Below are 47,343 nucleotides of genomic sequence, written 5' to 3' on the forward strand. Positions count from 1 at the left end.
CAGTGGGTTATAATAATGCAGGTATGACTATTCTCTGCTTAAAACGAGCTAAAAATGATTCAATTATAAAATATAAGGACAGGTATGCCGATTTGTTAAAAGCCTTATTGGATAAAAATATTGAATCGGTCAGTGATCTAATTGCGAAAAATAAATCCATTGTCAACGTTGGTCATCAAATGGGCGCAGCGGCTTTACGCCTCGCTGTAGAAAATAAACAGCTGGATATGGTGAATATCCTTCTAAAGGGAAATAATATAGATCTTAGTGTTGCTGATGAAAAATACGCCATATTTAATTTCTGCCGTGAGTAAGGCTGATATAGAAAACGTGAAAATCAGTATTTACAATATTATAAATTCCACCGATAGAAAAAGCGAGCTTCCCCGCGTGGGCTATCAAAAAGGGATCTACCATGACAAAGTTTTAACAGAATACTTCCGAAGCCAACTATTAAAAGAACAGGTAATTTAATAGATTTGTCGCTATAGGTTGTGTGAATTTGTTCCAAAGAACTGTGCGGCGGGTGGATTTAGGCGATTTCTGGTTAATGCCTGCCGAACCGCACGGTTATCAGTGATCCGTTCACTATCAGGTATAAAACTCTCGACGTTGTGAGTGGAAATTAAAATGGTGTGAATTTTACCGCTTCCCTTGTTCAATTATTGAATAAAAAAATATCGGTTATTGGTTTACAATCATATGGTTAATATTAACATGCCCGGCATGCCAAGGATGTTTTAAGCGGCTCTTTGTATCATTCTGTTAATGCCGCTTGCCAGGAGGGGTATGTCGACTAGTATTAATAACAGCGGTGTGTGTTTTGCAATGCGCATTTGTCAATAATAGCGGCAATAAATCGATGCAACTAACTCACTGTAGTCATTAAAAATAAACGGCTTAACGAGCTGGATTTCTTTACTGGTGTACTACTTTGATTTGCTGCTCCATTTTATGCAGGATGAGCATTGATAGAATATTGCTTTAACAAACACAACGGAGGTTCAATATGGCTGATCAACATCGTGGCGGATCGGGTAATTTTGCGGAAGACCGTGAAAAAGCATCCAGCGCCGGTAGAAAAGGCGGTCAGGTAAGCGGCGGTAACTTTAAAAACGACCCGCAGCGTGCATCCGAAGCCGGTGGAAAGGGCGGGCGCAACAGCCATGGCGGCGGCAGAAAACCGTCAAAATAATACGCCATGTGATCTGTTTCGCGGCTACAGAATGATATTCTGTAAGAACGCTTGTCCGCAACAGAATAATTATGTAACAGAACCAACAAACGCAGCCGGGCCGCCAGACCCCGGCTGTTTTTTTATGGGTTTGCACCTGCGGCCCCGCCGCGAAACTTCAGCTTTTTTCCATGGGTTGCCTTGGTCTGCGGCCAGCTTTGTAAAATGATAGGCGAGCCGATTCAGCGTCGGTTAAGACGACGCTGATAAATCCGCGTGCGCCGCATCAGACAATTGGCGATACTGGCATACAGTATTATCATTACCGTCAATGCAAGGATCCCTCTGAATGAGCGATATCATTATCTATCACAACCCAAGCTGCGGCACGTCCCGCAACACGCTGGCGCTTCTGCGCGAACGCGGCCTGGAGCCGACGGTTGTCGAATACCTGAAAACACCCCCCAATCACCAGCAGTTGCAAAAATTGATTAACGACATGGGCTTGTCCGCGCGCGCGCTAATCCGCACCAATAATGAACCCTATGAGCAACTGGGGTTGGCTGATGACAAATGGCGCGACGAGCAGCTGATCGATTTTATGGTGCAATATCCTGTGTTAATCAATCGTCCCATTGTGGTAACGCCGGCGGGCACACGTTTGTGCCGTCCCAAGGAGAAGGTGATGGAGATCCTGCCGCCGGATCCCTCGGTGGCTTAACTCGCCCCGAATTCCGCCACCACAAAGTCGATAAAACTGCGTACTTTCGGCGTCAGCTGCCGGTGGGCGGCGAACAGGATATGCAGTGGCCTTGAAGGCGCTTCGTAGTCCGGCAATACCCTTAGCAGTTGGTCGGATGCCAGATAGGGCCGCAGTATCACTTCCGGACCAAGGAGGATGCCGCCGTCGTTAAGCGCTGAAATCAACAGCGCCGAACTGTCGTTGATCTGCAATCGACTTTGTACCCGGACCCGGTATTCCTCGCCGCCACGGGTAAAACGCCATTCGCTGAGCGGCGGACGCGACCAGAAGCTATAGCCCAGGCATTCATGGCGCGCAAGATCGCTTGTTTGCCGGGGGGAGCCGCTACGGGCCAGATATCCCGGCGACGCGCAGGCAATCATACGGTAGGGCGCCAGCTCGCGGGCGGCAAGGCTCGAATCCTCCAGCACGCCCAGGCGGATGACCGCTTCATACCCTTCGTCCACCACATCCACAAACCGATCGGTCAAGGTCAGGTCCACCTTTACCGCCGGATACGCCAGCAGATAGCGGTTTACCATCGGTGTCAGGGCATAGGCGCCAAAAGTGACCGGCGCATTGACGCGCAGCAGGCCACGCGGCGCCGCGCTGAGTTCCAGGGCGACGGATTCCGCCGTCCGCGCCTCGGCGAGCACGATTTTGCAGCGCTGGTAAAAGGCCGTGCCGATTTCGGTCAGGCTTTGCCGCCGGGTGGTGCGGTTCAGCAGACGCGCGCCCAAGCGGTCTTCCAGGAATACCACATGCTTACCCACCATCTGCGCTGAAATATTCAGTGACACGGCGGCAGCGGCAAATGAGCCTTTGTCCGCCACTTTGATGAATACCGCCATGCTGGTCAGTCGGTCCATGGCCTGACTCCTGTATGCAATTCACAACTAGGGGTTGTGAGTTAATCCTCATAATGCCTGTTTATCCCATAATCATAGGTAATGTAAAGTCACTTCTCGGTACTTTCGCTTAGCGGCAGGAGAAATTATTATGAAAATAGGCATTATCGGCGCGGGTTATATCGGTCGCGCCATCGCCAAATTGGCGGTCGGCCAGGGTCATGAGGTCATGGTCAGTAATTCACGCGGACCGCACACCCTGATGAGCCTGGTGGCGTCAATCGGTTGTTTGACCGGTAGCGTGGAACAGGCGGCCGCTTTCGGCGAGGTCGTCCTGGTCGCCATACCACTGAAAAATTACCTTGCCGTCCCGGCTGCGCCGCTGGCGGGTAAAGTGGTGCTGGACGCCAATAATTATTATCCCGAACGCGACGGGAATATGACCGAGCTGGATAATCATTCCATTACCACCAGCGAGCTGCTGGCCCGTCATCTTGACGGGGCGAGGATCGTCAAGGCGTTCAACTCCATTCGGGTTAACGATCTGGAGCGCGACGGCTTGCCCACGGGCACGCCGGGACGACGCGCGCTGCCCATCAGCGGCGATGATGCGCGGGCCAAGCGTCAGGCGACGGCGCTTATCGATCAGTTCGGCTTTGATGTGGTTGATGCCGGACCCCTGGCCGAAGGGTGGCGTTTCCAGCGGGGCAGGCCGATGTATTGTGAGCGTTTTGACGCCGTCGGGTTGCAAAAAGCGCTGTCTGACAACGATTAGGAACATGTTATAGCGGCCGATATGCGGTAATCTGCTTTCCCTTGATAACACTCAATTTGTTAAACCCGCGCGCCGGGAAGTGCAAATAGATACCGAGGGATGAAAGTGGAACCGAAACAGGAATTGCAGCGCGGCCTCAAGGCCCGGCACATTGAGTTGATAGCCTTGGGCGGCACCATCGGCGTCGGTTTGTTTATGGGTGCCGCCAGTACGCTGCAATGGGCCGGGCCATCTGTGCTGCTGGCCTATATTATCGCCGGGTTGTTTGTGTTTTTTATCATGCGCTCAATGGGCGAAATGCTTTATCTGGAACCCATAGCCGGCTCCTTTGCGGTATATGCGCATCGCTATATGAGTCCTTTTTTTGGTTATCTCACCGCCTGGAGCTATTGGTTTATGTGGATGGCGGTGGGCGTGTCTGAAATCACCGCCATCGGCGTTTACGTCCAGTACTGGTTTCCCGAACTGCCGCAATGGCTGCCGGCGCTGGCCGCCGTCGCGCTGGTGGCGCTCGCCAATCTGGCCGCGGTCAGGCTTTATGGCGAAATCGAGTTTTGGTTCGCCATGATTAAAATCACCACTATCGTGGTGATGATTGTGGTGGGACTTGGCATTATTTTTTTTGGCATCGGCAACCACGGCCATCCGGTGGGGTTGGGCAATCTTACCGCCCATGGCGGCTTTTTCGCCGGCGGCTGGAAAGGATTGCTGTTTGCGCTTTGTATCGTGGTGGCCTCCTACCAGGGGGTAGAACTGGTCGGTATTACCGCCGGGGAGGCCCGTAATCCACAGGTAACCCTGCGGCGCGCGGTAAGCAAGATCCTGTGGCGCATCCTGATTTTTTACGTTGGGGCGATATTTGTTATCGTGACGATTTTCCCCTGGAATCAAATCGATTCCGGCGGCAGCCCGTTTGTGCTCACCTTTGCCAAAATAGGCATTACCGCGGCGGCGGGCATTATTAATTTTGTAATTCTCACCGCCGCGCTGTCGGGCTGCAATAGCGGCATGTACAGCTGCGGGCGTATGCTCTATGCCCTGGCGCGAAACCGCCAACTGCCGGCGGTGGTGGGGCGGGTGTCAGGTAACGGCGTTCCGGCGGTGGGGGTGATGCTGTCCATCATGATATTACTCTTGGGATCGTGTCTGAACTATGTTATTCCCAATCCGCAGCGGGTATTCGTCTATGTCTACAGCGCCAGCGTACTGCCGGGCATGGTGCCCTGGTTTGTGGTGTTGGTAAGCCAACTGAGCTTTCGCCGCGCCCACCGCCAGGCCATGGCGTCACATCCGTTCCGTTCCCTATGGTTCCCCTGGTCCAACTACCTGACCATGGCCTTTTTAGTCTGTGTACTGGCGGGCATGGCCTTCAGTCCGGACACCCGGCTGTCGCTATTGGTCGGCTCCGCCTTTTTAGCCTTGGTTTCCCTTATTTACCTGCTGCTGGGGTTTAACCATTCCAAGGCCGGCGTCGCAAGCGTAGCCGATGGCGGCAATAAGGTGGTTGATTAAAATCTGAGCGGCGTCACATTATCAACATTTGCCGACGGGCAAAACTTGTTAAAAAAGCGCGCCGGCGGCATTATCAATCACTGTTGTCGGCGGCAACGCCGCCGTTCAGGTAAAACCTAAACTCCTTGTTTCTATCGCGGTATCGGCGGTGGCAAACAAGCGGTTTAGGTTTTTTTTCGCCCCGCCTCCAGACGGTGCCGGCGTATACCTGCGCCCGCGTCCCCATGCCGAAAAGGGCATTCCAGATACTGTTCCGTTTTTCCACGCCTGATAACGCTTTTACCGCACAAATAGCGGCGGAATCGGCTTGGGGCTGGTTTTTATAGCGCGGGCAGGGTTTTTACGCCGGGGTTTATGCCGGTATTTGGCCTAAATGCCAGTGTATAACAGGGTGATGTGTTAAAAAATTATTAAATATCACCAGTATGAGGCAATAAAGCAGTGTTAATGCCTGAATTTAGTGCATTAAAACGCGACGACGCGTTCTGCTTGGAATAAGTGGCAATAATATTTATATATCTAGTTGAATTTAATATATATTTTGAACAAGTCGTTTTTTGGCACGACCTGTGCTTGGTACAGTTATCGCGCTTAGCCATGGCCGCCCCTGTCAGTGGAGCGGCGGGTCCGCAGTACCGGTGAGGCGATCCTTTTGATCACTGTTTAATGAGGCATTGCTGATGGAAATTCAAAAACCTTATCTGCTGTTTTTGGCGGACGCGCACGATCGGCTGGCGGCCAAGGTAGCCACCGGCATCCGTCACTGGCATCCGGAATACTGCGTCGGCCAGCTGCGCATGGAGGGGTGCCAGGTGGACTGCGGCCTGCCCGACCTGGATATCGCCGCCGCACGGGCCATGGGCGCCAAAACGCTGGTGATAGGCGTGGCCAATCGCGGCGGGGTGATTGCCGATCATTGGATCGAGGTATTGCGCGCGGCGCTGGAAAGCGGCATGGACCTGGCCGCCGGGCTGCATAACCGCCTGTCGGACGTTCCGGTGCTGCGGGACACCGCGCAAAGGCTGGGCCGCGCGCTGTTCGACGTGCGCCACACCAGTGCCGCTTTGCCGGTGGGCAATGGGCGCAAGCGCGCGGGTAAACGATTGTTGCCGGTGGGTACCGATTGTTCCTGCGGTAAAATGTATACCGCGCTGGCCATTGAGAAAGCCATGCTGGCTCAGGGCGGGAAAGCCACGTTCCGCGCCACCGGCCAGACCGGCATCCTGGTCAGCGGCGCGGGGATCAGTATCGACGCGGTGGTGGCGGATTTTATCGCCGGCGCGGTGGAAACGCTGGCGCCGGACAATGATCCGGACCATTGGGATATTATCGAAGGGCAGGGATCGCTGTTTCATCCCTCCTTCGCCGGGGTGACCATCGGGCTCATCCACGGCGCGCAGCCGGATGCGCTGGTGCTATGCCATGAGCCGACGCGCGTCGCCATGCGCGGCGTGGATTATCCGTTGCCGGGGCTGGCGGAATGCATGGCGCTTAACCTCCAGGCGGCGCGGCTGACCAATCCGCGGGCACGCTTTGTCGGCATCTCCATCAACAGCGCCCTGATGCCGCAAGCGGATGCGCTGGCCTATATGGCGGAGCTGGAAGCGTTGTACGGTCTGCCGGTGGTGGATCCGTTCCGTCAGGGCGTCGAGCGCATTATCGGGCAACTTTAACCACGGCGGGATAACCATGACCAGAATTGTCTATCTTAACGGCGATTATGTGCCGGAACAGGAGGCCAGGGTATCGGTCTTCGATCGGGGTTTTTTATTCGCCGACGCCGTTTATGAAGTCACCGCGGTATTAAACGGCAAGCTATTGGAAAACGACGGCCATATTGCCCGTCTGCTGCGTTCCTGCCGGGAGCTGAATCTGGCCCTACCCGTTACGCCCGACGCGCTGGAGGCGATACAGCGGGAGCTTATCGCCCGCAACCACCTGCGGGAAGGCGCGGTATATCTGCAACTAAGCCGCGGTTCTACCGGCGATCGGGAGTTCGATTTCCCCCCGGCCGGCACCCCGCCGACGCTTGCATTGTTTACCCAGGCGCGATCGGTAATCAACCACGCCAAGGCCATCAGCGGCATTCGGGTGGTAACGCTTGAGGATATCCGCTGGCATCGCCGCGATATCAAAACGGTTGGGCTGCTGGCGCCCTGTCTGGCCAAGGAGTTTGCCCATGTCCAGGGCGCGGACGATGCCTTTCTGGTGGAGGACGGACTGATTACCGAAGGCAGCTCCTGCAACGCCTGGATAGTTACCGCCTCCGGCACCCTGGTGACCCGGCCGCTCAGTAACGATATTTTGCACGGCATCACCCGCCGCTCGCTGCTGGAGCTGGCTAAAAACCATGCCATCCCGTTTGAGGAGCGGGCTTTCAGCGTCGAGGAGGCTTATGCCGCGCGGGAGGCGTTTATCAGCTCCGCCACCACCTTTATCTGGCCGGTGGTCAATATCGACGGCAGGACCGTGGGCGACGGCGCGCCTGGCCCGGTGACCCGGGCATTGCGCGCAATCTATGTGGAGATGGCCCTGCGGGCCACCGCCTGATAATGATAACGACACGATGAGCGGCCGCTCATCCGCGCGGACATTTATTGTGATACATGTCCTGTTTGTTATTAAAATTAGACATTAACGTTAAAAGATAGTCTTTAATAGACGGTGTCACCGAAATGGTGCAACCGCGGCGACCCCGCCGTTTCCCCGCCGGATAGGGCGCACTGATAAAGTGCGGCGCCGCGGTTGCCGATGCCATGTCCCACCGGAGTGGAACGGTCCTGATTCACTCATTTACCCTAAGTTGCCAATATGGCCGGATAATTGCTTATTTTATTTGGGTCGATACCCGCCGTCTTCAAGGGTTGTACGTTTAAGCTACAGGATTTATGGTCCACGCCTCGGGCGTCTTGCTAAAACAGTATAAAGGAACCAGATGATGTCAATTAAATTGATAAGAACTCCGCTTTCCGCCCTGCTTATCGGCTGCCTGGGCGCGGCTTTTTGCGCTCACGCCGATATTGTCATCGGCGTTGCCGGGCCGTTTTCCGGGCCCAATGCCACCTACGGGGATCAATACTGGCGCGGCGCTACCCAGGCGGCAGAGGATATTAACGCCGCCGGCGGCGTCAAGGGGGAAAAAATCACCCTGGTACAAGGCGATGACGCCTGCGAACCCAAACAGGCGGTGGCGGTGGCCAATCGTCTGGTGGATCAGGAGCACGTCAAGGCGGTGATTGGCCATTTCTGCTCCTCGTCCACCATGCCGGCATCGGAGGTCTATGACGAGGCCGGCATTATCGCCATTACTCCCGGTTCAACCAATCCGCAGATCACCGAGCGCGGCCAGACCGCCATGTTCCGTATGTGCGGGCGCGACGACCAGCAGGGGTTGATTGCCAGCAACTACATTATCGATAAGCTGAAGGCTAAAAAAGTCGCCATCATTCACGATAAGGACACCTACGGCCAGGGGCTGGCGGACGCCACCAAGGCGGAGCTGAACAAGCGCGGCGTTAAAGAGGTGATGTATGAAGGCCTGTCGCGCGGTGAAAAAGACTTCAACGCCCTGGTGACCAAGATCCGCTCGCTGGATCCGGATGTGGTCTATTTCGGCGGCTGTCACCCCGAGGCCGGCCCGCTGGTGCGCCAGATGCGCGAGCAGGGCGTTACCGCCAAATTCTTTTCCGGCGACTGCGTGGTCACCAGCGAACTGGTTACCGCCGCCGGCGGCCCGCAGTATACCAACGGCGTGTTGATGACCTTCGGCAAGGACCCGCGCGTAATCCCCGAGGGTAAAACGGTGATCGAAAAATTCCGCGCCAATAAGTTCGAACCGGAAGGGTATACCCTTTATTCCTACGCGTCGGTGCAGGCTATCGCCGCGGCGTTTAACGCCGTCGGCGGCAGCGATTCCGCCAAGGCCAGCGCCTGGCTAAAAGCCAACAGCGTGGATACGGTCATGGGCAAAAAAGCCTGGGACAGCAAAGGAGACCTGAAGGTATCGGATTACGTGGTTTATCAATGGGACGACCAGGGTAAATATCACGAAATCCCCTGATACCGCGACCGGCTAAAGGTGATGCGCCAGGCGGCCGCTGGGCCAGGCGCCGGGAGGGGGCCGGGGGCGCCGCCGCCGTCCGGCCCCGACGCCATGTTTCCCTCGGGTTGCAAATTTTCCGCGCACCCTGCGCAGGCCGCTGTGCCGGTCGCCGGGCGGCCAGTTAAGCAAGACGAGACTGTGTAACTATGGATTCTTCCTTCCTGCAGCAAATGTTCAACGGCCTGACATTGGGGGCCGTCTATGGCTTGATCGCCATTGGCTACACCATGGTGTATGGAATCATCGGCATGATTAACTTCGCCCACGGCGAGGTGTATATGATTTCCGCCTATCTGTGCGCTATCGGATTGGCCCTGTTGTCCTTTTTCGGCCTGCATTCGTTTCCGTTGCTTATCCTCGGCACCCTGGTGTTTACCATTGTGGTTACCGGCGTCTACGGCTGGGTTATCGAGCGGATTGCCTATCGGCCGTTGCGCAACTCTACCCGGCTGGCGCCGCTGATCTCCGCCATCGGCATGTCGCTTATCCTGCAAAATTATGCGCAAATCAGCCAGGGACCGCGTCAGCAGGGCATTCCCACCATGCTGGACGGAGTGATCAGGTTCCATATCGGCGATAATTTTGTCCAGCTCACTTATACCAAAGTCTTTATCCTGGTGGCTTCGCTTATCGGCATGCTGGCGCTGACCTATATCATCGGCCACACCAAACTCGGCCGTATGTGCCGGGCCACCCAGCAGGATCGCAAGATGGCCTCGATCCTGGGCATCAATACCGACCGGGTCATTTCCTGGGTGTTTGTCATCGGCGCCGCCATGGCGGGGCTGGCGGGGGTCTTGATCACCATGAATTACGGCACCTTCGATTTTTACGCCGGTTTTATCATCGGCATCAAGGCGTTTACCGCCGCGGTGCTGGGCGGCATCGGCTCGCTGCCGGGAGCCATGCTGGGCGGCCTGATACTGGGGGTGGCCGAGGCGCAGTTCTCCGGCATGGTAAATTCGGATTACAAAGACGTATTTTCGTTTTCCTTACTGGTGGTCATTCTTATTTTTCGCCCGCAGGGTCTGCTGGGCCGCCCACTGGTGGCTAAGGTTTGAAGGGAGAGATCATGTCGCAACCCACTGTGCCGCAAGCCTCCGGGGCATCGACGCCAGAGGCTCAATCGCCGGGCAAGCCAAGTCCCGCCGCGCCGCCTTTCGCGCCAGGCGCCCAAGGAGCGCCGCCAGCCCTGCCGCCGGCGGCAGGGCTGGATATCCGACAATGCCTGCTTGACGCCATTCTGGCCGGATTTATCGCCCTGATCGTTTTTGGCCCGGTGGTGGGGGTGGTGCTCGACGGCTACAGTTTTAATTTCCACGCCCCGCGCCTGCTGTGGATTATCCTGGCGGTGATGGCGGGTCGTTTTGCCCTCAGCCTGTTTTTGCAAACCGGACCGGGGCTGCGTTTCCAGCAGCGGTTCAACGGCGACAGCGGCGGCGTCTACGTTCGTCCCGTCAACTACCGAAGCCGGCTGCGCTGGGTTATTCCGCTGATCCTGGTACTCGCGGCGCTATTTCCTGTTATCGCCACCAAATACCTGCTTACCGTGGCGATCCTCGGCCTGATCTATGTGCTTTTGGGCCTGGGGCTGAATATTGTGGTCGGTCTGGCCGGGCTGCTCGATTTGGGTTATGTGGCATTTTACGCCATCGGCGCCTACGGGCTGGCGCTGGGTTATCAATACCTCGGCCTGGGGTTTTGGTCCATGCTGCCGCTGGCGGCAATTATGGCGGCGGCGGCCGGCGCGTTATTAGGTTTCCCGGTGCTGCGCATGCACGGTGATTACCTGGCGATCGTGACCCTGGGTTTTGGCGAAATCATCCGGCTTATCCTGAACAACTGGCTGGCGTTTACCGGCGGCCCCAACGGGGTCTCGGTGCCGTCGCCGACCGTTTTCGGCCTGGAGTTCGGCCGCCGCGCCCGGGAGGGCGGGGTGCCGATTCATGAGTTCCTGAATATTCCCTATAACCCCAACCTGAAGTTTATTTTTATCTACGGCATGCTGATCCTGGTGGTATTGCTGGTGCTGTATATCAAGCATCGCCTGACCCGCATGCCTATCGGCCGCGCCTGGGAAGCCCTGCGCGAGGATGAAATCGCCTGCCGCGCCATGGGACTTAATCATGTGCTGGTCAAGCTGTCGGCGTTTACGCTCGGCGCCTCGACCGCCGGCATCGCCGGGGTGTTTTTCGCCACTTACCAGGGGTTTGTCAACCCCACCTCGTTTAGTTTTTTTGAATCGGCGCTAATCCTGGCCATCGTGGTGCTGGGCGGCATGGGCTCGACCATCGGCGTGGTGATTGCCGCCTTTGTGCTTACCGTGGCTCCCGAACTGCTGCGCAGCTTTGCCGAATACCGCGTGCTGCTGTTCGGCATCCTGATGGTGGTGATGATGATCTGGCGGCCGCGCGGCCTTATCCGCATCAGCCGCGCCGGTTTTCCCACCCGTAAGGGGGTGGCGCCATGAACGACACTATCCTGAGCGTTGAGCACCTGATGATGCATTTCGGCGGCATTAAAGCCCTGAACGACGTCAACCTCGAGGTCAAACGCGGTTCCATTACGGCGCTTATCGGCCCCAACGGCGCCGGGAAAACCACGGTATTTAACTGCCTGACCGGTTTTTACCAGGCCTCCGGCGGCAATATCATGCTCAACGCCCGCGGGCGGCATACCAACATTATCCAGATTCTCGGGCAAAAATTCCGCGCCGCCGATTTTATCCGTCCGGCCCGGCTGGGGCGGCGCATTTTTTATAAAATGTTCGGCGGCACCCATCTGGTCAATCGCGCCGGACTGGCGCGTACGTTCCAGAATATCCGCCTGTTCCGCGAGATGTCGGTGGTGGAGAACCTGCTGGTGGCCCAGCATATGCAGGCCAACCGCAACCTGATTGCCGGGGTGCTCAATACGCCGGCTTATCAACGCGCCGAAAGCCGCGCCCTCGATCGCGCTTTCTACTGGCTGGAGGTGGTGGAACTGGTGGACTGCGCCAACCGGCTGGCGGGCGAAATGTCCTATGGCCAGCAGCGGCGGCTGGAAATCGCCCGCGCCATGTGCACCGACCCGGAAGTGATTTGCCTGGATGAGCCGGCGGCGGGGCTTAACCCGGTCGAAACCCGTACTTTGAGTAAAATTATCCGCCTGCTGCGCGATCGTCACGGCATCACGGTTTTACTTATCGAGCATGATATGGGCATGGTAATGGAAATCTCGGATCATATTATCGTGCTCGATCATGGCGACGTCATCGCCACCGGCACGCCGCAGGCAATCCAGAACGACGAAAGCGTGATCGCCGCGTATCTCGGCACCGACGAGGAGGAACCGGCCCTATGACCCACGCCATGCTGGAATTTCGCGCGGTCGACGTCTTTTACGGCCCGATACAGGCCTTGCAGCAGGTTTCCATCCGGGTCGAAGAAGGGGAGACGGTGGCGTTGATCGGCGCCAACGGCGCGGGAAAATCCACCTTGCTGATGTCGATTTTCGGCCAGCCGCGCATCAGTTCCGGGCAGATCATGTTTCGCGGTGAGGATATCAGCCGCAGATCGACCCATTTTATCGCCGCCAATGGCATCGCCCAAGCGCCTGAAGGAAGACGGGTGTTCCCGGATATGACGGTGGAGGAAAACCTGCTGATGGGGACCATACCCATTGGCAATCGTTACCAGGCTGAAGACCTATTGCGTATGTTTGAACTTTTTCCGCGTCTGCGGGAACGCCGCAAGCAGCGCGCCATGACGCTCTCCGGCGGCGAGCAGCAGATGCTGGCCATTGCGCGCGCGCTGATGAGCCGGCCCAAACTGTTGCTGCTTGACGAGCCGAGCCTGGGTCTGGCGCCGATCATCGTCAAGCAGATTTTTCAAATCCTGCGCGAGCTGGCCCGCACCGGCATGACCATCTTCCTGGTGGAGCAGAATGCCCACCACGCGCTGAAATTATCCGACCGGGGATATGTCATGGTTAACGGCCAGATTCGCCTTAGCGGCACCGGGGCCGAACTGCTGGGCGACCAGGAGGTGCGTAAGGCGTATCTAGGCGGCATATAGCCCTCAATGTCGCATTGCGTAAATGAAACGACCGCCTGAAACGGTCATTCCGCGGCCTTAAGCAAAAATCAACAGACCATCATATTGGTCATCGGTGCCATGGCCGGCGCAATAAATTTTTCTATCCAATTGCCATTATCTTCCAGATAATAAATATGCCGTTGAATAACTATTTCCTTTTTCCTGAATTTAAACGGCAATAGTTTGATTTTATAATGGCCTTCTTCAATAAATTTTTTTACCGAGGCGGGGAAAAAGCCTATCGCCTCATTATTTTCAATCATTGACAGCTGAGCCTGTAGCGTGGGGACAAGTAATCGTTCCAATGTTATATTATTAGCTGTCAAATGAGCATCTATCTCATAATTAATTTTTCCAATGTGAGGCTCCTCATATTGCACCAGAGTTTTTCCGGCAAGTAATTCATCCGTGGATCTCTCCCGGCTATAGACACCCTTTCCCACCGCCAGCATGAGCGGTTCCTCCGACAGCAGTTTATGTTTTACCCCCGGCGGGCACCGCATTTGCCTGTCAGAAAGAAAAGCCTGGCATATCCCCCCTTTGAACACCTCATCTATGCTGGTAATCTCCAGAGAATAATATTCCAGGGTAATATCTTTTTTGAAAGGAAACGAAGTGAGTATAGAAGATAAATAGGAATAATCATGATGATCAATCCCCAATTTGAAAAGCGGGGCGGTATAATGATTTTTATTTTTTTTCTCGAGAATTTTGCCTTCCAGTTCACAGACTTCCTGATACAGCGGCAGGAGCGTCGCATAAAGTTCACTGCCGTAACTGGTTAATTTTAAGCCATTGCTGGTACGCACAAAGAGCTTATGGCCAAGGCGCATTTCAAACATTTTAATTGTCCGGCAAAGCGGGGACGGTGTTATGCAAAGAATAATCGAAGCCAATCTAATAGATTGCTCTTGTGCGGTAACGATAAAATATTTTAATGTCTTAGATATTAAAATCATATTCGACTCCCGGTGATTTTCAATAACCCTGGTGAAAAAGTTTATAAGAAAAGATAATTTCCCTTAAGATATAAGGTAATCATCATAATGTATTTCTATAAACTCATTTTGTGAAAGAATATTGACATTCATGGGTTCTTATGGGCTTTGTTTTATATTATCTACAACAGGACTGAAGTTGCTATTTTATTTAACTAAAATAAAAAAAAGTGACGCATGGCATGATTGAAATACGCTTTTAAGCGTTACCATGCCCGGTGCGTAAAAAATAATGAACCTTAGGATAAAAATGCAAAAATATCCTGATGAAGGATTCATGTTTATTCGCTTAATTTAAACAACAGCATCAGGCCGACAACGTATCATCACCCGCCGGGCTACGTTGACTATTTCAGCTTAATGAATAGACGTTACGACGTTAGTATACTATTTGACAAGCCCTAGGGTGAGATCAATTAGAACAATTGGCGAATAATGTTAACCAGCTCACGCTTGTCAAACGCGTATTCCGGCAAGGGCCAAGGTGTGCGAAGGCAATGCTAAATTTCAGCACGTACTCATTGGCGCCAATATTAGCAATTGGCATCACAGTGCGGTTGATCAATGTATAAAGAAAGGGCTTAAACCATCCTGAATGATAAAATATAATAATTTCAATTAGTTAAATCTTGTGTTTTCGCAAGGCGCCGGCCCGGCGGGCTGAGCATCCGTCTGGTTTACGGCCAACATGAAGATAAGACCGGGACGTGCCGTCAATGTCGCCGTGGCTGCCCAACAACGCCGGTGGCAACAACAAAACGTATGTATAAGCCTGGTTTCTGCATCCGCGGCTTATGCCGGCCGCCCACCGGATGGTCTTTTACCCTGTCCGGCGTCTTGGAAACAATTTAATATACATTTCATCGCCAAGTTGAGTGGTAAAATACAGAAGATATCTTATAATTTTTCCTTATATAATAATACTTTTAATTCAACACCTTATTAAGGAATCGCACCATGGACGCCAGATCTAAAAAACAGCTTGAGGAGTTACGCGCCAGCAGCAGAAGCGAGCACGCCACGCTGTTAATGCCGTCATCTGATTCCGGCGCCCCCCGGACCCTTGGCCAACGTTTAGCCGACAGGATTACGGCGATTATTGGCACCTGGACCTTTATCATTACCCAAACCATTATTATCGTCATTTGGACCGGATATAATCTGTCGGTCGGTAAAAGCGGATTTGATCCCTATCCCTTTATATTACTCAATCTCTTCTTATCATTTCAGGCCGCCTATACCGCGCCGGCCATAATGATGAGCCAGAAAAGAGAAGGGGAAGTCGATCGTTTCCGGGCCGAAATAGCGTCGAATGTGAATGTGAAATCCGATCTGGAAATGTATGCCCTGCACGATAAGATTGATTATCTGGAAGGCGACATCGTGACGTCCTTAAAGGAACAGCTGGCGCAGATATCCCAACAGCTGGAGGAGATCAGGCAAAAACAAGGGTAGGGCGCCGCCTTTCCTGCGAACCGGCCGGCACGGCGGACAGCCGCCGGGGCGATGCGTTCCTCCCGGGCAGCGGCTTCGCCGAAACCGCACCGGCTGTCCGTCTCATCGGGGTTTAAAACGATTTAATGAATCCATTGTGTTGCCAACACGCATTTTAGCGCGCGCTATCAATAAAAGTTCAATAAACTTTGCCGTTTTTTATATTAAGATTAAATTAAGTTTTTCCCACCGAAAGCATGCCGGTACGCTTATTTGCATTTTTTTACACTGCGGACTGGCTGGTGCAATAAATGTCATCCGGTAAATATGACGTGCTTCACTTTTGTTATACCTGCTTAATTAATCTGCCATTTACCCGACCGCGAAGGCGGCCGCAATGTTTTATTAAAATTTCTTTTTCGGATTTAATCTTCGTTTAATTATCGGGGGATATAGTAGCTTCAAAATGCATTTTGGATTCGATGTTAATTATGGATCAGCTCTTAGCTTTTTCCCGTCCCTCCATCGGTGAGGACGAAATTGCGGCCGTGGACAGCGTTCTGCGTTCCGGCTGGATCACCACCGGCCCGCAAAATCAGCGGCTGGAGGCGGACTTTTGCGCCGCTTTCGGCTGTAAACACGCGATAGCCGTCTCATCAGCCACCGCGGGCATGCATGTCGTTCTGGCGGCGCTGGGCATCGGTCCCGGCGATGAAGTCATTACGCCTTCCCAAACCTGGGTCTCCACTCTGAACATGATCGAGCTGCTGGGCGCGAGCCCGGTGATGATCGATGTCGATCGCGACACGCTCATGGCCGGGGCCGCGGAAATAGAGGCGGCCATCACCCCCCGCACCAAGGCCATTGTTCCGGTGCATTACGCTGGCGCGCCGCTGGATCTGGATGCCGTGCGCGCCGTGGCGCGCCGCCACGCCATACCCTTGATTGAAGACGCGGCACATGCGGTGGGCACCCGTTACAAAGGCCGCTGGATCGGCGCCACCGGCACGGCGGTTTTTTCATTCCATGCCATTAAAAACATGACCTGCGCCGAAGGCGGCCTGGTTGCCACCGACAACGATGCCCTGGCGGAGCGCGTGCGGCGCCTGAAATTCCATGGCCTGGGCGCCGACGCCTTCGATCGCCGGCAGCAGGGGCGCAAGCCGCAGGCGGAAGTGCTGGAGCCGGGGTATAAATATAACCTCTCCGACATCCACGCGGCCATCGCCGTGGTGCAACTGGCCCGTCTGCCGGCGTTAAACGCGCGGCGCAGATCCCTTGCCGGCCGCTATCTGGCCGCCCTGGACGGCTCACCATTCCAGCCGCTCGGGTTGCCGGCTTACGATCATGAGCATGCTTGGCACCTGTTCATGGTGCGTGTCGACCCCGCCCGCTGCGGGCTGGATCGCGACGCGCTGATGATACGTTTACAGGAGCAAGGGATCGGCACCGGCCTGCATTTTCGCGCCGCCCATACGCAAAAATACTACCGGGAACGTTATCCGCTGGTGACCTTGCCGGACACCGAGTGGAATTCCGCCCGTCTGTGTACCCTGCCGCTGTTCCCGGATATGGCCGACGGCGATGTCGATCGGGTGGTTGATGCGTTGTTTTCTGTTTTGGAGTCCAATAGTGTTGCGCGTTGAACCTGTTAATAAAGTCTCGGTGGTCATTCCCGTGTTCAATGAGCAGGAAAGCCTGCCGGCGTTGATTACGCGTACCGCCGCCGCCTGCCGCCAGTTAACCCAGTCTTATGAAATTATCCTGGTGGACGACGGCAGCAGCGATGCATCGGTCGATATCATGACGGCGGCGGCGCAGGCGCCGGAAAATCATGTCGTCGCCATGCTGCTCAACCGCAACTACGGCCAGCATTCCGCCATCATGGCCGGTTTTATCCAGGCTACCGGCGATCTGATCATTACGCTGGATGCCGATCTGCAAAACCCGCCGGAAGAGATTCCAAGGCTGGTTGCCGTCGCGGAACAAGGTTACGACGTGGTGGGCACGGTGCGGGCCCGGCGCCAGGATTCCTGGTTCCGCAAATGCGCCTCACGCGCGATAAACCGTCTTATCCAGCGAGCCACCGGCAAGGCAATGGGCGATTATGGCTGTATGCTGCGCGCCTACCGCCGCCAGGTGGTGGACGCAATGCTGCACTGCCACGAGCGCAGCACCTTTATTCCCATCCTGGCCAATTCCTTTGCCCGCCGCGCCACTGAAATCGAGGTGGCCCATGCCGAACGGCAGTTTGGCGAGTCCAAATACAGCCTGATGAAATTAATCAATCTGATGTACGACCTGGTGACCTGCCTGACCACCACGCCGCTGCGGTTGCTCAGCGTGGTCGGCAGCGTTATCGCCGTTACCGGCTTCAGCATCTCGGTCATCCTGATTGCCCTGCGCCTGATCCTCGGTCCCGCGTGGGCGGCGCAAGGGGTGTTTACCCTGTTCGCGGTGCTTTTCACGTTCATCGGCGCCCAGTTTGTCGGCATGGGGCTGCTTGGTGAATACATTGGCCGGATTTACAACGATGTGCGCGCCAGACCACGTTATTTCGTGCAGCAGGTTATCGGCGCCCGACAGTCCTCGTCTACTCAGGAAGAAGAATAATGAAAGCTATTGTATTTGCTTACCATGATATTGGTTGTATCGGTTTGAAAGCCTTGGTTGACGCGGGTTTTGACGTGCAGGCGGTATTTACCCACACCGACGCCCCCGGTGAAAACCGGTTTTTCCACTCGGTTGCGCGCCTGGGGGCGGCGCTGGAACTGCCGGTCTACGCGCCTGACGACGTGAACCATCCGCTGTGGGTAGAGACTATCCGCAACCTGAAGCCCGACATTATTTTCTCGTTTTATTATCGCCATCTGCTGTGCGAGGACATTTTATCGCTGGCGCCCCGGGGCGGTTTTAACCTGCACGGCTCGCTGTTGCCGCGCTATCGCGGCCGCGCGCCGGTTAACTGGGCGCTGGTCCACGGAGAAACCCGGACCGGCGTCACGCTGCACCGCATGGTCAAGCGCGCGGACGCCGGGGATATCGCCGGACAGGCCACCGTAGATATCGCCCCGGACGATACCGCGTTAACGCTGCATGCCAAGCTCGGCGGCGCGGCGGAGCGGTTGTTACATGATTTATTGCCGCCCCTGAAGGCGGGCACCCTTGGCCTGACGCCGCAAAATGAAAAAGACGCCAGCTGCTTTGGCCGCCGCACCGCCGCGGATGGTGAAATTTACTGGCATAATTCCGCGCGCGATATCGCCAATCTGGTGCGCGCCGTAACCGAACCCTATCCGGGCGCCTTCAGCTATCTCGGCCAGCGTAAACTTATCGTCTGGGACGCGCGTGCGCGTGACTTCCGGCATGATAAACAGCCGGGCACGGTGCTGGATACCGAACCGCTGACCATTGCCTGCGGCGACGGCGCGCTGGAGCTTATCACCGGCCAGTGCGAAACCGGTTTATTTTTGCAGGGCAGCCGGCTGGCGCGCGAGATGGGCATTATGGCCGGCGTGCGGCTGGCGGCCAAACCCTGCGTGGCCCAACAACGCAGGATTCGCGTCCTGATCCTGGGCGTAAACGGCTTTATCGGCAATCATCTGACCGAACGCCTGTTGCGCGAGGATCGTTACGAAATCTACGGCCTGGATATCAGTTCCGACGCTATCAGCCGTTTTGTCGACAATCCGCGTTTCCATTTCGTGGAAGGGGATATCAGCATTCACTCCGAATGGGTGGAATACCATATCAAGAAATGCGACGTGGTGCTGCCGCTGGTCGCCATCGCCACGCCTATCGAATATACCCGCAACCCGCTGCGCGTCTTTGAGCTGGACTTCGAGGAAAACCTGAAAATAGTGCGCGACTGCGTGAAGTACCGTAAACGCATTATTTTCCCGTCCACCTCCGAGGTATACGGTATGTGTGATGACAAGGAATTCGACGAGGATCGCTCCAGGCTTATCGTCGGCCCGATAAATAAGCAACGCTGGATCTATTCGGTATCCAAGCAATTGCTGGACCGGGTGATATGGGCCTACGGCGCCAAGGAGTCGCTGAAGTTTACCCTGTTCCGGCCGTTTAACTGGATGGGTCCGCGGTTGGATACGCTGGATGCGGCCCGTATCGGCAGTTCACGCGCCATCACCCAGTTGATTTTGAACCTGGTGGAGGGATCGCCGATACAGCTGGTGGACGGCGGTCAGCAAAAACGCTGCTTCACCGATATCAGCGACGGTATCGAGGCGTTGTACCGTATTATCGAAAACCGCGACAATCTTTGCGATGGCCAGATTATCAATATCGGCAATCCTGATAATGAGGCCAGTATCCGTGAACTGGCGCAAATGCTGCTGGAAAGTTTTGAAAACCATCCGCTGCGCCAGCATTTCCCGCCGTTTGCCGGTTTCAAGGATATCGAAAGCAAGAGTTATTACGGTACCGGTTACCAGGACGTCGAACATCGCAAACCGAGCATTGAGAATGCCCTGCGGTTACTAAACTGGCAACCGGCCGTCGATATGCGTCAAACCGTTGAACAAACGCTGGATTTCTTTTTGCGCACCACCGTTAAAGAAGGCGTGGAAGCGTGATAAAAGTCGGCCTGCGGGTTGATGTGGATACCTTCACCGGCACCCGTGACGGGGTGCCATGTTTGCTTGAACTGTTTGCCGAGTATGATATCAAGGCCAGTTTTTTTTTCAGCGTCGGACCGGATAATATGGGACGTCATTTATGGCGACTGCTGCGTCCGGGTTTCTTGGGCAAAATGTTGCGTTCCCAGGCGGCTTCCCTGTATGGCTGGGATATCCTGCTGGCCGGCACCGCCTGGCCGGGCAGGCGCATCGTTCCGTCCCTGGGGCCGTTAATGAAACAGACCCTGATGGCGGGACACGACGTCGGCCTCCATGCCTGGGATCACCAGGGTTGGCAGGCCCGGGCCGGGCGTTGGCCCGATGCTGAGCTGAAACGCCAGATCCGCCTGGGCGTGGAGGCGCTCGAAGCGAGCACCGGACGGCAGGTTACATGCTCCGCGGCGGCGGGCTGGCGCGCCGATATGCGCGTATTGGAAGCGAAACAGGACTTCGGTTTTTATTACAATAGCGACTGCCGCGGCCGCCATCCTTTCCGGCCGTTGCTGCGCGACAACCGTATCGGCACGGTACAGATTCCGGTTACCCTGCCCACCTTTGACGAAGTCATCGGCAAGGAAGTGCGATTAGAGAATTTCAACGATTATATTCTTGATCGCATCGCCCGGGATGACGGCGCGCCTGTCTATACCATTCATAGCGAAGTGGAAGGGCGATCCCTGTCGGGTCTATTCGAGCAATTATTACAGCGCGCCCAGCGGCAGGGCATCAGCTTTTGTCCGTTACCTGAACTGCTGCCGGCGGATTTATCCACCGTACCGCTGGGGCGGGTCGTTCGTTCCTCTTTTCCCGGGCGGGAAGGCTGGCTGTGTTGCCAGGCCCCCGCAGATTGATGTCATGAAATTACTTAAAAATCACTGGGCGGCGATCCTGGCGCTGTTTTATGCGTTGGTCTATCTGCTGCCGTTGAACAGCCGTTTGTTATGGCAGCCCGATGAAATCCGCTATGCCGAAACCAGTCGGGAAATGCTGCTGCGCGGCGACTGGATTGTGCCGAACCTGTTGGGCGTGCGTTATTTCGAAAAGCCGGTGCTGGGGTATTGGATTAACAATCTGAGCCAATGGGTATTGGGTGATTCCAACTTCGCCGTGCGCTTTGGCGTGGTTTTGTGCACCGGCGTCAGCGCGCTGCTGGTCTATGTCCTGGCCATGATGATGTGGAAGACGCGCCGCACAGCCTGCCTGGCCGCGCTGATATTCCTCTCAATGATGCTGGTGTTCGGCGTCGGCACCTACAGCGTGATTGATCCCATGGTTTCGCTGTGGCTTACGGCGTCGATGGTCAGTTTTTACCTGGCGATAAACGCCGGCGGCACGCGCGACAAACTGGGCGCCTATATTTTACTGGGCATCACCTGCGGTTTGGGATTCATGACCAAGGGTTTCCTGGCGCTGGCCGTGCCGGTGATTGCCGCGCTGCCCATCGCCATCCAGCGGCGGCGGCTGAAAGACCTGCTGATTTTCGGCCCGGCGGCGGTGCTGGCCGCAATAGCGCTGAGCCTGCCCTGGGCGCTGGCCGTTGCCGAGCGTGAGCCGGACTACTGGCACTACTTTTTCTGGATTGAACATATCCAGCGTTTTGCCGATGACGACGCGCAGCATAAAGCGCCGGCATGGTACTACTTGCCGGTCTTCTTGGTGGGTTCCCTGCCCTGGCTCGCGCTGTTGCCGGGGTCGCTGCTCAAGGGCTGGCGCGAACGGACGGCACGGCCGGAGCTGTTTTTCCTGCTGTGCTGGGTGCTGATGCCGCTGCTGTTTTTCAGTATCGCCAAAGGCAAGCTGTTAACCTATATCCTGCCGTGCATGGCGCCCCTGGCCCTGCTGATGGCCGCCTGCGCGCAAGAATGCCTGGCATCCGGTCGCGTGCGGGTTTTCCGGTTCAATGCGGCGATCAACGGCGCGTTCGGCCTGGTTGGCATGGCGGCCGTAGCGGCGCTGGGCGCCGGATTATTACCAACGGTCATTGTGTTGGGGCGGGATGAATGGCCAAAGGTGGCAATGGGCCTGCTGGGATTTGCCGGCTGGACATTCTTCGCCGCTGTCTCCTGGCGCAAGGATGGACGGCGCTGGGTCTGGGCCGCGGGCTGTCCCATCCTGTTCAGCCTGTTGATTGGCCACGCCATTCCCCAGCGGGTGATCGACAATAAGCTGCCGCAGCACATTATCCGCGCCAATGCCGGCGTGCTGCGCCACAGTCAATACGTGCTTAGCAACAACGTGGGCCTGGCGACCGCCATAGCCTGGGAACTCAAACGCGATGACGTGAAAATGTTTCGTGAGCGCGGCGAGTTGACCTATGGATTATCCTATCCGGACGCGCGCGGGCGTTTTATCAGCGAGCAGGATTTCCCCGGCTGGCTGGCGACGGTACGCGGCCAAGGGGATGTGGCGCTGCTCATCCGCCTGCCCGACGACAACCAACTGCCGGTTTACCTGCCAAAACCAGACTCCATGCAACGCAGCTCCCACCTGGGATTGGTGCTGTACCGGCAACGGCCATGAGCGGCTATCTGCTGATACTGCTGGTCTGTGTTCTCACCTGCGCGGGGCAATTATGCCAGAAGCAGGCCGCGCTGCGCTGGCGGCAAGGTGCGCCGCGGCAAAACCGCCGGGCGGGGACGGGGGCGCCGGGCTGGTTGCTGGCGGCGCTGCTGTTGCTGGGCATGGCCTTGCTGTTCTGGCTCGGCGTTTTACAACGCCTGCCCCTGAGCGTGGCTTATCCCGTGTTGAGCCTGAACGTTGTGCTGGTCACCCTGGCGGCGCAGTGGCTCTTTCGCGAACGCGTCACCTGCCGTCACTGGTGGGGCGTGGCCGCCATTATGTTCGGCATCGCGCTGATGAGCCTTAATCCATGAAGGGGTATGCCTGGGCGGCGGCCAGCGTGCTGCTGGTCACCCTGGCGCAACTGCTGATGAAGTGGGGCATGCAGCAGGTCCCGCCGTTGTCGCTAAATGCATTGACGCCGGCGTTCGCCATCCATTACGTTATACCTCTGCTGGCGGTGTCTTTAGGCATACTGGGTTACGCCCTGTCGATGCTATGCTGGTTCTGCGCTTTGCTCTATCTGCCGCTCAGCCGGGCCTACCCGCTGCTCAGCATCAGCTACGCCCTGGTCTATTGCGCCGCGATCGCGCTGCCGATGTTTAACGAGGCGGCAAGCGTTGCCAAGACCCTGGGCGTGGCGTTTATTTTGTTTGGCGTGTGGCTTATCAACCGCCGTAACCCATAGGTTGGAGTCGTGATGCATAATGGGCTGCGCCGTCCCGGCGTACTGGCGGCGCTGGGCGCCGCGATATTATTCGGCGCGGGTACGCCGTTGGCGAAATTGATGTTGACCAGCGTCAACCCCTGGCTGCTGGCAGGATTGCTTTATCTGGGTTCCGGGCTTGGGCTAACGCTGTACCGCGTTATCAGGCGCGCGCCCCGGGTCATATTGCCGCGGTCCGAAATGCCCTGGTTTGCCGGCGCCATTATCACCGGCGGTATTATCGGCCCCGTCTTGCTGATGCTGGGGCTTGCCGCCATGCCGGCCTCGGGCGCGTCCCTGCTGATCAATGCCGAGGGGGTATTTACCGCATTACTGGCATGGTTCGCTTTCAGGGAAAATGTCGACGGTCGCATTGCATTGGGCATGGCGGCGATAGTGGCGGGCGCCGTGGTGCTGAGCTGGCCGGGCGAGGCCCGGTTTGCCGGCCTGTGGCCGGCGCTTGCCGTGTTAGGCGCATGTTTCGCCTGGGGGGTGGACAATAATCTTACCCGCAAGGTTTCATTGACCGATGCTACCTGGATCGCCGCCGTCAAAGGCCTGGTCGCCGGTTTGGTGAATCTGTCGCTGGCCTTTGCCGCCGGCGTGTCCTTGCCCGCATGGACCGATGCGGTCGGCGCGCTGACGCTCGGGTTTCTGGCATACGGCGTGAGCCTGGCGCTGTTTGTGGTCGGCCTGCGCCATCTGGGCACCGCCCGCACCGGCGCGTATTTTTCCATCGCACCCTTTATCGGCACCGCGCTGGCCGTCGTCATGGGCGATCCGCTGACCCCGCAGATGCTTGCCGCCGGTGCGCTGATGGCCCTTGGCATTGGATTGCACCTGACCGAACGTCATCAGCATACCCATGTCCACTTGCCCGTTGCGCACGATCATGAACACCGTCATGATGAACATCATCTCCACTCCCATGACGAACCCATCGCCCCGGGAACCCTTCACCGGCACTGGCACCATCACGATCCCCTGACGCATTCCCATCCCCATTTTCCCGACGCCCATCACCGCCACGATCATTAATTTTTCCTATTGCCAATTAATGCGCAAACAGCTAATTGAACGTGAAAAGTTTTTATTTAAACAAAGCTCATTGCTCATGTGTTTTAACAGCAAACGTTAAAATAAGATTAAATATAACGGAGAGACGGTTAATGAACTCATTATCATAGATAAAGAGGTGCGTAATGAATTTAAATATCACCACAAATGTGTTGATGTCCACCGGTATGCTACAAAATTACTTCTTTAAAAATGGTAAAAAAAACGCATTAATATTAATTGATGTAAATGTAGTTAATAATGAAATCATACAAGAAACACTCAGCCTGTTAAAACCAAAAGATATCCGGTTGGTGGACAGGGAGCCGACCACGGAGGATGTGAATAACGCGGTAAAACACTATCCGCAGACCGAAAATATCATCGCCGTAGGCGGCGGCTCAACCATGGATCTCGGCAAGGCCATTGCCGTAACCTTGACCAATGGCGGCGATGTGCAAAGGCTGCGCGACCGGGATAACATCAGCCGGCCGGGTCTGCCGATTATCGTTGCGCCCACGATACCCGGCACGGCGGCGGAGTTCAGCGCATCCGCGGTATTAAGCACCGACGGCTACAAGCAAAGCCTGATTTCCCCTTTTCTCAGGCCGGAAGTGGCGCTGGTGGACCCGCGTTTTTTCGCCTCGGTGAAAGCGGAAACCGGCATCCCCGTATTGCTGGACGGCTACATCCATACGGTGGAATGCCTGGAAGGCCTAAAGGGATCGGATGCGTCGCGCACCGCCTGCCGTAACGTCATTTCGATCTTTAATGAAATCGTCAAAAGCGGCTACCATCCGCAGGATATCAAATGGTGCCAATTAGCCTATTATGCAAATTACACCAGCGCTTTTTCATTGCTTGGCGGGTCGTTAGGCGCGGTCCATGCATTATCTTATGGCGTGTCGAATGCCATGGGCGTCTGTCATTCAAAGGCCAATCTGGTCGCGCTCGGGCATATGAGAGGCGTTTTTGATCGCTACGCCCAGATCGCTTTCGCCTACTGTCGCCAATATGCGGTGGACTATCGGCTTAACGCCGGCCCCAACGCCGATCGGGGAAAGATATTATCGGTCATGAACGAGACTCGCGATAGGTTGACCCCTCTGTGGGAGAATACCTTTGGCGAGAAGTATACTAATGCAATTTCAGACATATTCATCAGGAGGATTATTGCTGGCATTAAAGGGTAGGCCTCACGCCGATTTCACGCTAAAAAAGGCCCGGCTTGCGCTGCCGTCCGGCCGAACTGTTAACTAACACCAGCGCCTGGTCTTCGCGATCGTGATGACGGTCTTCTAGCCCTGTTCCTCGCTGAGAGCGACGTCTTCCGCGTTTTTATGTTGGCCGATTGCCGCAATGCTTGGTTATTTAATCGGTAAAACACATGATTTTCCTGTGCATAAAATCAAACGAGCAATATTATCTGGCATAACCACCGGCATTATCGTATGGCTAGGCCTGTTATTGTTGAGAAAGATGGAATCTGTAATTTGACTCACCAAGGCTTCAGCAGCACTGGTTTACATTACAATCTCATGGGTGGGGCTATTATTCTTTAGGCAAAACGGGGTGTGCTGCGGATGTCATCAGCTGTTTACATAAAATTGCCTGGCGCTGGTGTTAGGTAAATCGCGAGCCATGAAAAATAACTTATTGAATAATTCAATATTGATCAACAGCTTAATCATAGGATAATTATGCCCCTGGCAAAATAAAATTTTTCAAGGAAAGATGATGAATCTGGAATTATTCAACCATATCGAGCGCGCGCCGGATCCTTCCAAAGCGTTGGATATGTTTCCGCAACTGTCCGCTTTTTATTCGGCCTTGGGCAATACCACGTTAATGCCGGTTCCCGGCCCTGAGGGCGGGGCCAGCATACTGGCGAAGCTTGAGTTTGAAAATCCTTTTGGGTCGGTCAAGGATCGCACCGCGTTTGGTATGTTTTGCGAAGCGATAAATAATCACGATTTTCACAAAGGATCGCTGAAGTTACTGGATTCTTCCGGCGGTAATATGGGCCGGGCGCTGGCGATGCTGGGCAATTTGTGCAACATCGCCGTGCACCTGGTCATCCCGGACTCCTCGCCCGATGTGTTGGTCAGGGCTTTGCGTGAGGCAAACGCGCAATTGACCTTGGTGGATTCCCGCTATTTCCTGCTGGGGTTAATGGCCCGCGCTCAGGAAATTGCGCTTGCGGACCCTGGCTGGACATTGCTGGCTCAACATCTCAATCTGGTGAATGTGGCAGTGCATCGGCATGGCACCGGTCAGGAAATCCGCCGCCAGCTCAGGGGCGGCAAGGCCGGCGGTTGGGTGGCGGCGGTGGGGACCGGAGGAACCCTATCCGGCGTTTACGCGGCGCTGGCGCAGGATAACCCGGCGCTGAACGTGCTGGGCACCACACCCAAAGAGCTGCCCTTCGGTACCCTGTCTCCCCCTAACGGCCGGGATAAATTTGCCGGAGCCGGTGGGATGGGCTTTGGCTTTCGCCAGCCTTTTATCACCCATATGAAGCTTAACAAACTGCCGTTCAACCTGATTGGCTGGCAAGAGTCGCTGGCGGCAATGTACGAATTTCATAAGCTGACCGGCATACGCATCGGCGCCTCATCGGCGGCTAACTGGAAGAGCGCTTGCCGGCTGGCGCAAACGCTGAAACCCGGCGAACAGGTGGTGACGCTGTTTGCCGATGCGGGGAACGATAGCGACCTGGAAAAGGGCGAGGTATTTTTCACCAGCGCCAACCGGTCGAATCCGGCAAAAATAGGGTACTAATATTCATCTCCGGCAATCAGCGCCGGGATGCGGGCTGCGGTCATAGTGCTGAATGCCGCCGCCTATCGTTTTGCAATAATAAGATAATACGCACATTTTCAATCCATCCGGCAAGGGGGGAAAATCCATTAAAGTCCTTATTTATTAATGGCCGCCCACACGCCAATCTAACCCTCTGTTTTTGATCTGATTTTCTCCTCTGTCTATCAAGATTTGTCAATGTTTGCCGATAACCATTGTAACTCAGATAAGTCGTTTCACAGGGCGTGGACAATATTTGATTTCAACATACGAACAGGTCGGCGCGCAAAAATCATCCCAGGTTTTCCCTGGCATAAATGGTGCGATAAATGTTCTTACGTTTTCCCCATCCTCAATGCTTTCCACCCATATGCGCAGAAGCCAGCATAGAAATAATAAACAGGAGCAGTACCTATGCGTGTTTTAAAAAATGCCAGTATTCGAGTCATACTCTTAATAACGCTTGGTTTTTTTTTGGTGCTGTGGGGTGGGGTTTCCGCATTTACCCTGTCCTCGCTGAATCAGGTAAACCATTTATTAACAGTCAGTGAAGATCAGAAAAAAGACATCGATCTCGTCACCCATGGCAACGACCAGTATTTTCGCACCGTTACGCGCCTGTCCAGGGCCATGGATTATGTCCAGACCGGCGAATTAGCGGATGCCGATAAGGTCCTGGCAACCGCCGCTACCGCCATGCAGAGCACTAAAGCGGCCCTGGAAGAGTTTAAATTACGCCAGCATCCCTCTATTGACCCCGCGATAACGGATAACATCGTCAACAGCTGGACCAGCCTTATTAACCAGGGTATGGCGCCTTTATTGCAGGCGGCCCAGGAAAAAAATATTGATGAATACCGTCGCATATACCGGACGCAATCGCCGCCGTTCAGCGTGGCGTTTGGCGCGGCGGCGGAAAAATTCAAAGACGAGGCCATGTCGCAGGAAGGCGCGCGGCGGGTGAGCGAGCTGGTCGACTGGTGCAAAAATATATTGATTGCGGCCATCATCGCCGGACTTATCATCCTGGCCTTGACCGACCGTTATCTTGTCAACTGCATGATTAAACCGCTGGAACGGTTTAAATTACAGCTACATACCCTTTCCGACGGGCAGTTGGACGACAGCATCGACGATTTCGGCCGTAACAATGTCGGCCGGCTGTTTCCTTATCTACAGGAAATGCAGAGAAACCTGATACGCACGGTCTCCGCCATACGCGACGGTTCCGCCTCCATATACCAGGGCGCCGGGGAAATCAGCCTGGGCAATACCGACCTGTCCTCACGCACGGAACAACAGGCGGCGGCCCTGGAAGAGAGCGCCGCGAGCATGGAGCAGCTAAGCGCGACGGTTAAGCAAAACACGGAAAATGTTTTCCAGGCCAATAAAATGGTGCAGGACGCATCCAATACCGCCAGGAAAGGCGGCGAAATTGTCGATGAGGTGGTGGCCACGATGAGCAGCATCACCACCAGTTCTAAAAAAATCGCCGATATCACCGGCGTTATCAACGGCATCGCGTTCCAGACGAATATCCTGGCGTTAAACGCCGCGGTGGAAGCGGCCAGGGCTGGAGAACAGGGCCGGGGGTTTGCCGTGGTGGCGGGCGAAGTGCGCAGCCTGGCCCAGCGCAGCGCCCAGGCGGCGAAAGAAATTGAAGGGCTGATCGCCGAGTCGGTTGAACGGGTAAGCACCGGTTCCATCCAGGCCTCGCGCGCCGGCGATACCATGCACAGTATCGTGCAGGCGGTAAACCGCGTGACGGATTTAATGGGTGAAATTTCCTCGGCCTCGGAAGAACAAAGCCGGGGCATCAGCCAGGTCAGCACCGCGGTGGCTGAAATGGATGGGGTCACTCAACAGAATGCGGCGCTGGTGCAGGAATCGGCGGCGGCGGCGGCATCGTTGGAAGAACAGGCCCGTTTGCTAACGGAAACCGTGTCGGTGTTCCGGCTGCCGGCTATGGCGGGACAATCAATGAAAGTGGATGCGTCAACATTGCCGCCCGCCGTAACGCCGACGGCGCTGTTAAAAACGCCGTCCGGTCGGGAAAAGCTTACCGAAAATTGGGAAACATTTTAATCTCAATCCTCACTGATTAACCCCTGACGGCAACCGGCCAGCGCCGGTTGCCGCGCACGCCCCATCGTTACGCCATTCCATCCCGATGCATCCCCTCAACGGCCTGCGCGTCAAGGCCGCCACCGGTTAACCACGCGCGCCATCCCGACAAGCTCGCCGTATATTCTGCGGTTTATTTGGCTTAGCGGCGCGGATAGATTTTTTTGCCGACCCCATTGCGCGGCTGTAACGTTACTGACATCAAGCCGTCGAATACTGGATTTTATTTATGATGGATAAAATAATGTTGGTAATGGGTCGAGGCGGTTTTAAGGGTAGCGCATGGCGATTGCCGCGGATCGTCGCACCGCAGTGGCTGACCAGCCTGCGCGGGGGATTTATCCTGTTCCTGTTGTTGTTTGGCCTGCTGCAATGCGTCTCAATCACGTTGCTCTCGCAGTTGGTCGCCCACACCAAAATCAATATCGCCACCGCCCACGTCATGACGGAACGTCAGGCGTTAATAAATAAATCCCGTATAGAATTACTGACCGCCAGCGACAATATCAATCGCGCCGGCGTCTATTTTATGCAGGATAAACAAAGTGGTTCCGTCGGCAGTTGGCAGGCGTTGGCCGACAGCGCCGATATCGCGCTGAAAGCCGCCCGGGCTTTTTTTGCCGACTACCTGAAGCTTGCGGGCGCGGGGGATGGCGACGCCGACCTGCGGCAAAATTTTGCCCTGGTGTTCGATGGACTGAACGAGCAGCTAAAAGGCCTGCGCGCGGATAATATCGATTCCTTTTTTATGGTGCCCATCCAGGCGTTCCAGGAACAGTTCAACTCGGCGTTTTATCAGCGTTTGAACCAGGACACCGCCGACGCCGGGAGCCTTAACCAGGCGATATTGTCCTCGCTGACCACCGGCCGCGGCCTGTCGCTTGGCATCTCCGCGCTGCTGGCGGGGCTGCTGGCGCTGGCCGGCGTGGCCCTTTCCCATGCCGTTATCGTGCCGCTCGACCGCGCGCTGCGTCATTTGGCGCAGATCGCCACCGGCAATCTAAGCGAGCATGCGCCGGCGACCCGCTGGCAATCGCGGGAGATATCGGCCCTCAACCGGGGCATTGGCCAGATGCGGGGTGGGTTGCGGCATATCGTTGATGAAATCAATGAAATATCTTCATTAGTGATGCAAGGCGCCGGCGATATCGCCGGCCATAACCAGCGCATCAGCCAGCATAACCGGCATCAGACGCTGGCCTTTCACACCATTGGCGACCGATTAAACAACGTGGCGCAAGAGGCGGAAAACGGCGCGCTGTTCGCCGGCAACGCCACGCGGCATATGAGCGAGGCGGAGGCGTTGACCCGGCGCTGCGGCGATATGGTGACGGAGGTGGATAAAAAAATGCATGAAATCGTGGCGGAGTCGGAAAAAATAGCCGGTATCGTCACCTTTCTCGACGGCATTTCCATGCAAACCAAACTGCTTTCGCTCAACGCGGCCATCGAAGCGGCTCATTCGGGCAGCCATGGCCGCACCTTTTCGGTGGTCGCGAGGGAAATGAGCCTGCTGTCGCAAAAAAGCGGCGGGTCGACGCGTGATATCGATAGGCTGATTCAATCCACCCACCGGCACATCGACGGCGGTTTCAGCCGGGTAAAAGCGCTGGATGCGGTATACCACGATATTATCCAAGCGGTCCAGGGGGTGGCGTTGTTGCTGGAGGAACTGCAGCGCAATGCCGCTTCGCAAAGCGAGGGGGTCAACGCCATTGCCGGTGAAATCAAGCAACTCAACGATCAAATCGCGCAAAGCAATCTGCTGAATCTGGCCTGCGCAAGCGCATCCGATTCGCTTATTGGTCATTCCGAACGTTTGCGGCAAAGCGTCAGCAAGTTCGCGCTGGCATGACCGGCCAAAAAAGCCGATGATATTTTCCTGCCATCCTGTGAACCACTGCGAGGAAAAAAGATGAGCCCCTTATCCCCTTTACGCATTGCGGTTATCGACGACTGGCAATCCGTCGCCGGTCGGTTAGTGGACTGGTCGGCGCTGGCGCCGGTCGGCGAGGTGATTTTTTTGCACGAATTTCCCGCCGATACCGCGGTGCTGATCGAACGGCTGCGCTCCTACGACGTTATCTGCGCCATGCGTGAGCGGACCCGTTTTGACCGCGCGCTGTTGATGCAGTTGCCGCAGTTAAAGCTGCTGGTCACCAGCGGCATGAAAAACGCCGCCATTGATATAGCCGCCGCCGGTGAGCTGGGGATAAGCGTCGCCGGCACCGGCGGTGATCCTTATGCCGCCCCCGAACTGACCTGGGCGCTGGTTATGGCGCTTACCCGCAATCTGCTGGCCGAGGGGAATGCGCTGAAGTCTGGCGGTTGGCAGCAGGGGTTGGGCGTCAGCCTGCATGGCCGGACGCTCGGCATCCTGGGTTTGGGTAAAATTGGCCGCAAGGTGGCCCGCTATGCGCAGGCCTTCGGCATGGAAACTATCGCCTGGAGTGAAAACCTGACGGCCGAACGGGCGGCCGAGTCGGGCGTGATCTATGTTGACAAGCAGACGCTGTTTGCCCAGTCGGACGTGTTATCCGTCCATCTGGTATTAAGCGAACGCAGCCGCGGGATCGTCGACGCCGCGTCGCTGGCGCGGATGAAACCCGGCGCGTATGTGGTCAATACCGCGCGTGGGCCGATTATCGACGAGGCGGCGCTGATTGACGCATTACGCAAGAAACGCATCGCCGGCGCGGCGCTGGATGTCTTTGATCAGGAACCATTGCCGGCGGGACATCCATTTCGCACCCTGGATAACGTCCTGGCGACGCCGCATATCGGTTACGTGACCCGCGAGAGCTACAGCCTGTTTTTCAGCCATATGATCGAGGATATCCTGGCCTGGCACGCCGGCCGGCCAATCCGGCTGCTGGCCTAGCGCATCCGGCCGCATCCGCGCCAAGGCGTGGCAATCCGCCCGGCCTGCGGCGGCTGCGTCCCAAGGACGGGCTATCCGCCGTCCTGTGGCGGCCGCGCGCTATGCCGGGATGATCCGTTCGGTTTTCAGACGCTCAAACAGGTCGATAAAGCCGTCGTGGGTATCCTGGTAGCCGGTGAAACCGGCTTTGCGGCTTTTGCTCATATCGGTGACTATCTCCATGGGCCTGCCGAGGTCTGCGTCTGTATGCCACCAGGAGACCAGCTTATCGATATCGGCCTCGCGCAGTCTAAAGCGCGCGGCAATATCCGCCCACTGCGCCGCCGCGTCATGCATACGTTCTCCGAGCGGCGACGTCTGGCCGGGGAACGGAGCCGCTTCCAGGCCAAAGTAGCCGGCTATTCGCGGCCACATCCACTGCCAGCGGAAGATATCGCCGTTCACGACGTTAAAATCCTGATTTTTTCCCTGGTCATGGGTGGCGGCCCATTCCAGATGACGGGCCAACTGCCGGGCATCGGTCATATCGGTCAGGCCTTGCCATTGCATGGCCGAACCCGGGAAGATAAACGGCTGGCCGGTGTATTTGCACAACGTGGCATAGACCGCCAGGGTCACCCCCATATTCATGGCATTGCCGATGGCATACCCGACGATGGTATGCGGGCGATGGACGCTCCAGGTGAAGCCATGGCGTTGAGCCGCGGCGAACAGGCGGTCTTCCTGTTCGTAATAAAAATTATCCACCGGCAGCCGCCCCTGCTCTTCGCGAAAGGGCGTGACGGGAACCGCGCCGGTGGCATAAGCCTCAAACGGCCCGAGGTAATGCTTCAGTCCGGTTACCAGCGCGACGTGGCCTTGATTTTGCGAACTGTTCAGCGAGCCGCCTAACGCATCCAGCACATGGCTGATCATGGCGCCGTTGACGCGGATATTTTCTTTTTCCGAAGCCTGACGCGCCCAGGCGGTGAAAAACACGCGATCGACCTGAAGACCGCTTACCGCCGCCGCCACGGATTGCGCGTCGGTAAGGTCGGCAACGATGGCCTCGCACCCCGCCGGCATTGGCGTGCGTCCGCGAGACAAGCCATGTACCCGCCACCCGCCGCGGAGTAACTTTTCCGCCAGCGCGCTGCCGATAATACCGCTGGCGCCGACGATCAATGCGCTGTGTTGCATGTTTAAACCTCCTATAGCCGTTTTAGCTATTCAGCTTAAACTGGAATTAAATTCTTATCCCGGCTATTATTTCCTGCCATTCAAGAATTTTTGTCCATATTAATATGAATCCCTCGGAACGCCTAAAGGGCCTTGGCGCCTTTGTATACACCGCCAGGCACGGTAGCTTCGCCGCCGCGGCCGAACAGCTGAATCTCACCAGCTCCGCGGTGGGCAAAAGCGTGGCGCGCCTCGAACAACGTCTTGAAACCCGGCTGTTTGATCGCACCACGCGCCGGTTGACCCTCACCGACGCCGGGCAGGCATTTTTCGCTACCTGTACCCGGGTATTAAGCGATCTGGCCGAGGCGCAGGCGGTATTGGCGTCCCATGCCCATACGCCGATGGGCCGGCTGCGTATCGATCTGCCGGCCTCGTTCGGCCGTCTTATCGTGATGCCGGTGCTTATCGCGTTTTTCAAGCGGCATACGCATCTGCGGCCCCACATCACTTTTACCGATCGTTTTGTCGATCTGGTTGACGAAGGGGTGGATGTCGCGGTGCGTATCGGCGGCGTCGGCGATCTGCCGCCGACTATCGGTTCGCGTTACCTGGGCACGGAACGCCTGATTTTCTGCGCCGCGCCGTCTTACCTTAAGGCGCGGGGAGCGCCGCTCACCCTGGAGGCGCTGGGCGAGCATGATTGCGTGGTTTATGGCAAAAGCGATGGCGCGGGGGCGCGCTGGTTGCTGCCGGCGCAGGGGGGGCGGGCCAAAACGCTGGAGGTGGCGCATCATATGATGGTCAGCGATAGCGAAGCGCAGGTGGCGGCCCTGGAGGCGGGAGCGGGAATGGCGCAGATGGCCACCTGGCTGGTAAGCAAAAGTCTCGGTGAAGGTAAACTGGTGCCGGTGCTGCCCGAGGTCTCGGTCGACGGCCTGCCGTTGCATATTACCTGGCCGAAAAATAAGCAGCTCACGCCCAAGATCGATCTATTATTGCAAACTTTCGCCGCTCAGTTGCATATCCGTTAAGGCATGTGCGTGGCGGGTGGCCGACAACCATTCCCCATCCCGCTTTTACGCCGGTTAATCTAAACCCGACAGACTGTAGTTAACCGGCACCCACCGGTAGCCCCGCTGATTGCCCGCCATGGCTTCACGGTATTTCACATGGCCCAGGCCGGGGAAAGCAATATGGTCGGCGGCGATCAGATAGTTATTTTTTACCGCCTGCTCCAGAACGGTTTTTCTGGATTTGGCCGCCTGCGTCTTGTTCCAGTCAAACGAGATAGTCGTGTCCGGATCGGGTAATTGCACGGCGGACGAATGAATGGTGTCGCCCCAAATCAGCAGCTTCTGGCCGGCGCTTTCTATCAAATAAAGCGTATGGCCCGGCGTATGGCCCGGCGCGGGAAGGGTGTTGATGCCGGGAAGCAACTGGGTTTTGCCCGTGAAGGTTTTTAATCTGCCCGCGTTGATTACCGGCCTGAAGGATGACGCTGATTCCGGGAAGGTATGCTTTTCACTCTCCCGCACCCGGTCGATGTTCTCGGGATTCAGCCAAAAGTCGGCATCCTGCCGATTAACCCAAACGGTGGCGTTGGGGAAAGCGTACTTCCCGTTATGCACCAATCCGCCTGAATGATCCGCGTGAATATGGGTTAACAAGACGGTATCTATCTTTTCCGCCGGATAACCGGCAGCCCGCAGGTTTTCGAACAGGCGTCCGCCATCCTTGCCAAACAGCGGGCCGGAACCGGTATCCACCAGGATCAAATTGCTACCGGTGTTGATAACATAGGCATTGATGGACGTTTCCACAAGGGTGGACATATCCTCATCGGCCAACCGCTGTTTAAGCACGGCGGGCGGGATATCCAGTAACAGCTTATCCAGCGGGATGGTCACGGTACCGTCGGAAATGGCGGTGATTTCAAACTTGCCCAGCATCATGCGATAGAAGCCCGGCGCCTGGTGTTTTTGCTGCGCCACCGGGGCTGGGGATGCGCTAATGCGCGCCAGGGCGGGCATTAGCGCCATACCCACCATCAAGACGGCGGCGACGTTGACCTTGTTGACTGATTTCATCTTTACCATCCATTTTCAAACAATATTAAATAATGGATTAAGTATCAGTCGGGCAGTATTATTGATCAAATTGATTGGAGTAATTATGAATATCAATGAAAACGATTTTCGTGGCGTCGATTTGAATCTGCTGATTACTTTCCTGGTACTGTATCGCGAGCGCAGCGTTTCACAGGCCGCGCAGAAACTTTTTCTCGGGCAACCGGCGGTCAGCAGCGCTTTGGCCAGGCTGCGGGCGTTATTTGACGATGCGCTGTTTATTCGTACCGCTCAGGGTATGCAACCCACCGCCAGGGCTGATTTTCTGGCCCAGCGTTTTGCGCCGCAGTTTGAGCGGATCCGGTCAATTTTGTTTGATTCGGATGAGTTTATTCCCCGCGCGAGCCAGCGCAAATTTACCCTGGGGATGGCGGATTGGGTCGAAATTTGGCTGATGCCGCCGCTGTTGAAACAGCTCAGGATAAGCGCGCCGGATATTCGTATCAACGTGATCGCCACTACGCCCTTTGAGGATCAGGCTTACATTGAGCAGCACGGGGTGGACATGGTCGTGTCGGTTACCAGAGACCAGGCGCCTTGGCTCCGACGAGAGACGCTGTTATCCCAGGCGTTCCAGGTATTATGGCATCCGCGCCAACTGCCGCTGTCCGCGCCGCTCTCTCTTGAGAATTATTTGCGCTATGAACATCTCTTGGTTACCTATCGATCGCGGGCGCGCAGCATAGCGGACGAAATGCTGGCGCAAAAGGGCATGGAGCGGCGCATCAGTTATACCACGCCGCACTTCTCTTCATTACCGGGGATATTGCAGAATACGGCGTCGCTGACAACGGTACCGCAAGCATTGGCGCGGGCATGGATACGGGACTTCGGTTTTTGCGCCAGTCCGCCGCCGTTGGCCCTGCCGGAATTTGACCTGTCGCTGTTATGGCATGCCAGACATGACGCCGACGCAGGCCGCCGCTGGCTTGCGGGAGAGATATGCGCTATAGCGGAGAATGGCGCGGCGCCGGTAACCGCGTAGTCAAACGAATACCGGTCTTAACGCATCGCCAGGTAGGCATTTTTCACTTTCCACAGGTAACGCGGAGCCTGCGGCTGGGGATGTTTTTCCTGGATATGCTGGTAGAACTGTTCCGGCGTCAGCTGGTTAATCTTGCTAATGGCATAGTCCCGATCGCTTGAGAACGATCGCAGCAGGGCGCCCGCGCCGTTAACATAAGCGACGGCGGTGGCGTAGCGCAGCGTCTCGGGGTTATGGATACCGGACAACTGCCGTTGCAGGATGCTGATATAGGCCGTGCCCAGATCGATATTCGTGGCGGGGTCTTTGAGATCGCGGGCGCTTGGCTGGCCGTAGCGGCCCTTTAACCGATAGGCATCGCGTCCGGCGGTAGAGGCCTTGAGCTGCATGAGCCCGATGGCGTTGGATTTGCTGACCACACTGGGGTTATAACCCGACTCTACCTGGATAATGGCTTTCACCAGCGTCTCATCCACGCCGTAGATGCTGGCGGAGTCGTGGATATAGCCGCCATAAATTCCCTTGGGCGCTTCCTGCGGGAGCATTTGCTGCGGCTGGGGCGGGGTAACGATGGCGACAGGCCGCTCTGTGGGTTGTTTGGCACACCCGGCCAACAGCAAACCAGCTATCAGGAAAAGGGAGTTTAATTTCACGCAGTATGCCTCAGGCGACGGGAGCGACCCTCAGCATATACAGGTTTTTGCCACTTCTGAACGTTTTTTTTCAGCGTTGCGAGGCTAATTGCATTTTTTTGCCTCGTTTCGTTAGATTGGGCGATATTTTGCTGGCACCGTTGCTATGTCTCTAAGATGCCTCCTAAAATTATATTTAAAAATTAAAAAAATGTAAGGGTGACGGCACGGCCAAATAAGACGGCAAGTTCCATTGCGGCCGTGCCGGCCGTGTAATTCAACCCTCGGTTTTTAAAAAACCGACCTCTGCGGCGAGTTTTGTTTCCTGGTTATTTATCAGCGCGGCATCTTCCGGTTTATGTCGTCGCTGGCGTTTATTGACCTGCGCCGCAATAGGGGATTAAAACGTCAGGATAAAACGGCTGCCCTGCGGCAGTGCTTCCACGCGCAACTGCCAGTGATGGGCAACGGCGATTTCCCTGCAGATGGCCAGTCCCAGTCCGGTGCCGCCGTGTACCGCGCCGGGCGCGCGCCAGAACCGGTCAAATACCCGCGCCGCGTCCTCGGCGTTTATGCCCGGTCCACTGTCCGACACCTGGATAGAGGAGGTATCCGCCAGCATGTCAACGCTGCCGCCGGGCGGAGAATAATTGATGGCATTCTCGACAATGTTTTTCAGCAAAATAAACAGCGCGCTTTTATCGGCGCGTATCGGCGGCAGGTCGTCCGGCAGCCACAGGCGCAAGGTGATACTGTTGCCCGCGGCCTTACGGTCCAGGTAGGCGGCCACGTCGCGCATCACGGCAAGCCGGTCTACCTCACTGAAGCTAAAATTCTGCGATTCGCTCACCTCCGCCAGGTGCAACAGCTGGCGGACCTGGCGCGCCATGAGATCAATCTCCCGAAACAACAGGGGCTTATTATCGATTTCGGGCTGAAGCTCAATTTGTCCCCGCAGCAAGGTGAGCGGAGTTTGCAGCTCGTGCGCCGCGGCGCCAAGAAAATCCTGCTGGGCGATAAAACCCTTTTCCAGCCGCGCCAGGGCAGCGTTGAACGCGTCGATTAGCGGTCTTATCTCGCTTGGGATATCGCGATCGTTTAAACGGGTCTGCAAATTAGCGGGCGTGATTGACATGGCGGCCTCCGAGGCCACTTTCAGGGGATACAGCACGCGGCGTATGGTAAAGGGAAAAGCCAGGCCGAACGCGATGGTCGCGATAAACACGCTCCAGGCAATAATCCCCGGCAGCGGGGCGAATTTCATATCCACGACGTTTTCCCCGAAGGCGTCGCTGGTAGCGGTCTGCACGTAAAAACGCCGCTGCTGGTGGTCGGTTGCGAGTGTTATCACATCAAAGGGCCTGCCGCTGATGGCGACCCGCTGATGGGAATCCGTCAAATCCGCGAGCCGACCCCGACCCCAGGGTAAGCCGCTGGTGTCTGTTCCACTACTCAGCCGTAATGTGCCGTTATCATCAAAAACGCGATACATCACCTCGGTGGGGGCAATCGCAAACAGCCAGGCCAACTGTTCGTCCACCCTCACGGAGACCGGCATGCCCAGCGCGTTGTATTGCAAGCCGGCGGCAACCCGCTCGGCATTTCTTTGATTATTATCTTTCTGCCACATTTCCTGGGGAAATTGATTCAAAGCGAACAAGTACAACGCCGCGATAAGCGACAGGCTGGCCGCCAGGACGGCGATGCTGGTCAGCCATAATCTCGCCGAGAGGCTGTATGTCCAGTAGCGTACCCATTTGACGCGCAGAAAAGTATTAAACATGCTCTATTCCATCGTCATCACCCGACTCTATCCTCGCGGCCAGGGCGAAGCCGACGCCCCGGACATTAATGATATGGGCCGCCACGCCCGCGGAGGACATTTTTTTACGTAGCCGGTGAACGGTAACCTCCAGCGCATTAGGCGTGACCGCTTCGCTTAATCCCCAGGCGGCATGTTCCAGCGATGAATGACGCACGGTTTGCCCGGCCGCGTCAATCATGGCCAGCAGGATTTGCAGTTCGGTGGGGGCGAGTAATACGGACCGCGTTGCGCCGCGCAGCGTCTGTTCTTGAGGATCGATGGTAATATCGGCGAAGCTGTATACCAGGCCGGCGGTTTCAACCGGACGACGCATCAGCGTCCTGACGCGGGCCACCAGTTCGCTCATGGCGAAGGGCTTGGTGACGTAATCATCCGCGCCGCTTTCCAGGCCGTCGACCCGATCGTGCAAGGCATCCCGGGCGGTCAGAATCAGGCAGGGCGTCATATATCCCGTGGCCCGCAAATCCCTTAAAAAATCCAGTCCGTCCCCGTCGGGCAAGCCGCGATCGATGATAAGCACGGCATATCCTGCCTGCTTTACGCCATATTTCGCCTGGGATAGGGTATAAAAAAAATCGGTTTCCACGCCGGCGGCGGACAAAGACTGGCCTATCATGGCCGCCAGGCGCTCGTTGTCCTCGATAAGTGCGACCCGCGCCATAGAATTTCATCCCGTTAAAAACGATAAAGGTATCCGAGCCTTGCTTCCGGGATCGCCGTCCTGTCAACCAATGGGCTATCGGTAATCCCGCTCCCCAGGCGGGAAACGCCGGCGTCCAGGCTCAGGCTTTGATGCGGCGTAAGCTGATAGTCTAAACGCACGCCCGCCGAAAGATTATAGGTGGATTTACCCGCGTAGGCTTCGCGCCCGGCGCGTGCTTCGTCATCTTCCACGCCGTAATAATAATCCACGTATTGACTGTTATACCAGTCGATGCCGATGTGGGGTACCAGCGTGAAATCACCATAGTTGAAGGGCCGGCGGTAATCAACGCCTGCTTTCAACCCTTTATTCCCCGCCGTCAGGAAGTTCGCCCCCAAGACGCCGTAACCCGTGTCCCAGGCCAGGGCCGGCCCGATCCAGAATCCGCCCTTGCGTTTTTGCATGCCGTCGAGAATGGGCGCATCCGATTCTTTATAGCCGTCGCCCAGGGCATATTCACCGCGCAGGGTGAAACTCACACTGTCCCAACGGCCGATGTTGAGGTCGAGTTTATTACCGAATACATGGACCCATTTATTCTCAAAATAAATCAGGGGCAGGGGAGAAACGCTGGCATCGTCCCCTTTGTAAGGCGATTGCTTATATCCCACGCCGACGCCAAGCCCCCAGTTGGTGACGTTGGGCGCGTCATCCCAAAAAGAAAAACCCGCCGCGTCGCGCTCTGTTCCCGCCGGGGAAGAACCGGCGCCACTGGCGGCGGCGGAAAAAAACAGAACTGATGCCAATGCGTGCCGTACGCTGAGCCGATGTTGCATGAATTTTCTCACAGTAGTTGCCTGGGTATTGCCGGAGGGGTAATTCTAAGGGCCACAGGCTTACAACCGGCTTACAGCAAGTCGATTCACACCATTTTTCAACGGCTGCCCGCAAAAGTTTTATAGTTTTGTCATGTTGGTGAATAAACCTGGAATGAGGATAACAAATGGATTGCATAATGATTGCAGCGTGCCCTGGCAACGGTAATATATCTTTTAAAAATTACCCCATGCCGTAAAAAAATTTATGCTAATAATAAAATATGTTATTTAATATCTATTATTGAGAATAAAAAATCAGCCTTGCTCGATTTATGCTGGCCCGTTACGATAAATAATATAAAAAATAATTTTAATGCGCAATCCAGTGCGGAAGGTCGTTATGTATGGTTACTAATCATTGTCCCCATGATGCTTTTTTCAAAAAATTTCTCGGTGATATCAGCGTCGCTCGGGATTTTTTGCAAATACACCTGCCTACGTCGATAATAAAACGTTGTGACTGGGGGACGCTTAAAATTTGCCCGACTTCATATGTTGACGATAATATGCGGAACTATCATTCCGATATGCTGTATTCGGTGAATATGGCGCAGGACACCGGCTATATCTACTGCCTGATTGAACATCAGAGCCGTCCGGATAAACTGATCGCGTTTCGTCAACTGCGCTATAGCCTGGCGGCGATGCAAGGCCATCTTGATCTGGGCTTTAATCAATTACCGGTCGTGATACCGTTGTTGTTTTATCAGGGCAAACGGCCATTTACCGGCAGCACCGACTGGCTGGATTGTTTTGCCGATCGGGCGCTGGCGCGGAAAATATACTCCAATCCTTATCTGTTGGTTGATGTTACATTGATGTCCGATCGGGATATAATGTCGCACCGGCGGGTGGCATTATTTGAGTTGGTGCAAAAGCATATCAGGCAGCGCGATATGGCGACATTGGCGGAGGACATCGGCACACTGTTATATAAGTGGCCGCTATCGTTGGAGCTGAATAATAGCCTGGTATATTATATTTCCCAGGCCGGGGACACCGACGATGTCAAAGGTTTTTTTAATCAACTGGCGCGCCAGGCACCGCGCTATCAGGAGAGTATAATGACCATAGCACAAAAACTGGAGCAGATTGGCCGGCAGGAAGGTATGCAGGAAGGTATGCAGGAAGGGCTGCAGAAAGGCCGGCGTGAAGGCATATATATGGTTGCCCGGCATCTTCTCGGCAGCGGCGTTGACCGGGCGTTGGTAAAAGCCTCCACCCAATTAACGGATGAAGAGCTCGACCAGTTGGCTTGAAACAGCAAAGCGCCGTCGGTTAAACCTGCGCCATCCCACCATCAATGCATAACTCCGCGCCGGCGATAAAGCTGCTTTCGTCCGAGGCGAGGAACAGTGCTGCGGCCGCGACTTCTTCCGGCTTGCCCAGGCGGCCCAGGGGAATAAGCGTGGTCAACGAATTACGGACCTCATCGGTAACCTGATCAAACATCGGCGTGTCTATGGGGCCGGGGCTTAGGGTATTCACGCGAATTCCCCGTTCGGCAAACTCTCGGGTCCAGGTTCTGGCATAGGAGCGCATGGCGGCCTTGGTCGCGCCATAAGCGCCATAGCCGCTGGTACCAATCGACCCGGCAATGGACCCTATCAACACCATGCTGCCGCCATTGCCCATCAGCGGCAGCGCTTTTTGCGCCGTGAATAACGCGGCTCGGGCGTTAACATCGAAAATCAGATCGAAATGCGTTTCAGTTATCTCGGCCAGCGTGGAGGTTTCGGAAACGCCTGATGATATCACCAGAACATCCAGGTGGCCTTTGTGGGCCTTTACCCTGGCGTAAAGCCGGTCAAGGTCCGCCATTTTAGTGACGTCGCCTTGCACCGACTCAATGTTTTCACCAATTAATGCAACCGCTTTATCGAGTTCACCCTGGCGGCGGCCAGTGATGAAAACATACGCGCCTTCAGCGACGAAACGCTGCGCGATAGCCAGACCGATCCCGCTGCCGCCGCCGGTCACCACAGCGATTTTCCCGTTTAAATTCGACATTGAAATACTCCATTGGATTTGAGCCATCATGGTATATGTTGTATACCTACTGTCAATTACGCACCCCCAGTTCCGTAGGTATACATAAGGAAACCACCATGTCCCGGCCAGCCATTAATACCCTCGATGCAGCCTGCGCGGCTCGCCCGATACTCGACCAAATCGCCAATAAATGGTCATTGATGATCCTGATCGCTCTTTGCGAGCAGCCGGTTCGATTTAATGAGTTGCAGCGGCGCTTGGGAGGAATTTCACAGAAGGCATTGACCGAAAGCCTGCGCCGTCTCGAGAGAAACGGGCTGGTGCGAAGATATGTTATTACCTGCTCGCCGGTCGCGGTTGAATATTCGATTACTCAATTGGGGCACACATTACAACTGCCGTTTGCCGCGCTCTATGCCTGGGCCGTCGATCATCAACCCGACATCGAACGGGCGCAGCGGGATTTCGACCGGCAGAGTATCAGCAGAGCGGTAAACTAAACTGCGCCATACGGTATCCTGGCGCAGCGGACGTTCTGTTAATAAGAATGACGGGTTAGTTTTTTCTGTATTTGCACCAGAGCATAAATGGCCATCAACGTCGCCAGGCAGCACAGGGACAAATATCCCGCCACGTAAAAAGGACTGCCGTCGGCGGCGGCGACCAGCGCCGTGGCGATAAAGGGCGTTGGCCCCGCGATAAGCATGGCATTAAGCTCGCGGGTTATCGCAATGCCGGAAAAACGGTACCTGGTGGGGAAAAGATTGGCCAGGAAAGCGCCTTGTGCCCCGGCAAGCGTTGCAAATCCAATGCCATAGGCCAGGGACATGGCGAGAATGGAGAAGAGAAGATTTCCCTTTTCCAAAATCAAAAAAAGCGGGTAAACGTAGATGCCGGTAAATACGGCGCCAAACGCATATACCGGCGCGCAACCCACTCTGTCGGCAATTTTCCCGGCCATCGGCGTCATAAAGGCGCCGACGAGCGTTGAAATCATCACGACCACCAGGCCATCGGTTTTGGGCATATGTATGGTATTGGTCAGATAACTCAAGACAAAACTGCCCAACAGGTAAGCATTCGCGTTATGTCCGGTAATTGAAAGGAAACCGAATATGATTTCCTTTGGTGAGTTTTTAAATAGCTCCTTGATGGGCGTTTGTTTTTCGCGTTTATTTTTTGCCGCTTTTTCCATCGCTAAATTATATTCCGGCGTTTCTTCCAGGTGTTTACGGATATAGACGGCAATAACAAACAGGAAGATGGAGAACAAAAAAGGGATGCGCCACCCCCAATTCAGTAATATATCCTCCGGTAATTGAGCCACCGCAAGGAACACTATGGTCGAGAGCAAGATACCCGCTAACGAGGCGGACTGGAGAATCGCGGTTAATTTTGCCTGCTGCCCCGGCGGCGCGTATTCGGCGACCAGCGTAACGGCGCCCGCGTATTCCGCCCCGGCGCCAAACCCTTGCAGAACCCGGGTAACAACCAGCAGTATAGGCGCCAGGATCCCGACCTGGGCATAGGTTGGCAACAATCCCATACCTACGGTGGCAATACCCATCAATATAATGGTCAGTAACAACGCCGGCTTCCTGCCATATTTATCGCCGATATGCGCAATGAGCATGCCGCCAATCGGGCGCACGAAAAAACCTATGGCAAACGTGGCGAATGCGGCGAGAACGCCCGCCAGGCTGGACAGCTGAGGGAAAAATAGCTTATTGATAACTAAAGCCGAGGCGGAACCATACAACGCGTAATCAAACCATTCAATCACCGTGCCGACGGTCGAAGCAATAACCGCGCGCCTAACACCCGTCCCTTGTTTTAACGCACCATATTGTGGCAGCAGGTTTTCTTCAGAGTTCATGTCATCTCTCCTGAATTTAAGACAATTTTAATTAATGCATGCGATAGGAAAAGTTAAAACGGGATAGATAATTAATATATTCATTTGTCGATAAAAAAGCACACGGAGTCCTGGTTTGCTAGAAACCATTAATAACAGGCATTATTTTCAATATTACATGTTTCCCTCTCAACGGCTGGCGTTGTGAGGGTGTCGATAATAGGGTTTATTTTAATCAATAAAAAGTTCTGCTCTCCTTTTGAATATAAACTCCCTAAAGTTCTCGACTAACTTGAGATGTTCAATCAGGATTCTCCGGACGAGATCTTCTTCGTTATTTTTTATCGCCATGAGCAATTCACGATGTTGCATAATGGCGGTTGCCTCATGATGGGCTTCCTGTAATTCAATATAACGCAGCCGGTTCAAATGGGAGCGCATTTCTTTCACTATAAACGCCAGGCTCAGGTTTCCTGAAAACTGTATGATGTAGTCATGAAATTTTTCATCTAATTTCGTAAACTCATAATAATCTTTAATTTTTATTGCATCTTCCTGTTTGGTAATGATGATGTCGACTTTCTCCATAAGCGTAATGCTCTCCAGCGAGGTGCCATCCCAGCGGTTGGCGGCCTCGGTAAAAGCTTCAAGCTCCAGGACTTCGCGTATCCTTTGCGCCTCTCTGACTTTTCTTTTGGAGATAAACGAAACCAGCGCGCCTCGCTGCGGCATGATCTCCAGCAAACCATCAACCGACAGCCTGAAAAACGCTTGTCTGATGGGGGTCCGGCTGACGTTGAATTTAGCCGCCATTTCGTTTTCAGAAATCATTTGCCCAGGCAGGATCTGAACCGAAACGATGCGGTTCTTCAATTCTTTATATATCTGGCCTTCTAAGGTATTTCTGTCGATTTCAAAAGCATTGGATATATTTGAACTCATACTCACCTCCATTTGCATATGCGGCGCTATTTGCTGCCGCCTTTAAACGATTTTTTGACGTCTTCAGCATCCAATCGAATTGATTTTAACGCTTTTTCATCAAATTCAATACCATGGCCTGGTTTTTCACTGGGATAGGCTATGCCGTTCTCAATCGTTACGGAGCCTTCCGCTATGCCCAATTCCTGGAATGAGCCGCCGATAACATTTTCCAGCATAAAGCCGTTCGGTACCCCGCACAGCATATGTACCGATAATTCCATCATATAATGTGGCGCGACCTGTTTTCCAAACGCTTGGGATAGATTGGCTATTTTAAGCCATTCCGTGAATCCCCCGACAAAGGCCACGTCCGCCTGCACGAAATCGATGGCGCCGGCGTTCAGGTATGCAAGAAACTGAGCGCGGGAATGCATGCTTTCACCGTGGGCCAACGGTGTCCTGATGGCGGATTTCAGTCCGACATAACCTTGAAGATTATCATGCAGCAGAGGTTCCTCAATCCAGCCTAAACCCAGGACGTCAAGTTTGGCGCAATTTACGATTGCATCGCTTCCCAGCCACTTCTGGTTGAGATCCACCAATAATTTGCCGCCATTGCCAAGCTTTTCTTTCGCCCTTACGATGCGCTCGATATCCTCTTCAATATCATCCCGGCCAATTTTGAATTTTATAGTCTGATATCCCCGGGCGATATACTCATCCACCCTGTCCAGGAAATTGTCCAGCGTATCATCCTTTCTGAGATTGATCTCACTGATATAGGAAGGGATAGATGACCGCATGCCGCCGAATATTTTATACAGGGGCTGGTTAAAAATTTTGCCTTTGATATCCCATATCGCTATGTCAATGGCCGCGATAGCCATGAGATTGGCGCCGACGCCCAAGCGCCGCGATTGGCGTTGCAACTTATTCCAGATTTTTTCGTTATCCAGGGGATCCATATCGATAACCAGCGGCGCCAGGTAATTTTCTATCAAGGAGGCAATAGCGGTTCCGCCGACGTCTACCGAATAGGTAAAACCGGTTCCTTTAACGATGGTATCTGTCAGGATTTCAACAATTATAAATTCGATGCCCTGAACTTTGTTGGTGGCATCTTCCCAGGCGACGCTGGGAGGGGTTCTGTACACCGATACGTTGACGTTGCTGATTTTCATGGTTCTCACCCGGTTAAACGTGAACAAGGCCTGCGGTCGTTAAAAAACGGCTATTTATCATAAGGTTATGAATATCAGTCTCATTATCCTTGTTGTGAGTAATTATGTTAATGAATGTTTTCACTGGTGTAATGATATCTTGGACTCTTGTATCCAAGTGTGCAAGATTGGTTCGATGAAAATGTGAACGATGCCGCATATTGCAGCTCAGGCCCTGGGGGACGATCCGTTGATATTCGCGGGGAGGTGATTGTTCAACGCGTAGGAGTTTAGCGCCGGTGAGAAATGCGCATCCGTCGGCCAGAGGGTCATCGAGTATCTTGCAGCGGCTGACGATTTTGCCGCTGCTCCGGTATTAAACCCGCGCCGCGCATGCCCGCAATTGTTCGCGGGAGGCGCCGCCGCCGGCATAAACGCACAGGCCGTTAAACACCATGTGAAAGTAGCGCGCCAGTTCACCCGCCTCAACGGTATCGTCCAGATCGCCCTCTTGCTGGCCGCGCTGAAAACGATCGGTCAGCAGGCTTGTCACCCGATTACGGCGGTACGCCAAGGCAATGGGGACGTCGGCATTACCGGTGCCGATATTCCGGTGGATGGCGGATGGGCGCAGGTGTAAACGCGCGTCGCGAAAACGTAAATGATATTATCCGCAAGGGGTGCCTGGGACGGCAAATGTTAACGGTGTATGATGTCATCATGAATATAAAAACAC

The 47,343-nt window shown here is 55.2% G+C and carries 42 protein-coding genes and 1 pseudogene; 30 read left to right on the forward strand and 13 right to left on the reverse strand.

Annotated elements, in window-relative coordinates; all coding sequences use genetic code 11:
* The 3 genes and pseudogenes from VGC33_RS05845 to arsC all read left to right on the forward strand — a co-directional run.
* Positions 1-314: hypothetical protein (locus VGC33_RS05845; RefSeq protein ID WP_331119813.1), on the forward strand; the 314-nt coding region annotated here is incomplete at its 5' end.
* Between the two features lie 695 nt (positions 315-1,009).
* Positions 1,010-1,195, forward strand: coding sequence for a con-10 family general stress protein (locus tag VGC33_RS05850; RefSeq protein ID WP_331119814.1), 186 nt, complete (start codon positions 1,010-1,012; stop codon positions 1,193-1,195).
* Between the two features lie 328 nt (positions 1,196-1,523).
* Positions 1,524-1,874: pseudogene (gene arsC, locus VGC33_RS05855) on the forward strand (arsenate reductase (glutaredoxin)); the annotation flags it as partial.
* 17 nt (positions 1,875-1,891) lie between these two features.
* Here arsC and VGC33_RS05860 read toward each other — a convergent pair.
* Positions 1,892-2,785 carry a LysR family transcriptional regulator gene (locus VGC33_RS05860; RefSeq protein WP_331119815.1) on the reverse strand — a complete coding sequence of 298 codons (894 nt, stop codon included), beginning with the start codon at positions 2,783-2,785 and terminating at the stop codon, positions 1,892-1,894.
* Positions 2,786-2,915: 130 nt separating this feature from the next.
* Between VGC33_RS05860 and VGC33_RS05865 the strand changes: the two genes are divergently transcribed.
* The 9 genes from VGC33_RS05865 (at position 2,916) to VGC33_RS05905 (ending at position 13,208) form a co-directional block, all read left to right on the forward strand.
* A complete protein-coding gene (locus VGC33_RS05865; protein WP_331119816.1) occupies positions 2,916-3,539 on the forward strand; it encodes an NADPH-dependent F420 reductase in 624 nt (207 codons plus the stop codon).
* Positions 3,540-3,638: 99 nt separating this feature from the next.
* Positions 3,639-5,051 carry a bifunctional threonine/serine APC transporter ThrP gene (thrP, locus tag VGC33_RS05870; protein WP_331119817.1) on the forward strand — a complete coding sequence of 471 codons (1,413 nt, stop codon included), beginning with the start codon at positions 3,639-3,641 and terminating at the stop codon, positions 5,049-5,051.
* Between the two features lie 680 nt (positions 5,052-5,731).
* On the forward strand, positions 5,732-6,724 hold the full coding sequence (dgcN, locus tag VGC33_RS05875; RefSeq protein WP_331119818.1) for an N-acetyltransferase DgcN: 993 nt from the start codon (positions 5,732-5,734) through the stop codon (positions 6,722-6,724).
* Between the two features lie 16 nt (positions 6,725-6,740).
* Positions 6,741-7,601: a D-amino-acid transaminase gene (locus VGC33_RS05880; RefSeq protein WP_331119819.1), complete on the forward strand. Its 861-nt coding sequence runs from the start codon at positions 6,741-6,743 to the stop codon at positions 7,599-7,601.
* A gap of 388 nt (positions 7,602-7,989) precedes the next feature.
* On the forward strand, positions 7,990-9,111 hold the full coding sequence (locus VGC33_RS05885; RefSeq protein WP_331119853.1) for a branched-chain amino acid ABC transporter substrate-binding protein: 1,122 nt from the start codon (positions 7,990-7,992) through the stop codon (positions 9,109-9,111).
* Positions 9,112-9,299: 188 nt separating this feature from the next.
* The gene (locus VGC33_RS05890; RefSeq protein WP_331119820.1) at positions 9,300-10,214 is read left to right on the forward strand and encodes an ABC transporter permease subunit; all 915 of its coding nucleotides are present in this window, start codon (positions 9,300-9,302) and stop codon (positions 10,212-10,214) included.
* A gap of 11 nt (positions 10,215-10,225) precedes the next feature.
* The gene (locus VGC33_RS05895; protein ID WP_331119821.1) at positions 10,226-11,623 is read left to right on the forward strand and encodes a high-affinity branched-chain amino acid ABC transporter permease LivM; all 1,398 of its coding nucleotides are present in this window, start codon (positions 10,226-10,228) and stop codon (positions 11,621-11,623) included.
* Positions 11,620-12,495: an ABC transporter ATP-binding protein gene (locus VGC33_RS05900; protein ID WP_331119822.1), complete on the forward strand. Its 876-nt coding sequence runs from the start codon at positions 11,620-11,622 to the stop codon at positions 12,493-12,495. The genes VGC33_RS05895 and VGC33_RS05900 overlap by 4 nt, the downstream gene beginning before the upstream one ends.
* A complete protein-coding gene (locus VGC33_RS05905; protein WP_331119823.1) occupies positions 12,492-13,208 on the forward strand; it encodes an ABC transporter ATP-binding protein in 717 nt (238 codons plus the stop codon). Before VGC33_RS05900 ends, VGC33_RS05905 begins: the two co-directional genes overlap by 4 nt.
* 68 nt (positions 13,209-13,276) lie before the next feature.
* Here the strand turns inward: VGC33_RS05905 and VGC33_RS05910 are convergent, their stop codons facing one another.
* Positions 13,277-14,188 (reverse strand): LysR family transcriptional regulator, encoded by a 912-nt coding sequence (locus VGC33_RS05910; RefSeq protein WP_331119824.1) that lies wholly within the window; start codon positions 14,186-14,188, stop codon positions 13,277-13,279.
* Positions 14,189-15,184: 996 nt separating this feature from the next.
* On the opposite strand from VGC33_RS05910, the gene VGC33_RS05915 reads away from it, so the two are divergent.
* The 14 genes from VGC33_RS05915 to VGC33_RS05980 all read left to right on the forward strand — a co-directional run bounded on the left by VGC33_RS05915 (position 15,185) and on the right by VGC33_RS05980 (position 32,426).
* Positions 15,185-15,682: a DUF1003 domain-containing protein gene (locus VGC33_RS05915; RefSeq protein WP_331119825.1), complete on the forward strand. Its 498-nt coding sequence runs from the start codon at positions 15,185-15,187 to the stop codon at positions 15,680-15,682.
* A 470-nt stretch (positions 15,683-16,152) separates the two neighbouring features.
* Complete coding sequence (arnB, locus tag VGC33_RS05920; protein ID WP_331119826.1) at positions 16,153-17,307, forward strand: UDP-4-amino-4-deoxy-L-arabinose aminotransferase; 1,155 nt, start codon at positions 16,153-16,155, stop codon at positions 17,305-17,307.
* Positions 17,264-18,274, forward strand: coding sequence for an undecaprenyl-phosphate 4-deoxy-4-formamido-L-arabinose transferase (gene arnC, locus VGC33_RS05925; protein ID WP_414636892.1), 1,011 nt, complete (start codon positions 17,264-17,266; stop codon positions 18,272-18,274). The genes arnB and arnC overlap by 44 nt, the downstream gene beginning before the upstream one ends.
* Positions 18,274-20,256 carry a bifunctional UDP-4-amino-4-deoxy-L-arabinose formyltransferase/UDP-glucuronic acid oxidase ArnA gene (arnA, locus tag VGC33_RS05930; RefSeq protein ID WP_331119828.1) on the forward strand — a complete coding sequence of 661 codons (1,983 nt, stop codon included), beginning with the start codon at positions 18,274-18,276 and terminating at the stop codon, positions 20,254-20,256. The genes arnC and arnA overlap by 1 nt, the downstream gene beginning before the upstream one ends.
* On the forward strand, positions 20,253-21,149 hold the full coding sequence (arnD, locus tag VGC33_RS05935; protein ID WP_331119829.1) for a 4-deoxy-4-formamido-L-arabinose-phosphoundecaprenol deformylase: 897 nt from the start codon (positions 20,253-20,255) through the stop codon (positions 21,147-21,149). The genes arnA and arnD overlap by 4 nt, the downstream gene beginning before the upstream one ends.
* Positions 21,150-21,153: 4 nt before the next feature.
* Positions 21,154-22,818 carry a lipid IV(A) 4-amino-4-deoxy-L-arabinosyltransferase gene (arnT, locus tag VGC33_RS05940; protein WP_331119830.1) on the forward strand — a complete coding sequence of 555 codons (1,665 nt, stop codon included), beginning with the start codon at positions 21,154-21,156 and terminating at the stop codon, positions 22,816-22,818.
* Positions 22,815-23,171, forward strand: coding sequence for a 4-amino-4-deoxy-L-arabinose-phosphoundecaprenol flippase subunit ArnE (arnE, locus tag VGC33_RS05945; RefSeq protein ID WP_331119831.1), 357 nt, complete (start codon positions 22,815-22,817; stop codon positions 23,169-23,171). Before arnT ends, arnE begins: the two co-directional genes overlap by 4 nt.
* On the forward strand, positions 23,168-23,545 hold the full coding sequence (gene arnF / locus VGC33_RS05950) for a 4-amino-4-deoxy-L-arabinose-phosphoundecaprenol flippase subunit ArnF (protein ID WP_331119832.1): 378 nt from the start codon (positions 23,168-23,170) through the stop codon (positions 23,543-23,545). Before arnE ends, arnF begins: the two co-directional genes overlap by 4 nt.
* A gap of 12 nt (positions 23,546-23,557) precedes the next feature.
* A complete protein-coding gene (locus tag VGC33_RS05955; protein WP_331119833.1) occupies positions 23,558-24,601 on the forward strand; it encodes a DMT family transporter in 1,044 nt (347 codons plus the stop codon).
* A 206-nt stretch (positions 24,602-24,807) separates the two neighbouring features.
* Complete coding sequence (locus VGC33_RS05960; RefSeq protein WP_331119854.1) at positions 24,808-25,812, forward strand: iron-containing alcohol dehydrogenase; 1,005 nt, start codon at positions 24,808-24,810, stop codon at positions 25,810-25,812.
* A gap of 544 nt (positions 25,813-26,356) precedes the next feature.
* Positions 26,357-27,400, forward strand: a complete 1,044-nt coding sequence (locus VGC33_RS05965) for a pyridoxal-phosphate dependent enzyme (RefSeq protein ID WP_331119834.1) — start codon at positions 26,357-26,359, stop codon at positions 27,398-27,400.
* Positions 27,401-27,835: 435 nt separating this feature from the next.
* The gene (locus VGC33_RS05970) at positions 27,836-29,506 is read left to right on the forward strand and encodes a methyl-accepting chemotaxis protein (RefSeq protein WP_331119835.1); all 1,671 of its coding nucleotides are present in this window, start codon (positions 27,836-27,838) and stop codon (positions 29,504-29,506) included.
* A gap of 268 nt (positions 29,507-29,774) precedes the next feature.
* A complete protein-coding gene (locus tag VGC33_RS05975; protein WP_331119836.1) occupies positions 29,775-31,400 on the forward strand; it encodes a methyl-accepting chemotaxis protein in 1,626 nt (541 codons plus the stop codon).
* Between the two features lie 60 nt (positions 31,401-31,460).
* Entirely contained in the window at positions 31,461-32,426 is a 966-nt protein-coding gene (locus VGC33_RS05980) for a D-2-hydroxyacid dehydrogenase family protein (protein WP_331119837.1), read from the forward strand.
* Positions 32,427-32,525: 99 nt separating this feature from the next.
* Here the strand turns inward: VGC33_RS05980 and VGC33_RS05985 are convergent, their stop codons facing one another.
* A complete protein-coding gene (locus VGC33_RS05985; RefSeq protein WP_331119838.1) occupies positions 32,526-33,605 on the reverse strand; it encodes an SDR family oxidoreductase in 1,080 nt (359 codons plus the stop codon).
* Positions 33,606-33,709: 104 nt separating this feature from the next.
* Here VGC33_RS05985 and VGC33_RS05990 point away from each other — a divergent pair, with 104 nt between their 5' ends.
* On the forward strand, positions 33,710-34,618 hold the full coding sequence (locus VGC33_RS05990) for a LysR family transcriptional regulator (RefSeq protein ID WP_331119839.1): 909 nt from the start codon (positions 33,710-33,712) through the stop codon (positions 34,616-34,618).
* Positions 34,619-34,672: 54 nt separating this feature from the next.
* Here the strand turns inward: VGC33_RS05990 and VGC33_RS05995 are convergent, their stop codons facing one another.
* Positions 34,673-35,674, reverse strand: coding sequence for an MBL fold metallo-hydrolase (locus VGC33_RS05995; RefSeq protein ID WP_331119840.1), 1,002 nt, complete (start codon positions 35,672-35,674; stop codon positions 34,673-34,675).
* A gap of 85 nt (positions 35,675-35,759) precedes the next feature.
* Between VGC33_RS05995 and VGC33_RS06000 the strand changes: the two genes are divergently transcribed.
* Complete coding sequence (locus VGC33_RS06000; protein WP_331119841.1) at positions 35,760-36,698, forward strand: LysR family transcriptional regulator; 939 nt, start codon at positions 35,760-35,762, stop codon at positions 36,696-36,698.
* A gap of 17 nt (positions 36,699-36,715) precedes the next feature.
* On the opposite strand, the gene VGC33_RS06005 is transcribed toward VGC33_RS06000, so the two are convergent.
* The 4 genes from VGC33_RS06005 to VGC33_RS06020 all read right to left on the reverse strand — a co-directional run bounded on the left by VGC33_RS06005 (position 36,716) and on the right by VGC33_RS06020 (position 40,646).
* Entirely contained in the window at positions 36,716-37,351 is a 636-nt protein-coding gene (locus tag VGC33_RS06005; RefSeq protein ID WP_331119842.1) for a transglycosylase SLT domain-containing protein, read from the reverse strand.
* A gap of 379 nt (positions 37,352-37,730) precedes the next feature.
* Entirely contained in the window at positions 37,731-39,113 is a 1,383-nt protein-coding gene (locus tag VGC33_RS06010) for a sensor histidine kinase (protein WP_331119843.1), read from the reverse strand.
* The gene (locus tag VGC33_RS06015) at positions 39,106-39,816 is read right to left on the reverse strand and encodes a response regulator transcription factor (protein ID WP_331119844.1); all 711 of its coding nucleotides are present in this window, start codon (positions 39,814-39,816) and stop codon (positions 39,106-39,108) included. Before VGC33_RS06015 ends, VGC33_RS06010 begins: the two co-directional genes overlap by 8 nt.
* Before the next feature lie 14 nt (positions 39,817-39,830).
* The gene (locus VGC33_RS06020; protein WP_331119845.1) at positions 39,831-40,646 is read right to left on the reverse strand and encodes a MipA/OmpV family protein; all 816 of its coding nucleotides are present in this window, start codon (positions 40,644-40,646) and stop codon (positions 39,831-39,833) included.
* Between the two features lie 374 nt (positions 40,647-41,020).
* Here VGC33_RS06020 and VGC33_RS06025 point away from each other — a divergent pair, with 374 nt between their 5' ends.
* Entirely contained in the window at positions 41,021-41,935 is a 915-nt protein-coding gene (locus tag VGC33_RS06025) for an Rpn family recombination-promoting nuclease/putative transposase (protein ID WP_331119846.1), read from the forward strand.
* Positions 41,936-41,954: 19 nt separating this feature from the next.
* On the opposite strand, the gene VGC33_RS06030 is transcribed toward VGC33_RS06025, so the two are convergent.
* Positions 41,955-42,686 (reverse strand): SDR family NAD(P)-dependent oxidoreductase, encoded by a 732-nt coding sequence (locus VGC33_RS06030; protein ID WP_331119847.1) that lies wholly within the window; start codon positions 42,684-42,686, stop codon positions 41,955-41,957.
* Between the two features lie 98 nt (positions 42,687-42,784).
* Between VGC33_RS06030 and VGC33_RS06035 the strand changes: the two genes are divergently transcribed.
* Complete coding sequence (locus VGC33_RS06035) at positions 42,785-43,168, forward strand: winged helix-turn-helix transcriptional regulator (protein WP_331119848.1); 384 nt, start codon at positions 42,785-42,787, stop codon at positions 43,166-43,168.
* Positions 43,169-43,206: 38 nt separating this feature from the next.
* Here VGC33_RS06035 and VGC33_RS06040 read toward each other — a convergent pair whose 3' ends face one another.
* The 4 genes from VGC33_RS06040 to VGC33_RS06055 form a co-directional block, all read right to left on the reverse strand.
* Positions 43,207-44,544, reverse strand: a complete 1,338-nt coding sequence (locus tag VGC33_RS06040) for an MFS transporter (RefSeq protein WP_331119849.1) — start codon at positions 44,542-44,544, stop codon at positions 43,207-43,209.
* A gap of 210 nt (positions 44,545-44,754) precedes the next feature.
* Complete coding sequence (locus VGC33_RS06045; RefSeq protein ID WP_331119850.1) at positions 44,755-45,465, reverse strand: GntR family transcriptional regulator; 711 nt, start codon at positions 45,463-45,465, stop codon at positions 44,755-44,757.
* Between the two features lie 26 nt (positions 45,466-45,491).
* Positions 45,492-46,628 (reverse strand): mandelate racemase/muconate lactonizing enzyme family protein, encoded by a 1,137-nt coding sequence (locus VGC33_RS06050; RefSeq protein ID WP_331119851.1) that lies wholly within the window; start codon positions 46,626-46,628, stop codon positions 45,492-45,494.
* Between the two features lie 355 nt (positions 46,629-46,983).
* Complete coding sequence (locus tag VGC33_RS06055; RefSeq protein WP_331119852.1) at positions 46,984-47,160, reverse strand: hypothetical protein; 177 nt, start codon at positions 47,158-47,160, stop codon at positions 46,984-46,986.
* Between the last annotated feature and the right edge of the window lie 183 nt (positions 47,161-47,343).

The sequence above is a fragment of the Acerihabitans sp. genome (assembly GCF_036398755.1).
Taxonomy (GTDB): domain Bacteria; phylum Pseudomonadota; class Gammaproteobacteria; order Enterobacterales; family Enterobacteriaceae; genus Acerihabitans.

Coding starts and splice junctions, on each gene's coding strand:
- VGC33_RS05850 (WP_331119814.1), top strand. CDS start 1,010: ATGGCTGATCAACATCGTGGCGGATCGGGTAATTTTGCGGAAGACCGT.
- VGC33_RS05860 (WP_331119815.1), bottom strand. CDS start 2,785: ATGGACCGACTGACCAGCATGGCGGTATTCATCAAAGTGGCGGACAAA.
- VGC33_RS05865 (WP_331119816.1), top strand. CDS start 2,916: ATGAAAATAGGCATTATCGGCGCGGGTTATATCGGTCGCGCCATCGCC.
- thrP (WP_331119817.1), top strand. CDS start 3,639: ATGAAAGTGGAACCGAAACAGGAATTGCAGCGCGGCCTCAAGGCCCGG.
- dgcN (WP_331119818.1), top strand. CDS start 5,732: ATGGAAATTCAAAAACCTTATCTGCTGTTTTTGGCGGACGCGCACGAT.
- VGC33_RS05880 (WP_331119819.1), top strand. CDS start 6,741: ATGACCAGAATTGTCTATCTTAACGGCGATTATGTGCCGGAACAGGAG.
- VGC33_RS05885 (WP_331119853.1), top strand. CDS start 7,990: ATGTCAATTAAATTGATAAGAACTCCGCTTTCCGCCCTGCTTATCGGC.
- VGC33_RS05890 (WP_331119820.1), top strand. CDS start 9,300: ATGGATTCTTCCTTCCTGCAGCAAATGTTCAACGGCCTGACATTGGGG.
- VGC33_RS05895 (WP_331119821.1), top strand. CDS start 10,226: ATGTCGCAACCCACTGTGCCGCAAGCCTCCGGGGCATCGACGCCAGAG.
- VGC33_RS05900 (WP_331119822.1), top strand. CDS start 11,620: ATGAACGACACTATCCTGAGCGTTGAGCACCTGATGATGCATTTCGGC.
- VGC33_RS05905 (WP_331119823.1), top strand. CDS start 12,492: ATGACCCACGCCATGCTGGAATTTCGCGCGGTCGACGTCTTTTACGGC.
- VGC33_RS05910 (WP_331119824.1), bottom strand. CDS start 14,188: ATGATTTTAATATCTAAGACATTAAAATATTTTATCGTTACCGCACAA.
- VGC33_RS05915 (WP_331119825.1), top strand. CDS start 15,185: ATGGACGCCAGATCTAAAAAACAGCTTGAGGAGTTACGCGCCAGCAGC.
- arnB (WP_331119826.1), top strand. CDS start 16,153: ATGGATCAGCTCTTAGCTTTTTCCCGTCCCTCCATCGGTGAGGACGAA.
- arnC (WP_414636892.1), top strand. CDS start 17,264: ATGCGTTGTTTTCTGTTTTGGAGTCCAATAGTGTTGCGCGTTGAACCT.
- arnA (WP_331119828.1), top strand. CDS start 18,274: ATGAAAGCTATTGTATTTGCTTACCATGATATTGGTTGTATCGGTTTG.
- arnT (WP_331119830.1), top strand. CDS start 21,154: ATGAAATTACTTAAAAATCACTGGGCGGCGATCCTGGCGCTGTTTTAT.
- arnE (WP_331119831.1), top strand. CDS start 22,815: ATGAGCGGCTATCTGCTGATACTGCTGGTCTGTGTTCTCACCTGCGCG.
- arnF (WP_331119832.1), top strand. CDS start 23,168: ATGAAGGGGTATGCCTGGGCGGCGGCCAGCGTGCTGCTGGTCACCCTG.
- VGC33_RS05955 (WP_331119833.1), top strand. CDS start 23,558: ATGCATAATGGGCTGCGCCGTCCCGGCGTACTGGCGGCGCTGGGCGCC.
- VGC33_RS05960 (WP_331119854.1), top strand. CDS start 24,808: ATGCTACAAAATTACTTCTTTAAAAATGGTAAAAAAAACGCATTAATA.
- VGC33_RS05965 (WP_331119834.1), top strand. CDS start 26,357: ATGAATCTGGAATTATTCAACCATATCGAGCGCGCGCCGGATCCTTCC.
- VGC33_RS05970 (WP_331119835.1), top strand. CDS start 27,836: ATGCGTGTTTTAAAAAATGCCAGTATTCGAGTCATACTCTTAATAACG.
- VGC33_RS05975 (WP_331119836.1), top strand. CDS start 29,775: ATGATGGATAAAATAATGTTGGTAATGGGTCGAGGCGGTTTTAAGGGT.
- VGC33_RS05980 (WP_331119837.1), top strand. CDS start 31,461: ATGAGCCCCTTATCCCCTTTACGCATTGCGGTTATCGACGACTGGCAA.
- VGC33_RS05985 (WP_331119838.1), bottom strand. CDS start 33,605: ATGCAACACAGCGCATTGATCGTCGGCGCCAGCGGTATTATCGGCAGC.
- VGC33_RS05990 (WP_331119839.1), top strand. CDS start 33,710: ATGAATCCCTCGGAACGCCTAAAGGGCCTTGGCGCCTTTGTATACACC.
- VGC33_RS05995 (WP_331119840.1), bottom strand. CDS start 35,674: ATGAAATCAGTCAACAAGGTCAACGTCGCCGCCGTCTTGATGGTGGGT.
- VGC33_RS06000 (WP_331119841.1), top strand. CDS start 35,760: ATGAATATCAATGAAAACGATTTTCGTGGCGTCGATTTGAATCTGCTG.
- VGC33_RS06010 (WP_331119843.1), bottom strand. CDS start 39,113: ATGTTTAATACTTTTCTGCGCGTCAAATGGGTACGCTACTGGACATAC.
- VGC33_RS06015 (WP_331119844.1), bottom strand. CDS start 39,816: ATGGCGCGGGTCGCACTTATCGAGGACAACGAGCGCCTGGCGGCCATG.
- VGC33_RS06025 (WP_331119846.1), top strand. CDS start 41,021: ATGGTTACTAATCATTGTCCCCATGATGCTTTTTTCAAAAAATTTCTC.
- VGC33_RS06030 (WP_331119847.1), bottom strand. CDS start 42,686: ATGTCGAATTTAAACGGGAAAATCGCTGTGGTGACCGGCGGCGGCAGC.
- VGC33_RS06035 (WP_331119848.1), top strand. CDS start 42,785: ATGTCCCGGCCAGCCATTAATACCCTCGATGCAGCCTGCGCGGCTCGC.
- VGC33_RS06040 (WP_331119849.1), bottom strand. CDS start 44,544: ATGAACTCTGAAGAAAACCTGCTGCCACAATATGGTGCGTTAAAACAA.
- VGC33_RS06045 (WP_331119850.1), bottom strand. CDS start 45,465: ATGAGTTCAAATATATCCAATGCTTTTGAAATCGACAGAAATACCTTA.
- VGC33_RS06050 (WP_331119851.1), bottom strand. CDS start 46,628: ATGAAAATCAGCAACGTCAACGTATCGGTGTACAGAACCCCTCCCAGC.